Origin of the sequence: Romboutsia weinsteinii (assembly GCF_002250835.2) — a bacterium.
Lineage (GTDB): Bacteria > Bacillota > Clostridia > Peptostreptococcales > Peptostreptococcaceae > Romboutsia_A > Romboutsia_A weinsteinii.
Window position 1 is genome coordinate 173015 of record NZ_NOJY02000001.1, and the last position, 51249, is coordinate 224263.

Genomic DNA, 51249 nt, shown 5'->3' on the forward strand with positions numbered 1-51249 from the left:
ATCTTAATGGGGTGATTATGTAATGGAAAATAAATATGTTTATGATTTTAGTGAAGGAAGTAAAGAAATGAAATCTTTACTTGGAGGTAAAGGAGCTAATTTAGCAGAAATGACTAAAATAGGTTTACCAGTACCTCCAGGATTCACTATTACAACAAAGGCTTGTAATGATTACTATGATAATGGTGAGAGTATAAGAGAAGAGATAATAAAAGAAATAGAATTACAATTAGAAAATCTAGAAAATAATCTAGGAAAAAAACTTGGATGTAATGAAAATCCACTATTAATATCAGTACGTTCTGGTGCAGTATTTTCTATGCCTGGTATGATGGATACAATACTTAATTTAGGTCTTAATGATATTAGTGTAGTAGCTCTTGCAAATGCTACTCAGAATGAAAGGTTTGCATACGATAGCTATAGAAGATTTATACAAATGTTTTCTGATGTAGCTATGGATGTACCGAAATATAAATTTGAAAATATTTTAGATAGAGTAAAAGAGAGTAAAGGGTACAAATTTGATACTGATTTGACAGTAGATGATTTAAAAGAAATAGTAGAAAAGTACCAATCGGTGTATATGAAGGAAGTAAGAAAAAAATTCCCTCAGGAACCGAGAGAGCAACTAATGCTTGCTATAAAAGCTGTATTTAAATCATGGAATAATCCACGTGCAACAGTATATCGTAGATTAAATGATATATCTCATGACCTAGGAACGGCAGTAAATATACAATCAATGGTATTTGGAAATATGGGAGAAACTAGCGGTACAGGAGTGGCATTTACTAGAAATCCATCAACAGGTGAAAATAAATTGTTTGGTGAGTTTTTAATGGATGCTCAAGGTGAAGATGTTGTTGCTGGTATAAGAACACCACAAGATATATCTACACTTAAAGAAGTTATGCCAAGCGCATACGATGAATTTGTGAAAATTACTTCTATACTTGAAGATCATTATAAAGATATGCAAGATATAGAGTTTACTATAGAAAAAGAAAGATTATTTATTTTACAAACTAGAAATGGAAAGAGAACTGCTAAGGCTGCAATCAATATTGCTGTGGATTTAGTAGAAGAAAATATAATAGATGAAAAAGAAGCTATAATGAGAATTGAGCCTAATCAATTAGATCAATTACTACATCCTATATTTGAAAGTAGTGCACTTGAAAGTGCTAAAGTAGTAGCTCAAGGACTGCCAGCATCACCAGGAGCAGGTAGTGGTAAAGTTTATTTCAATGCAGAGGATGTTGTTGAAGCTTCTAGCAAAGGTGAAGATGTAGTATTAGTTAGGCTAGAAACATCACCAGAGGATATAGAAGGGATGATATGCGCTCAAGGTATACTTACTGCAAGAGGTGGTATGACTTCTCACGCAGCAGTTGTGGCTCGTGGTATGGGTAAATGTTGTGTAGCAGGATGTAGTGAGATAAAGGTGGATGAATACAACAAAGAAATTAGGATAGATGATATAGTTATAAAAGAAGGTGACTATATCTCTCTTGATGGCTCAACTGGTTGTGTTTATTTAGGTGAAGTTAAAAAGACTGAAGTTGCTTTAACAGGTAATTTTGAGAAATTAATGAACTGGGTAGATAAATATAAAACTATGATGGTAAGAACTAATGCAGATAACCCGAGAGATGCTAAAGCTGCTATAAAATTTGGTGCAGAAGGTATAGGGTTATGTAGAACAGAGCATATGTTCTTTGATGAAGATAGAATACCAGCTGTTAGAGAGATGATATTAGCTAAAACTTTAGAACAAAGGTTAGTAGCATTAGATAAATTACTTCCTATGCAAAGAGAAGATTTTATAGAAATGTTCAAAGTGATGGATGGAAAAGCAGTAAATATAAGATTATTGGACCCACCACTTCATGAATTCTTACCTCATGATGATGAATCAATAAAAGCACTTGCAAAGACTATGAACATTGAAGTTAATGAGATTAAAAAGAGAATAGTTGATTTATCTGAATTTAACCCGATGTTAGGCCATAGAGGTTGTAGACTTGCAGTAACATATCCTGAAATATGTGAGATGCAAGCTAAAGCAATAATTCAAGGTGCAATAGAAGCTACTAAACAAGGTGCAAAGGTACATCCTGAAATAATGATACCTTTAGTGGGTGAAGTTAAAGAGTTTAAATTAATAAGAGATATGATAAAAGCTACAGTAGATAGAATAATTGAAGAGGAAGATATAGATATTGAATATACAATAGGTACTATGATAGAAATACCTAGAGCATGCTTAACGGCAGATGAGATAGCTTTAGAAGCCGATTTCTTTAGCTTTGGGACAAATGATTTAACTCAAATGGGATTCGGTTACTCAAGAGATGATTCAGGTAAGTTCTTAGGTGAGTATGTAAATAAAGAAATATTAGAAAAAGATCCATTCCAAGTACTAGATCAAAAAGGAATAGGTAAACTTGTAAAGATGGGTGTAGAGCTAGGTAAGTCTGTTAAACCAGAGATAAAGTTAGGAATATGTGGAGAACATGGCGGAGAGCCTTCATCAGTTGAGTTCTGTTATAATATAGGACTAGACTATGTATCTTGTTCACCATATAGAGTACCAATAGCTAGACTTGCAGCAGCGCAAGCTTCTATAAAAAATCCTAGAAACTAAATATTAAAATAAACCTCCTTTATAAAATCGAAGGTATATGAAACTTATTTGAGTTTATATGCATAGATTAATAGAGGAGGTTTTAATTTTATAAAGGGGGGAGTCTATTATGATAAAATGCCCAAGATGTGGAAAAGATGTATCTTCAAGACCTGGTACGATTTGCCCAAGATGTGGGCTAAAGGTATCTGAAGTTACTTCTAAAGCAAGATGTCCTGAGCCTAGTTGTAGAGCTATAGTATCTAAAAAGTTAGAGTATTGTCCAAAATGTGGATGTAAATTAAAAGGATATAACTTCACGGAAATAATTAAAATGGCAAGATGTAAAATAGATGAAACTTTTGATAATAAAGAATAAAGGTTGCTAGTATTAGCAACCTTATTTTAAGCTTATGAAGATTTGAGCAAGCTTAATAAATAATAGAATTGATTCGTACGTAGCACTATTCACTTAGACTAAAGTGATAGTATAACCAAAGTAAGTAAATCGAAATTCTCTATGAAAGGAGTAATATATGAAAAGAATATTTTATTCTAAAATCATAATATGCAACTGCTCTCAATTTTGTTACTTCTCAATTTCCATATCCCAACCAAAATATCCATTATCTTTTTTACTATATTTTAATATAGCATCAAACTTATTTCCTTGTTTTGATGTTAGGGATTTAACTTTAGTTTGACCATTTTTTAATATGCTCTTTACCATAGTTTTATTAGGTTTCTTCTTATAAAATTCTAGATATTTATCATTTTTCCATATTGCAAATTTACATTCTTTGTAATTTTCACATATGTATCCTTTTTCGAATTCAGTAACATCACCTTGGCATATTGGACACTTACCCAATGAATCATTTTTAACATCTGAGGCACTACTTTTTGATGGAGATGCTTTAGATACATTTTTAGAGGTAGATTTAGATGATTCCTTTGTAAACTTCTTAGTCTTAGGGTTATAAACATAGTTTTCAGTGCTAATATTTTTAGGTCTATCATACTGTATTACACCTACATTTTTGACTATAAAGCTCATTATATTAGTTAAATACTCTTTTCTAGTAAACTCTCCTTTTTGAATATCACTTAAACTTTTTTCAAGTTTACCTGTATAATCAACGTCAAATAAGTCTTTAACTGGAAAAATCTCAACTAAGTTTTTACCTAGGTCTGTTATAAAATAAGACTTACCTTTTTTTCCAACATAGCCAACCTGAGAAATCTTTTTAAGTACGTCAGCACGAGTAGCAGATGTACCTATAGAATAGCCTGACAAAACAGCAGTATCATCATCAGAAACATTTTTACCACAGTTTTTCATAGCTTTAAGTAAAGTATCCTCAGTATAAGATTTTGGAGGTGTAGTTTGCTTTGTTAGAGGTTTTATTTCTAACACATCTACAGTATCATTTTTATTTACCATTGGTAGTAAATCATCTTTTTCCTCTTTTTTATAAACCTCTAGATACCCCTTACTCTTAAGCACTTTTCCTTTGGTTAAGAAAATATGATTATCTACATCAGTCTTTATTTCAGTATTTTCATATTCTGCAGGTGGCATAAAGTTTGCGATAAATCTATCTTTTATTGCATTATAAACTATCTGTTCATCAGGAGTAAGAGAATTTGGAATTATATAAGTTGGCATAATAGCACTATGGCTATCTACTTTTGAAGAGTCAAATACTCTTTTAGTTTTTGCAAACTTAATTTTATCTGCATACTCTAATCCCATTTTTAGCTTGTCTAAAGTTTGAGAAGCCTTAGTAGCTAAACTTTCCTCAAGGTATATAGAATCAGTTCTAGGATAAGTAATGTATCCACCCTTACCTTTACCTTCATAAAGGGATTGACATACGTTTAAAACTTTATCTGACGTAAAATTAGAAAACTTAGATGTTATATATCCTTGAAGTGAAGTTAAACTGAAAAGTTTAGGAGCATATTCTTTAGACATAGACACCTTCTTATCAGAAATAGTTCCTGTATTAGAAGTAATGCTATTAATAATGCTGTTTGCTTCTTCAATAGTATCAAATTTATTTTCTTTTCCTTTTATATACTTTCCTTTATACTTACCATTCTCACATTCAAACTGACCTTCTATTTCGTAGTAAGTTTTTGGAACAAAGTTTAGTATCTCCATATCCCTATCGTAGACTAGCTTTACTGTTGGGAGTATTACACGACCAATATTTAATAGTTTTCCATTTCCATATTTTAATGTTGCAACAGATGTGAAGTTTATTCCTATTAGCCAATCTGTAATAAGTCTAGTATATCCTGCAGCTTGAAGGTTTCTCATCTCACTATCGTCTTTTAGGTTTTTTAGACCTCTAGTAATGTCTTCAGGAGTCCATTCATTAACTAAAATCCTTTTTACAGGTTTTCTATTTTTTGCTAATAAAAATACTAAAAATGAGATAAGTTCTCCCTCTCTATCATTATCTGTTGCGTTAATTACATATTCTATGTCATCTCTATTTAGCAGCTTTTTTACAATATCAAACTGCTTCTTTTTTGAAGGATCTACCTTAAATTTAAATTTATCACTCGGGATAAATGGAAAGTTATCCATTTTCCAAGACCCAGAATATTTATCTTTATCATAATCTTTCATATCATATAAAGCGACCAAATGACCAACCGCATAAGTTATAACGTATCCATTGCCCTCAAAATATCCATCTTGTCTAGTCTTTGCACCTAGAAATGATGCTATAGTTTTTGCAACGGATGGCTTTTCCGCTAATATAAGTTTCATATATAGCCTCCTTTCAAAATGCTATTATATATTATCACAAAAAAAGAAAAGACTGCAAGACAGTCTAAAAATTATAATTGAAATTATTATTTTTATTAGTTAAACCTCTTAGATAAAAATCTACTGATTTACCGATTTGAGACTCATCTAGTAATTGTACAAATGATATGTGGTTTACATGGTTAGGATTAGAATGTTTCATATGAAAATTTAATGTAGGGCCAGATATAGTACATGCTGAATCTGATGATATAAAAATTCTTTGAGTATCAGATAATGAAGTGAAAATTTCATAAGTCTTAGATTGGTGTACTAAATAAGACTCACTAATAATATTTTCTAATTTAGGAAAGTCTTTATATATGCTAGATAAATAATTTGATTTTGTTAAATTATCTAAGTCACTACTATATCCGCCTAATATTATATATACATTTTCTGGGGATAAATTTTTAAATGTAAGTATGAGATTTTTTGTGAGTTCACTTATATTAATAGGAAAGTATACATATAGGAGATGCTGATCATCAACGACAATATTAAAATAATCTAATAAATTTGAAATATAAAGAATATCTATATTTGAGTTGTATAAGTCTTTTTTTAGATCACTATAAATTAAATATAAATTACCGTGTAAATTAAAATCATAAAGAACCTCAAGTTTTTGTTTCATCCAAGGAATAGGCGATACCTTTATTGAATGATTTGAATTAATCATAATTATCCTCCTAAAATTATATTTATAAAAACTATATTTATTAAAATATATTGGGTATATAATAGATATATGAAAATAAAAAGGAGATATTAGAATGTATACACTAAAGATAAAAAAACTAAATAAAGAAGCTATATTACCAAACTTTGCTCATAAGGGTGATGCAGGTATGGATTTATACTCAGTGGAAGATGTAGTTATACCTTCTGGAGAATCAAGGCTTATTAAAACAGGTATATCTCTAGAACTACCTAAAATGACAGAAGCTCAAGTAAGACCAAGAAGTGGACTTGCTTTAAAAAATTCAATAACAGTTTTAAACACTCCTGGAACTATAGATGAAGGATATAGGGGTGAAGTTGGAGTGATATTAATCAACCACGGTAAAGAGGATTTTACAGTTACAAAACATATGAAAATTGCTCAGATGGTATTAAAACCAATTTATGAGGTAAATATAGTTGAAGCCAATGAACTTAGTGATAGTGAAAGAGGAATAGGTGGATTTGGATCTACAGGAGTATAAATATGATGGCAGTCTAAAAAGGTTTACTTTTAAGGCTGTCTATTTTTGTAATATCTATTAGATAGTTTTAAAGTAAATTACGGAAGATATTTAGTTAAAAACATGTATAAATTATATGTAGTTATGAAAATAATAATAAATAGGAAATAAAAAAATCAGATATGAACTATAAGGAGTGTTGATATGAGCGTAATAACTGATTTTTATCAATTCAAATATAGTAAAAGTTGTTACTATATAGACTTATTTATTAATAGAAATGCTCTTGTGAGTATAGAAGATGCTTTAGATGAAAGACTTAGCAATTTGCATCTTACCAAAGATTCAGAGTGTGCATATGTTAGGCTTTTAGAACTATTTCAAGATTCCAGAAAATTGAGTAATTCTACCTATGTTGAGCTTAAACTCAATAAATGCTATTTAAATTATATAAAAAATCTATACTATCACTTTATGGATAGGAAAGAATATATACCGCTTAAAGCTTTAAATGATTATGCACAGTTATACTTAATGTCTGACTTAGAAAATGTTTATCGATTTAATATCTTAAATGAGGACATAAAAATAAGAGTATTATCTAACGTATAAATTAAAAACATGGTCAAAATATATTTACAATGAATGGAAATTATTTCTAGAAGATTGCATATAATAAGTTAAATATGAAAGATAGAGATAAAAAAAATCATATTTAAAAAATTAAAGGAGATATAATTATGGAAAATACTTTGGAATTACTATATTTTGACTATGAAGAAGATGTTGATTACGATTATTCACCTGACTACGATATAGAATAAATGAAAGTGAGTATAGATATATAATCATGCAGTGAATATAAAATATTATTTATTGCAAAATAAAATAATAGGGAGATAAAATGTGTTAAGAAAAATAAAACTAAAATAGTAAAGCCCTTACAATATATATTGTAAGAGCTTTATTATTTTTGATTAGAATAGTTTTTGACTTTCTTCAAAATCATATACATCCATTAAAGCTTCTCCAAATCTTTGATAATGTACTATTTCTCTTTCTCCTAAGAATTTTAATACGTCAATAATATCTACATCATCCGTTAAATTAACTAGTTGATAATAAGTTGCTAAAGCTTTTTGTTCAGCAGCCATATCTTCATGTAAATCAGTAACGGGGTTACCCATAACAGCTATAGTAGATGCACTAAAAGGAACACCACTAGCATCACCCAACAATAAATAAAACCATTATTAGGTAAAAACTTAATAGTGGTTATTTTTATTTTACCACGAAAGGGTGTTAGAAGGAAGTGTGTTTGACCAAGATAGCGAATCGAATGGCTCGACAGAGTACAGGTAATGCCGACTAAACACTTGGGTAAGGTTCTAAGATAGGACAAGTCCCAACACCATATAAATATGTCTAGTACCATATTGAAGGGGTGAGAATGGCAACCACGAGCCATAAATAAAAAATAGGTGGGGTAGGAAGTCCAATTTGAGGACAATATCATTTAAAATGTGGCTATGGGGTTGGATATAGCAGATATTAAATTATTAACATAGATATTGTGTGCTTGTACTAGTCCGTAACGTTGTATGGTCGTAACATACCTATCCTAACTGGGATAAAAACAGGAAAGTTACTCACAGCTGTTTGTGGGTAACTATGTCCAAATGGCTAAGCCTTCAAGGATAATCAGTTTAGGTTACTAGAAGTCAATAGGTTTCAATAAAATGTGAAAGTTGGACATAGTTGAGATACTTAATAATAAAATATATAGATAATATACAGATTGGAGATATAGGATGAAAACTAAAAAGACAAGTATGAGTATGACAGGTACAAAAAATGTATTTGAAGAAAGAAAGAAGAAAGGTATTAAACCTATAAAGTGTGTATGTGAGAAATGTTTATACTACAATAGAAAAAGATGTAGATTTGGTAAAACAACGGTCAATAGAAATTACTGTATAAAGTTTACAAAAGTAGAAGGTTATAATGATAATCCAATTAAAATATATAAAAAAAATAAGAAGAAAAATAAATAAAAATAGAAAATACAATAAAGTTTGAAATAAGTAAATATTTATATTGAGAGGTGTACTAATGACAAAGCTTAAAATAGAAAATATGAAAGTTAATATTAGCTATGGGATAAATGAGGTTGATAAAGATAGGTTATGCGATATATTCATAGATATAATAAAAGATTTGCAAAAAGAAGATTTAAAGAAAAATGAAAATAAAATATACAAATAATAAGAATGATAATAGATTATACAGCATCTTTGTAGAGATATTTAAAATAGATTATAGAGAATATGAACCAGATGAAATAGATAAATTGATAATAAAAGATGTAGTAAAACTTATAGATAGAATAACAACAAGTGAGTGTAAAAAGATATTAGGAAAAGTAGGAATAAAGAATTATACTGATTTAAAAGAAAAAGAAGTTAAAACATTATTAAAAGAGCATTTACCAGAAGTAGAACCAGAAATTATATTGTGGATATATAAAGAACATCAAGTTAGATTAGATATGTTTAAATATGAAGTATGTGAAGTATTAAATATAACACAATGGAGATTTGGAAAGATTAAACATAATTTAAAAATCTCTGGAAAACAAGTTGTAAATATTGCAGGTCATCCAAAGACAGTTAATAAATATGATAGAGCATATATATATGAACTTTTGCTATATGAAACGATATAATACACAGGTGAAATTTATGAAAATATTAGTGATTAGTACTTATTGAAATGTCATTAACTTTAATGTATACTTAAAACTATAAAGGAGCTGTACATATGACACAAGAAAGAAAAGAAGTTAGTAGAACAAGATTTAGTACAAGTGTTGATATAAAGCTATTAGAAACTTTAGATGAATTGTCAAAAACAACTAGAATAGCAAAGTCTAAATTGATAGATATAGCTTTAGAAATGTTATTTGAAAAGTATGAGGATGAATTAACAAAATAATAATGGGTGTATTATTAGCAATATACAATTTGGAGGGAATATAATAATGGATTTCGTAGATAAAATTAAACAATTTTCAAAAAGAATAGAAATGATGAAAGATAGTTTAGCAACAGAAGAAGCAACTAAAACGGCTTTAATAATGCCATTCTTTAATTTATTAGATTATGATGTATTTAATCCAATAGAGTTTGTACCAGAATATACAGCAGATATAGGGACTAAAAAGGGTGAAAAAGTAGACTATGCAATAATGAAAGATGGAAAGCCTGTAATATTAATTGAGGCGAAAGGTGTTAATGATGATTTAACAAAACACGACGCACAATTATTTAGATACTTTACAGCAACAGATGCTAAGTTTGCTGTTTTAACAAATGGTATAGTTTATAAATTCTTTACAGATTTAGAAGAAACTAATAAAATGGATGAAAAGCCATTCTTAGAAGTTAATTTATTAGATTTAAATGATACTAAAGTTACTGAATTAAAGAAATTTACAAAGGATAATTTTGATATAGATACTATATTCAATACAGCATCTGAATTAAAATATACAAACCTTATAAAAGCTCAATTAACAGAACAATTAAATAATCCAAGTGATGAATTTGTGAGATTTATAATAGGTGATTTCTTTACAGGAGTAAAAACTTCAAATGTAGTAGAAAAGTTTAGACCGATAGTAAAAAAATCTATGCAACAATTTGTTAATGATTTTATGAATGATAAGATAAAAAGTATATTAAATAATAATTCAGAAGAAGAAACTGTAGAAGTAAATAATATACAAGAAGAAACGGTTGTAGAAGAAGTTGCTGTAGATGTAAATGCAAATGAAGATAATAAGGTAGTAACAACAGAAGAAGAATTAGAAGGATTTAACATAGTTAGAAGTATATTATCAGAAGTGGTTAGTGCAGAAGAAATAAGCTATAAAGATGTTGAAAGATATTTTGGTATATTATATCAAAATAATACTAGAAAATGGGTATGTAGATTATACTTCAATTCAGCAAAAAAGAGTATAACTATAGCTGATGAAAACAAAAAAGAAGTTAGATATTATATAGAAAATATAAGTGATATATATAAATATAAGAATGAATTATTAAGTGCTATAGATAAGTATATAGAAACAGTAAATGCTTAATTTACTTGAAACATATAGAATAATATAGTAAAAAATGTTATTATATCATTGCGAATAAATTTGAATATAAAATTTATTAAATTGTTGTTTTGTTGTTCTTGAATGTGAACGGAAAATATAATCAGAGAATAGAAGGTGAGTAATTGCCTTCTATTTTTTTATGCAAAAATATTTTTATTATTTATTTTACATAAGGTCTAATTTTAGTAAATCATTAAGTATAAGGTTAAATAAGATAATCTTAAATATTAGGTAGCTACAATAGGAGAAAGAGAATGATTAAAGATACATTAATAAGAGCTAGAGTTTCAAAAATAGAAAAAGAAAAGTATATGAAGTTAGCTAATAAAAAAGGTATATCACTATCTGATTTAATAAGAGAAATACTAAATAAAGCATTGCTAGAAAGTAAAGGTAAATAAAATGAATAATAGACAAATATTAAGATATGCACTAGATGGTATTTATAATCAAATAAAAAGACTTGAAAAAGAAGTTAGAATAGTAAATGGTACAATATATCAAATAGATAATGATTTAGTTGTAAAAGGTCGTTATAGAGGTTATACATATATTAGCTTAACTAAGACTAAGAAAGAGCTTACAGAAGGATTAAAAGAGCTTAAGAAAGAGTACAATGAATTAGTATATGATATTAAAGAAAAAAATATTTATATAGTTTATAGAGAATTAGAAGATATAGAGCAGGTGTAAAACTTGTTCTTTTTTTATTGTAAAAAGATGTAATAAAATTAAAAATAGAACTTGAAAATATCACGGTGGCGTGATATAATAAATATATAGAAAGGAGTTGAATAAATGAGTAATAGAAAGAAACACAAAAAAAGAAAGCCCTCTAATAGTAGATTAAAATTGGCACTTTTAATCACTATAGGAGCTATCTTACATAACTTAATCAATCTACTTATCAAGATATTAGAAGTCATAGAGAAGTTAGTTGAAAAGTTACTTTAAAACTAAATCCTAGAAGATATATTCTTCTAGGTGTGTTTCTTAATATTATATCATAAAACTATGAATTATAAACAGATGTTAAGTAAATCAATTAAAGTATTGATAATATTAATCATATTAAATCTAGTACTAGATATAGTGTTAAAGCTAATTTAAAGGTAGGTGATAGTATGAAAAATCCATTTGAGGGATTATATAGTTTTGCAGATGCTACCAAACTATGGAATTTAAAAGATAGTACTTTAAGAAAAGCTGTTGCTACAGGAAAGCTTGTAGAAGGTGTAGATTGTAAAAAATTTGGTGTAGCTTGGATAGTTACACAAGATGCAATGATTAGAGAATATGGAGAGATAAAAGAAAGTAATTAGACAATAAAAAAGAACCATACCCAATAGATTGGAATACAGTTCACTAGACAAGAAATAGTATACCATCTATTGGAATAAAAAACAATAGGAGGACATATAGAATGACATACATAAAGGCGAAGTTAAAAAGGTTTAATAGAGAATTTAACAAGGAGGAAAAACAGGTGATAATACTTGGAAGTTTGGTAACTATATTAGCTACAGTTATGGGATTAGGTATTTTATTAATGATAGCAAAAAAGATATTTGATTTGTATATAGACCTAACAGCACCACATTTTATAAAAGCAATGAATAATATAATTGGGTTCTTTTTTGAAGGCTGGACATTATAATAAATGGAGGAAAAGATGGAAAATACAATAAGAAAAATAAGAGAAGATATAGTGAATAGTTGGGAAGTTAATATAAATGATATTTGTGAAGATTATGATGATGTCATAGATTTAATTGGTGAATATCATATGGAAATAAGTGAATTATATAAAAATTATGATAGATATGTATGTTGTGTAGTAAATCAAGAATATGAAGTGATGGATGAAGAACTTTTAATGAATATTCATAAAGAATATTCATCAAAAGTTAATAAAAAATATAATGTAGATGTTGATATTGACTCAATAGCAATTGAAACATATTTTATAGCAATATTTGATGATGCTATGTATCAATTTATAAACAAAGACAATCAAATTAGTATAGAGCAAATAATGAATGAAATTGATTTTTGGACAAAAGAATTAGATGATTATATGATTGAATATTAATATTCAAAATAGAGCAGGTGTAAAAACCTGCTTTTTATAATTTATAGAATAAATAGATTAAATTATTTAAAAATCAAAGCATTTAAATCAATTTAGAGCCTTTAAAAATACATTCATAATACTAAATATCCTATTTAAATCTTTATAAAAAATAAAATATTAAATTATTTTTACATTCCATAATTTTTTTGCAAATAGTTACTTATAAGGTTAAAAGAACCTTAAAAAATTTAACTATAACGTGGCTACAAAGCTACTAAATAACAAGGAGATTATATGAATATAAGATTAGAATTAAATGTACCATACACAGGAAAAGAATTTTTTGAAGGTGTAATAAATGAACAGCCAGCTAAAAGTCCAAATTCAAAGCAAAGACAAAAAAATCTAGCAAGTGAAATATGTAGTTATTATACAATAGGAAGAGGAAGAGGAATGAAATATATAATAACAGAAATATATTCACAGCGAAAAATTGAATTAAATGGAAAATATGCTGAAAATATGAAAACTGTATTAATATATCTATTACAAAATAATAATAGAAATATTGTCGCACCAAAAAGCATTTTAATGACTAACTGTGGATTTGTAAATAATAAATATTTAGATGCTAAAAGATATAATAAAAAAACAGCAGAAGATAATCAAGTAATGTTATCGAGTACTGTATTGTTTTTAGAGAATGTAGATAATTTAATAGGGCAGGCTGTAAAAAGAAATATAATGTATTTAGTAGATGCAAGTTACATAATATCAAGAATTAAAAAAAGATGTAGATTTACTATAAAAGAAACAAACTTAGATAAGAATGGAAATGTAATATATATAAATGGAAAACCAGATATTCAAACAAGAAATATGTATATGTTAATGAATGAAGAACAAGAAGAATTTACAAGTGGAGCTATAAGGTATGCATTGAATGAATGTGGATTTAATACTCAAAAAGATGTATATAAAGCAGGTAAAAAAGAAAAAGAAATATTTTATAATAAAGTATATGAAAATATACAAAATAGGCTTGTAAATGACTTTACAAAATCGGTAATTGAAAGCAATGATAATTGGATACACAATAATGATAAAATACCAGAAATAAAATTTGATTATTTTTATGAGGTATATGATATAAAGGCAAATGAATATATATATGATTTTAAAATAACTAAAGAAGAATTTACAAATGCTTTAAATAGTATAAATGAAATATCAAAACAATCAATTTTAGATAGTATAAATAATGAAAAAACATTACCTAAAAAAGAAAATGATATATTAAAATTAAATGAACGCTATAAAGAGGATAATACATTGACCAGATTTAATGAAGATGTAGAAATACTTGTTCATAGATTAATAGATATAAATTTAATTTAAAGAATAAATAAGTAATATAATTAACATCCACTTTCTGATATATAGTAATAATAATATATATTTCAGTAAATGGATGTTAATTATTATATAAACATCCTCCGAAAACAGCTTGCTGTTTGAGGAAAGTCACAGCTTTAGCTGTGGCTATTTTTTTATAAAGAATAATAAATTATATAGTGACTCATTGGATTTGCTACGCAAATCCAATTCGTTCTGTTTTTGGATAGATATTCTAATTAATAATAGATTATCATACCTACTAAAATATGATGTTTTATCATATTTATATACAAAAGAATAGTAAGGTTTAAATCTTATTATTCTACTCAATTATATAGAGGACAACTATATGTTCTCTATACTCCTTGTGACCTTTAGGTATTAGTATTGGTGCAAATCCAATAGGTTGCATAATTTTAAAAGAAAGTTTATTTTATTGGGTATGCTCACCCAATTTTGAATTTTTCTCTTTTAAAAATTTCATTAGGTATAGTTATTACTATGCCTACTCCTATGTGGTTTCTAGGTGTTTATGTGATTGCGAATATCATAGACCACAAAACTTTAGTGAAGTTACCAAATTGATGGAAGTGCTGTATTCCATTGAGTTTTATATAGTTCTCAACAAAAACTATATATTTTTTGACACAAGAGGTGTTATAAATGAAATATGATGATTTCAAAAGTATATTAATAAAAGAATTAAATACTTATGATATAAAGATTGATACAAAGATAATAGCGATTATATATAAGGTTGTAGCAAACCTTAAATTTAAATAAAATAAAATGAGAAGGTCGACTCAAATAGGAGAGTCGGACTAATCTATTTTCCTAGAGTTTATGTTGCATAGGTATAGTTTAAGCTATGCCTACTTTCCTTGTGAATATAGTTTAATAGGCAAAACCATAGGCGAGTTAGTCTGGTGATGTGGGTTCGAGTCCTACTATTCGCACAAATAATAAAAGAGGTAGTATATTATGGCATTAATGACACTATGTAAAGATTGTGGTGCTAAGATACCATATAGGACTACAAGATGTAAAGAATGTACCAGCAAGAGAGAAGAACAATTAAAGGATAATACAAAGAGATATAATTCAGATAGATATATAAGAGATAAGGCTAATGAAGATAAGATTAGAATGTTTTATGTATCAAATGAATGGAAGAAGAAAAGACAAGAGATTGTAAGAAGAGATAGCAATCATTGTATCATATGTAAAGCATTATGTAGATATGAACCAAGCAATGATGTGCATCATATAGTTCCTTTGTTAAAAGACTTTAGTAAGAGATTAGATAATGATAATCTAATTAGCTTATGTTCTTATCATCATAAGCAAGTACATTTAAATAATATTGATAATAAAAATAAATTAAATAAATATATAAATCAATTAATTAATAGTGATAAGTTTGTAAAAAAATTATTAAAAATTGAAAATTAATTTTCAAAAATTGGGTGGGGATAGTTTGATTTTCATTTTTAGGAAGAGAAGATTTCCCTAGAGATGGAGATTACGTTAAAAAATATTTGCCCCAATCAAGTTTTAGTCGAAGGTGGTGAAAGTAATAAATGGCTAAACCTAGAGTTCCTATGGAACTACAAAGTAAAAAAGTTTCTAAAGAAGAACGTGAACGAAGAATACAAGCAGAAAATGAACTAGTTGGTGATAGAAGTTTATTATCTACACCACCAGAGCATTTAAGAGAACCAGAGAAAGAAATATATCTGGAACTAGTAAAACCATTATTACATATTAAAGCATTAGCAAATGCAGATAGAGAAATAATAGCTATTTGTGCAAATGCAAAATATAGAATGCTACAAGCTAATGAATTAATAGAGCAATATGGATTACTAGTAAATAAAGAAAATACTAAAACACATCAAGTGGAATTAGTAGAAAATCCAGCTATAAAAACATTTAAAACCTATGAAGGAATATTTAATAGAAATATGACAGCAATAGGAATGTCAGCAAGTGCAAGAAGTAAATTCGCAGCGAATGTTGATAATGAACAAAAAGAAAACAAACTTAATAACCTTCTAAGTGGATTAAGAGGTTAAAAGATGTTTGATAATAGAGTTTATGAAACAACAGCATATAAATATTGTAAAAGAGTTGCTACAGGTAAAGTACCAAGTAATAAGTGGATGATATTATTTGCTAATAAGTTCATAAAAGATATTGAAAGAAGTAAGGATGAAGATTTTCCTTACTTTTTTGACGTAGAAAAAGCCTTTTTTATAGAAGAATTTATATATCAACTTAAGTATACAGAAGGTCTTAAAGTTGGTGAAAATATAGTTCTTGCATCCTTTCAATCAAATATAGTGCAAAATGCATTTTGTTGGAGGTTGAAGGAAGATAAAAGTATTTATAGATATAGAGAAGTAATAGTATACCTACCAAGAAAGCAAGGTAAATCATATATCATATCTTTACTAGGTCTAATAGGAATGATGCTAGAACAAAATGCACAGGTTTACAATGGAGCATCTAAACTAGCACAGGCACAAATATTAGTTAATATGGCTATAAATCTAGTTAAATCTAATCCAGAACTAGCAGAACATTTTAAAATATATAAGAAGTATTTAGAATTTGATGGTTCTATATTCAATGCTGTATCATCTAATGCAATATCACAAGATGGTATAAATCCATCTACAATAATGTTAGATGAAAGTATGGTAGTTGATAGAGCTTTAAGAGATAGTTTAACAAGTGGGTTCTTAATGCGTAAAAATTACCAGACCTTTATGATAAGTACTGAATATGATGTTCAGCACGAAGATAATTGGTTTGTGGAAATGCTAGACTATGGAAAGAAAGTGCTAGAAGGTACATTTGAGGATGAAAGAATACTACCTATTATGTATTGTCTGGATAATCCAGAAGAAATCCATAATCAAGACTTATGGATAAAGGCGTGTCCGATATTAGAAGAAATACCAGCAAAACCTATAGAAAATGAATATAAAAAGGCTTTAGAAAATCCTAAGATTATGAAAAATCTACTAATAAAGCAATTCAATGTACCACAGATAACTAGTGAGGATAATTCATATTTAATTATGGATAAGTGGAAAGCATTAGGCGTAGATAAGATTGATTTTGAAGGAAAAGAAGTACACATAGGTGTCGATTTATCTCTTACAACAGATATTTCAGCTGTATCTATGATGTATAAAGAGGATGGAAAATACTTTATAAAATCAGTAGGCTTTATACCAGAAGAAAGTTTGATAGGTAGGCGTGAAAAGTTCGATTATAAACTTTCAGCATCTAAAGGTGAATTATTCATAAGAGAAGGTATGATAGTTGATTATGATTTTATAGAAGATTATATAAGAAATATAGAAAAAGAATACAAATGCAAAATAAAAAGCATAAATTTTGACCCATATAATGCTGTAAATATGATGTTAAGTTTATCCAATGACTATGATGTAGTTGAGATAAGACAAAGTATGACTAATCTAAGTTCACCAACAAAAGAGCTTAGAAATGAAGTTTATTTAGGAAATATTGTTTATGAAAAGTCTATGTTATTTGATTGGTGTGTATCTAATGCAATAACAAGAATAGATAAATCAGAAAATGAAATGCTGGATAAATCTAAATCTAAAAACAGGATAGATTTATTGGTAGCAACAGTATTTGCTTTTAAATCAGCATATGAAGTTGAAGAAAAACCGAAGTTTAGTATTGATGATATATTTATGATTTAATACTGAAAATTCAAGCCTTTAAATTGGATTTTAAAGGTGTTTAAAAAATACTCATAAGGTATTTATACCTTTAAAAATTTGATAGAAAGGAGAAAATATGGGATTATTTAATAAATTTAAAAATACACCAGAACCAGCATCTAATCAAGATACAGGAAATGTTTTAGATATTCAATTTAATGGATTTTCTAAAACTAATAAAGATGTAGCTATGAAATTAAGTGCGTTATATTGTGGTGTAAATCTTATATCTGAAACAATAGCATCATTGCCAATATATAAATATAAAATAGCAGAAGATGGTTCTAAAGTAAGATGCAAAGAAAAGATAAACTATTTACTGAATAGAAGTGCTAATGGATTTATATCTTCATTTGATATGAAAGATGCAATTATAAAATCAGCAATACTAGAAGGTAATGGTTTTATATTGATAATAAGAAATTCAAAGTTTGAAATTGAAAAATTAGTTCCTTTGAAGAAATCGGAAGTTCAATTAAGAAAAGTAAATGGAACTGATGAATACATCTATTATATATCTAAAGAAGGATATGCAGGAACTTATCAATACTATGAAGTTTTAAATTTAGTTACTAATAGTGAAGATGGAATAAATGGTAAAGGCATACTTGAATTTGGGAGGGAAACTTTAGGATTAGCTGGTGCTCAAAATTCATTTATGGGTGCTACGGTAACTAATGGCTCATTCACTAAAGGTTTGATACACACACCTTCTAATTTATCACCAGAACAAAGAGAAGGATTATCACAAAAAATACAATCATTCTTTGGAGGGGGAAATTCTGGAAGAGTTTTAGTATTACCAGAGGATTTAAAATATAGCAATATATCATTAAGTCCAGCTGATGTAGAATTATTAAACCATCAAGAGTTTAATATATCAGAAATAGCAAGGCTATTAAAGATAAGTCCACATATGATTGGTTCAAATGAAAAATCTGGGAACTATGGAAACCTAGAGCAATCAAACTTACAGTTTCTACAATATACATTATTACCATACTTAAGAAGGATTGAAGAGTTATTTAATATTCAATTACTTACAGAAGAAGAAAAAGAAGATGGTGATACATTCTTTGAATTTAATATAGATAATCTATTGAGAACTAATAAGAAAGATGAAATAGAATATTACGCTAAAGCAATAGATTGTGGAGTTATGACTTTAAATGAAGTTAGAACTAAATTAAATATGAATAAAGAAGAAGGATTAGATATATTTACATTATCTAAATTTAATTCAATAGTTAAAGAAGGACAAGTAGTTAATACCATCATCAATCAAACTGTTGGAGAGAATTAATTAAATTAAATAAGAATTATAAAAAGTCAGTAGCAGAAAGCTAGTGGCTATTTTTGTTGTGAAAAAAACTTATGAAAGGAACAAAAGTCAATGAAAGCACTTATAGAAAAAAGAGCCAGATTGATGGCAGAGCTTGATGGATGTCTTGATGAAACAAGAAGTTTATCAAAAGAAGAACTAGATGCAATGAATGTAAAGGTTCAAGAAGTTAAAGAATTAGATGCTCAAATAGAGCAAGCAAAAGAAATAAGAAATTTAAAAAATACAAAAGAAACGAAAGTAGAGGAAACAAGTATGGAATTAAGAGAAATGTTATTAGAAGGTAAAGAAGTAGAAGTAAGAGATATGACTAAATCAAATGTAAAAGGTGAAAAAGTACAAAATGGAGCTTTAGTAACTGATAGAGCAAAAGAATTAGGATTAAAAGATTTTGCGAGAATAGAAAAGTTTAATGGTAATTCAATAGTACCTGTGCAAAAATCTAAAATGGGTAAATTAGTTAAGGCTAGTGAATTAGCAGAAATAGCTAAGAAGGATGTTCTAGTTGAACAAGTGGATTTACGTCCAGAAAAGCACGCTTTATTAACTGTAGTATCAGAAGAGTTAATGAATGATGCATCATATGATGTAGAAGGATTAATAAAAGAAGAAGGAAACCAAGCTATAGATGAAACTATAGAAGGTATGATAGCAGATACATTAAACAAAGCTACAGAAGTAGTTACAGTTACACCTAAAGCAGAAGGTGTAATAGCTTTAGAAGATGTTACAAATTTATACTTTGGATTAAATGCTAAGTATAGAAAGAATGCAATATTCGTTGTAAATGACACACATTTAAAAGCCTTAGCTGGATTAGTTGGAACAGATGGACATCCTATACTAGTTAGAGATTTAGTAAATGGAATGCAATTTAAATTAATGGGTAGACCTGTAGTGTTATGTGAAGATATAACAGATATGATGTTTACAGACTTAGAAAAGGCTGTAGTAGCTGGTGTTGGTACTAACGCACAAGTTAAGAGAAGTGATGATGCATTCTTCACAACAGCTGGAATAGCTTTCAGAACTACAATAGCTTTAGATGTAAAGGCTTGTATAACACAAGCAATAGCTAAAATAGCTTAGTATTTCCTAGTTGAAAGAACCGTATCAAATAGGTACGGTTCTAATTATATTTATTTGAGGTGATAAAATGAAATATGAAGTAATAACATCACCTTTTTACTGTACAGCATTACAAATAGCATTCATCAAAGGTCAGATAGTAGAAATAAAGAATACTAAAAGAGCTGGTGAACTAGTAGATGCTGGATTGTTAGCTGTAGTAGATAAAAAGAAATCTACTAGAAAGAAAAAGGTGAATAAAGATGTATAGTATTAAAGATATAGATTTAGACTTTATGAAAAATTATCTTAGAATTGAATTAGAATTTACAGATGATGATATAGAAATAGAAATGTTTATGATGGTGGCAAAAGAATATTTAATGCAAGTATGTGGACTTACAGAACAAGAATATTTACAAGCAAAAACGCTAGTACCAGCATTATTAATTTTAGTATCTGAAATGTATGAGTATAGAAGTGCTATGGTTCAAACAAATACCAAAGCGAACCCATTGATACAAAGATATATTAATAGTTCGAGAAAGTTCCTTTAGGTGAGTTATGTTTAATATAGGTGAACTAAAGGAAGTATTAGAAGTTTATAGTGAGATAAAAACCACAGATAAAATCACAGGAATGACAGTTAGAGAACTTAAAAAACTATATCGCTTAAGATGTAAAAAGGAAATTCAAAGTTCTAAGGAATATATTAGTGCTAATAAAGATACTGAAAGCCAAACAATAAAATTTTTATTATTTAGTAGAAGAAATATAGTTTTAGAAAATATAGTTGTATATAAAGATGAACAATATAATATAAAACACGTTTATCCATATGGTAATGGATGGCAAGAAATAATGTGTGAGATTAGAAGATAGTTATGAGTTTACAATTTGATATATCGCAACTAACTAAGAAACTATCAGAACTAGAGAATAAAGTTAAAAAAGATGTAGCTAAGAAAGCATTATTAGAAGGTGTTGAACCAATGGAAAATGCTTTAAAGGATGCATCACCTGTAGATACAGGAGAACTAAGAGCTAATATAAAAAGTGCTAATAAAATAAAGATGAAAAAAGGCAAAACTACTATTGATGTAGGAGTAACAGGAGATAATCGAAAGATTGTAGAGCGTGCTTATTATAATCATTATGGTAGTAGGTCAAGAGCTGGTACATATTTTATAGATGATGGATTTAAAATAGGTATTAAACCAGCACAAGAAAAAATAAAAGAAGTATTAATAAAGGAGTTAAAATAATTATGATTAACTCAAAGATAATAGAAACATTACAACCATTAAACATTCCTATACATTGGATGGAGTATAGTGGTGATAATGAGGAATATTTAATATTCCAAACTAATAATCAAGATGATATAAATTATTCTGATGATATAGCATCAAATGAAAATATAGAAATTGGTTTAATATATTGGTTTAAATCACCAGCTGGAGCATCTAAAATAGATGAAATAAAAAGGTTGATGAAAGAAGAAAAGTTTATAAAGCTAAATGAAAGAGATATGAAATCAGATGATTTTTATGGAAGGTCATTTAGATATAGATTAGTAAAAGACTTATAAATGTAGGTCTTATTTTTATGCGAAAAATTATAGAAAAAAAGAGGTAAAAGAATATGGCTAAGGTCGGACAAATAGGTTTATCAGATTTAAGATTAGGAAAAAGAGAAACGGATGGAACAATAGTTTCAGATAGTACTGTAAAAGTAGATGGATTAGTTACAGCAGAAGTTGAAATAGATATGTTTTCAGAGTCATTTTATGCAGATGACATAATTTGTGATGTGGTTCAAGGTTTTTCTAGTGGAACGGTAACTGTTGAATTATTAGGTTTATCATTAGATGAATATGCACTAGTGACAGGACACGAAGTAGTAAAAGGTGTTGTAGTAGATAACGTAAATACAGTAGCACCAATATTAGGTATGACATTTAAGAGTCAAAAATCTAATGGTAGATACAGATTAGTATCTATACCAAGAGTAAAAGGTACTGTAAAAGGTGAGAGTTTCCAAACTAAAGAAGATGGTGTAGAAATAGCAAATGTTGAAATAGAGTTCGCTATAATACCATTAGAAAATGGAACTTGGAGAGTTAGAGCAGATGAAGATGCAACAGGTGTAGATGCTACATTTATGAACTCATTCTTAACTACATTCCCTACAGATGCACCAAGTGCAAGTGCTTTAAAAGCATCTAAGTAATTAAGAAAAAAGTGACTAATTTAAATCGTTTTTAAGGTGGTTTAAATTAGTTGCTTGACTATTTATATCTATAAAAATAAGGAATATTTTATGTATTCCTTAGAATTTAAAAATTAAACTTTAAGGAGTATGTAAAATGCAGAAGATTAAAATAAATGGAAAAGAATATAATATAAGTTTTAATTTTGGTGTAATAAAACGAGTTACTAAAGAGTGTAATTGTACTACGCCAGAAATGATAGCAAAATTAAGTGAAGGTGATTTAGATATTATATCTAGTGTTTTATATCACGGTATAAAACCAAATCATCCAGACTTTGAACAAAAAGAAGTAGATGCATTAAGTTTAGTAGAATTATTTGCTAGTTTTAATACCATAGGTCAATTAATGAATAATAGTATGCCTAAAGCAGATACATCAAAAAAAACACCGAAGAAAAAGAAATAAATCTTAAAGAAGATTGGGACTATGATTTTTTAACTTACATATACTGTACGCTATTAAATCATCCATTAGAAAATTTTGATGGAACAACACCAAGATTTTTATTTTCTCAATATGCTATTTATAAAAGAGTAAATGGTTTAGAGGATGTTAAAGAAAACAATGAAAAGAAATTAGACAAAATAGAAGATTTCTTTTAGTAAATGGGAGATAAGAAGGAGATAATTATATTTCCTAACTTATCTCCTATTTTTTTTACAAATAAATAAGAGCATATAAAGAGGTAGCCTAATAGCTATCTTTTTTTGTATGTGAAAAATAAGAAATGAGGTAAAAACTATGTCACAAGAAGTAATTAATAACTTAGTTGTAGAATTAGGTTTAGATAGTAAGGAATTTGAAAGTGGACTAAAGAATGTAAATAAAAGTACAAAACTATTAGAACAAAATTTCAATGGTGCTAAAAAGGCTTTAAATGTAGTTGAAAAAGACTTTGATAGTCTATCTAAAGTAATATCTAGTGGAGAAGGAGCAATACAGGCTTATTCTAAAAAGATAGATGCTTTAGGTGATGCGTACAAGGAGCAAGAAGGCAAGTTAAAAACATTTGTTAATAGACAAAAAGAATTGCCAGATATAATATCAAAAGCTGAAATGAAATTGAAAGAACTAGAAAGTACATTAGGAAAATCTAGTGATGAATATAAGAAACAAGAAAATAATTTAAAGACTTTAAAACAAGAATACGCAGGTATGGATAATACATTATCAAAAACTGTAAATTCAATGAGAAGTCTACAGAACCAAATACAACAGACCGAAACCAAAATGGCTACAGCTGAAAATGAGGTTAAACAGTTTAGAAACGAATTGGAACAACTAGATAATGTTGACAATTCTAACCTATCATCTATGTTTGATGGTATTGATATAGGTGATTTTGCAGGCGAAATAGATGGTTTAAGTGGTGGTTTAGATTTATTATCCCTTGGAGCTAAAGGAGCAGGACTAGCATTAGCTGGTATATTTGTTGGTGCTGTCATAGATGGAGCAAAGGACTATGATAGATTACTAACAGACCTTAAAATAACAATGGGACTTACAGAAGAAAAAGCAGGTGATTTACAGAAAAAGATAATGTCATTTGCTGATGGTGGATATAACATAGAAAGTATAGCAGATGCTGTACAATTATTGAGTCAAAGATTTAATATGACAGATGGTGAAATGGAGAAAGTATCACAAGGTATGTCTGTATTAAATAAATATGGATATGAAACTAATGATATGGTTCGTTTCATTACTATGGCTTATGATAATTGGGGAATGAGTGCAACAGATGCTATAGGTATGATAATCCGAGGACAGCAACAAGGTATGGATATAGCTGGTGATATGATGGATACATTCATAGAGTATACACCAATATTCGGACAAATGGGAGTAGATGGTCAAGATGCATTTAATCTAATAAATTCAGCAATGTTAGCTACAGGAATGGACTCTGATAAAGTAGCTGATATGATGAAGGAACTTACATTAACTATTACTGATGGTTCTAAAGCAAGTGCTGAAGCATTAGATAGTGTAGGAATAGACGTAGATGATTTAACATCAAGGATAGATAGTGGTAAAATCACTATGTCAGATGCATTCAAAGAAGTATCAACAGCTATATTAGGTGTAGAAGATGAAACAGCTAGAGCAACAGCACTACAAGATATTTTTAAGGGAACTGTGGAATATGGTAACCAAAGTGTACTAGAAAGTTGGGTAGATGTAAAAGATGGTGCATTAGATACTAAAGGTGCTATAGATGAAGTTACAACAGCATACGAAGGTTCTTATGAGGCATCACAACAAGATTTTAGTAATAGCTGGAATGAACTTAAGCAAACTATAGGTAGTGGAGTATTGCCTATTTTAACAACTGTTATGGACACTTTTAATCTATTATTTACAAGTGTAGGGCTAGGTGTAAGTAGCGTTGTTTTAAATGTTCAAACAATGGCTAATCAATTAAAAGCATTTTTCCAAGAAATACAAATTGGTATTTTAGAAACATTTGTTGATAATCCAATTGCTGAAAAGTTATTCCCAGGTATGGAAGAAAGACTAGCAACAGCAAAAACACAGCACGAAGAAACTATAAATTACATTCAAGAGAATGAAAGAAAGTTAGCTGAAAATGCTAAAGCAAGTGATGAACTTTATAAATCTAGTAAAGAACAAACTTTTAATGATACAAAGAATATAGCAGACCAAAAGACAAAAGAAACAGCTAATGTAATTGATACTAATACAAAAGATGGTGCTAATAAAGCTAAATCTAATATGGATACTATGAAAAATGATGTAGAAAGTTCATTGTCTGGATTGGGAAATATAGCATTAACAGAAACAGGTGAAATACCAAAGGCTACACAACAGAACTTAAATACATCATCACAGATTATAAAACAATTTGGTAGTGATGCTTACAATGGTGTAAAAACTAGTTTTAGTAAGTTAGAGCAATCAGCAAAACAATCTATGACTAATTTATATAATGGTGTATCTACTAGTATGTCCAAGACTAAGACTAATGTTATGCAAGATGCTACTACAATGTATAATCAATCAAAGAAGAGTTTCACAGCTTTAGAACAATCAGCAAAAAGTTCTTTTAGTAGCTTATATAATGGATGTTCAAATTCTATGGAACAGCTGAAAAATAGCGTTTTAGCTGATTGGAATACTATGAAGAATACTATTAGTAAAGGTATAACAGGAAAAGTAACTGTAACTAGAACTAACATTACTCAAAATAAGACAGAGAAAGCATCTTTAGGACTTATGGAAAATGTAAATAGTAGTATGGCTACACTTGCAAGAGATACACAGGCAATAGATTTCTATGGTTCAACTTATAAAGCTACACCGACAGCATCAAAAGCAACTAAGAATGTAGAAAAGATGAATGATAGTTTATTAAAGGAAACACAACAACAAAATAAACTATTAACAGAATTATTAGGTGCAATAATGGCTGAAAGAACTACAGTTATTGAAAATAATATAACTTTAGATGGAAAGCAAATAGCTAGAGGGACAGCAAGGTATATGGAAACTGAAATAAACACTATGAATAATAGAAAAGCAAGACTAGGTGGAGCTTTTTAAAAATAAGGTAATATCAATATATATTGGTATTGCCTATTTTTTTTATATCAAATAATAAAAAATAATGATATAATGAATATCTAAAGAAATCATAATCTAAGAGTGGTGGTTTCATATAGTCCTAGTTCCTACAGTAAGTAGGAAGGAGGTGAAACTATATGGAGCTAATGACAAAGTTTATCATAGGTACATTAGGTACTATTGTAATTGGTTTAGTTACCAACTACATATTTGATAAAATAAAAAACCACTCTTCTAGTGCAAATAGAAAGAGTGGTACGACTATTGAACTTGATATAAAATTTAAGTTCAATAAAAAATAACTATATGAAACTATAGAAACCACACTCTATTCCACTAGATTATGATTTCTTTTTTTATTAATATTATTATAACACATATACATAAAAAATAAACAACGGAATTATGAATATAAAATTAAAATAACATATATATTTTATAAAAAAGGTGATATTAGCACAATGTTGATATTGCCTTTTTAGTATAAATTACTCTTATATATATATAGAATTAAGTATAATTCAGATTGTACGTACATATTGAAAATACTAGACTTTAGGTGGTTTTATGATATAATGTAATTAGAAATGCTGGGGGTCAATATTATGCAATATATATTATAGGAGGAGTATATGGACAATTACAGAAAGAGGTTTAACAAACTTATATCAGAGCTATCAGAGTATACATTTTTTGAGTTAAAAGGTTGGTTAGCACATCATTGTGCTGATATTACAGATGGATTTGATGAAAATATGGATGATGAATATTTAGGGAAATTAAGGGAACATATTGATTATCTTGAAAAAGCATATGATATACAAAAAAATATTTTAAATGCTGGTGTAAATGAATTATCATCAATATTTGATTTTAATGAAGATGAAACTAATCATATCATATTTGAAAGTGTAGATGCTACACTAGAACATTTAAATGGACTATTTATAAAACAAGATATAATGACTATGGAAGTTACATATAAAGAAGTAGATGAAATAAGTAAAAGAGATATGGAAATGCTGTCAGATTTTATAGATAATGTTAGTATTACAAATTAAATAAAATTATCTTTTTATTTTAGAAAATATATTTTGATTTATTATAGTTTATAGTGCATTTGCTGAAATATAAAACAAATATATTATAGGTCACAAAATACACTATAATTAACATCCATTTACTGAAATATAAATTAAAATTAACTATAGGTCAGAATATGGATGTTAATTATAATATAAAAAATGTCTGTAAGACATAATAAATACTTTAATAAAATTATATTATATTTATGATATGTTACCGACATTTTTATATCCATATTATAAACTAACATATGAAATAATTAACGGTCTGTGCTTGACACAGACCAAGTCACAGCTTTAGCTGTGGCTATTTTTTTTGTTTAATATATATAGGTAATTAAGGTAACCTATTATTTTAAAAGTTTCGTTCGTTACCACTACGCTTCGCTACGTACTCCACTTCACATTGTTTATGGTAAGAATAAAAATAAATGAAGAGGTGAAGTATTGAATAATTTAGAAGTTGGTATGTGGCTGATGGTGTCTAATGCAAATAATGAAATTGATATTATAAATCATATATATACTTATGAATACTCTAAGAATGAATTAACAAATCTTTTAAAAATCAGATATAAACATAGTCCTTATATGATGCTTATAGACAAGAACTATGTAAATGATTTTAAGTTGATTAGTTCTACAGAAAGATTTAAGAATATAGATTATAAAACACTAGATTGTGGTGTGAACTATATGAAACTAGACGGAGATATAATATACAAAGGAGATAAATAATATGAAATTAATAAGAAAAGGAATATTGCCTAAAGAGCATATAATCAATGTGGGAGAAATAGAAGAGTTATTAAATATAGAAATCAACAATATATATAAATGCCTTATAGACTTAGAGAATGGTAGAGTAGGTATTATAAATATGTTTTATAATATAAACCTTGATTGTATTCATATACAAGTACAAGAATTAGGTATTTTAACTAATAATATTTTCATAGAGCAAGATTATTTATCCAATGAAGGTGAATTTGGATTACAGATAAGTGCTAGTAATGATAATTATGAATACTATGAAAAATATAAATTATTTATAAATGAAATGATATTTGAAATTTATAAAAATAATGAAAAGGTAGAAGAACCAGCATAATTAGCTGGTTCTTTTTATATGGAGAAATAATGAATTTAGATGAAATATACAAGGAAGAAACATCCCATAGAAGAAAGCAAGAAAGAAAAGAAAAATATAAAACTATAGATTATCTTGATACTTATGATGAAAGTGCTGATAAAAGAAATATCAATAGATTTAATGCTAAATATTATGATACTTATGAAAATAAATTTATAGATTAGGAGATTAAAGAGAATGAAAAGAAAATTAAAAAAGGTTACACCATATTGTTATAAGAGAGTTTTTGACTTAACTATGTTTAATAAGGAACTATTAAAATGTTATTCATTAGAACAAGCTAAATATTACTATATTGGTTCAAGTAATATAGGGACTAGAGATAGAAATAATAGATGGAAAAGCCATATTGTAGCTAGATATTCTATAGATAGAAATATATTAGATTTTATAACTAAATATAGAATGTTTCTTGAAGAGCAAAGTGATATGAATGCTAAAGAAATAGATAAATTACTATTTAATACATTAGAGATAGTATCACAGCATCAATCAATAGAAAATAGTAAAATATTTGAAAGTGACTTAATAGGTTATTATCAAATCTTACAAGCTACTAATGAAACTAGAAGTATAAAAGATAAAATTTTTATATTAAATAGTAGAGGTTCAAGTGTGAAAATCAAAGATGAAAAAGTAAAATTTAAGAGAAAATTATTCTTAGATTAATTGTGGAAAAGTCTGTGGATAAAATGTTAATAATTTAAATGGATGAAGTACCTTAGTTTTCATAAATCCGAAAACTGGGGTAATTCATATACCATTATTTTGGGTAAATGATTATCCGAAAGCTGGGGTAACTACAAGTACTAATATAATTACTAATACAAGTACTATATTAAATAAAAAAAGAGTGACTTTTGAAATCACTCTTAAAGTTCAATCTTATATTTAGATTTTAAATATTCAACTATAGCATTTACTATGAAATTAGAAACCTTTCTATTTTCTAGTTGAGCATACTCTTTTATAAGTTGATGTAGTTCTTTAGTAACAGTTATACCTAATCTATCATTTTTAGTTCTATCGACAGCCATATTAATATTCCTCCATAAAAATAATTATAATTTATTATACCACATAAGTGTTGTGATTTAAACACTTTCAGTAGTTAAAATTAATAAAGTGTTGTTACTTAACAAAAAAGTATTGCAAAGTGTTGTTACTTATAATATAATCTATTTATAGATTGAAACAGCAAAGGTGGTGAACAACAATGAGTTATACAGTAATAGATAATGAAATATTTGAAGATAAAAATTTAAAGCATACTGAATTTAGAGTTTTAGCATATCTAATAAGAAATTACAACGCATCAATGGGATATTCATTTCCAACTAGAGAACAGATAATCACATCTTGCAAAATGAATAAAGATACAGTAGGTAGTGTACTTAAGAGTTTAGAAGAAAAAGGTTATATAACTAGAAAAAATAATCCTTCTAAGTCTGGAAGAAATACGATTTATTTAATACATAAGTATTTAGTTGTTGAGGAAAGTTCACCAGCAAAACCTGTAAAGACAACAGAAGAACCTACAGTAGAAAAAGTACATAAAGATGAACAAGAAACAGAAGAGTTGATAAAAAAATTCTATGCAGGTGAAATAGAGATACAAGAACAAACGGAGCAAGAGGAATTAAAAGAAAAAATAGACGTATTCCAAGCTCATTTAAGTAGAGAAGTAAGTCATAATCTAATAGTTATAATAAAAGATTTAGATTGGGATGAAATAGTAAATGCAGATATGCAAATAAATACAAATAAAAAAGAAGATTATTGCACAGAGAAGTACATAATAAATGCAATTTATGATAATAAAAAAACACCAAAATTAAAACTAGTAAAATAAAAGGAGATTGAGTAATTATGTGTAAAACAGTAGATTTAGGAAATGGAAACTATAAATTATTAGCAGGGGATAAAAGAATAATGGATTGTAGCTATGTACAAGAAGTACAAGATACAGCATTTGGAGCGTGGCAAGTAAATGGAAAACACTATTTATTTGGTCAAAATGCAAAATCAAAAGTAGATACAAATAAGATAACAGAAAATAAAAAAGCATTATTAGGTAGAATTTTATATCCAATAACAGAAGATAAAGAAGTAACAGATATAAATGTATTAATGCCATTGAGTTTATATTTTGATAAACAAAATAGAGAAGATTTCCAAAAGTTATTAGCTGGAAATTATAAAGTATCTAATGATAATGGAGCAACTAAGAGTTTTAAAATCAAATCAGTAGATGTATATCCAGAGAGTTTCAGTAGTTTAATGACAAAGCCAGAACTATTAAAAGAACCAATATATCTAATAGATATGGGAAATTATGATGTATCTATGGTTTATGTTAATAAAACACCAGACCAAAATAAACTATATACAGATGTAAAAGGAATGGCTATAGTGTACAAGGAGCTTTCAAGAGTTCTAACAAGTAAAATGAGAAGGACAATAGATGAAGGTAATACAAAATTATTACTAGATAAATATGACACGTTACCAGAAGATATAAAAGTAGTTATAGATACTTTTATGAATGATTATATACAAACTAATATATACGATAGATTAGATGAAATACAATATGATGATTTAATCCATAGAGTAATAATGACAGGTGGAGGTAGTGTAGCACTAAAAAGATGGCTTAGAGAAGATGTGTTTATATTAGATGATGCTTTATTTAGTAATGTTGAAGGTGCAAAAATAGTAGCAACACGTAAGAAGGGAGCTAAATAATATGTCTAAACCAGATAAGGTACAAGTTAAGTTAATATTTGAAGGAGATATGCTAAAAGTATTACAAGATATATGTGAAGAAGAGTGTCGCTCAATCACACAACAAGTTCAATATATAGTTAAAAAATATCTCAAAGATGATTTAAATAAACTAAAAGTTAGTGATAGCAGAGAATGTAATTCAATGGTTCAAGATACTATCAAAGAAGAACCACAACAAACTATAGATGATAGTAAGGAACTTATAGAAGATAATAAAGAACAATCAATAGATGATGATATAATGGATTTTTTTAATTAATGGCTGGTGGAATACTAGCCTTTTTATATTGGAGGAAAACACAATGATATATGCTAAAAATATGAACATATATGATAATCATATAGATAACTTTAGATATAAACATCAATTAGAACAAGATAAAAAATACAAGTTACCATATATGGAGCAACACGGTTTTAGAAGAGAAAAATTTATAATAGATGATGTTATAGAAGATGTTTATTTATCGACTTGGAACTTTAGAATTAGAAACATAGATGATAAAAAAATTAAAGTTTCAATAATGGAATATCCGAATAGTTATGTATTAATGATAAGCTGGTGGATATATGGAAATCCAATTACAAAATTCTATGAGGGATTAGACCATATACCAACTTGGGATGAAATAGAAAAAATAGTAAAAAGTGATTTTTAAAAGCAGGTGAATATTTACCTGCTTTTTATTATGCAAAAAATTCAATAATTAATTTATGAAAATATGGAGGAAACAATGGGTAAAGAAACTAGAGAAAGAATAATAAACAATAATAGATGTTTAGATATATTAACTAAAGATAAAGAAAATATAACAGAAGATGAAAGAGCATTTTTAAAGAAGGAATATACAGGTTGGGGAAGTGTTTTAGGTAATACAGTAGGATTAGCACAATTCTTTACACCAGACCACGTATGTAAATTTATAGCTGAATATTTAAATCCAAGATTACCAGAAAATCCAAAGGTATTAGAACCAAGTGCTGGTGTAGGAGCTTTATTAAACTATATAAGAGAAGATGCAGAAATAACCTGTGTAGAGGTAGAACCTTCTCAATGTAAAATATTAGAATATACAGAACCATCTTATGAGGTTTTAAACATAAGTGCTGGTGAATTTGATAGACCTAATTATTATGATTTAGTAATAGGAAATCCACCTTTTAATTTAACTATAGAAACTCAAAAAGAATGGTCACTAAGAAAGAAAAATGGAAAAATAAATAGTGATGAATTATTCTTAGAGTTAGCTATACAATCAGCAAAAGAAGGTGGTTATATAGCTTTTATTTTGCCACAAAGTATTAACTATAAAGATAGTTTAAAAGGTATAAGAAAATTAATATACGATACTTGCTGGTGCATAGCTAACATTAGTTTACCATCTGAAACATTTGCTAGGAGTGGTACAAATATACCTGTAACACTTCTAATATTAAGAAAAGCACCAAAGGCACTACCAAAAGTTAAAACAACAAATCCTAAAGAATTAGGTGATGCAGAATTTATATTAGGACAGCCACCTGTTATTTCTATAGATATAACCAATATAGGATATGATAAAAAAGGAAAATTAACGCCTATAGACAAAGATGATGAAGAGTTTACACAATTAGATTATGTATCAGATTGTTTAAATGATGATTTAGTATTTGAAAATATATGCCCAGAGCAACCAGAGTGGTCAGAAAGAGATAAACCAATTCATAATTTTATATGTACAGGTCAAGCTGGATTAGCTTATAACTATGCAAGGAATGGAACTCACGAATTAATGCCTGTTATGTATAACCAATTAACATTAGGTAGAGGTTGTGAAATAGAATTTGAAGGTATCGAGTATTCAACTATGGATTGGAATGTAATGAATGAATTAATAGAAAAATATAAGGAGAAGAATTAAAATGTTTAGAATTGATAATGTAAATCCATTTTTAGGTGAATGTATACCTAAAAGATTAAAGTTAGATATAGGAATATCTATAGATAGCAATGAAAATAGAAATCCTAAAGTTAGAGAAGAATTTGAAATAATAAAAGATATATTACCGAAGATAGATAAAATTATGTATGAGAATACTTTAAATGGTGGTGTATTAGAATATATAAAACTTAATACAACAAGATATAATTCAGAATGGGGAACTTGTGCAATAACAATAGAACCTGTAATTAATTTAGATAAATTATTAAATAATGATTTTTCTAAATTATATATTATGGAATTAATTTATAAAGATAAAAATGATTTTATAGAAGATGATTTATATCTAAGTTCTATATATAGTGAAAATACGAATAAAGATATGCAAGAATTAAGAATTAAGGTTGATAAGATTAAGAAAGAGATAATAGAAAGTATTGGCTTAAGAGAAGAAATAATTCAAGATGAATTTGGAGAAGAACATAATTTATATTTTTATAATGAAGAAAGTATTTAAAAAGTACTTTCTTTTTTTACTTTTAAGAAATTTTTTGTAAATTATTAATTATGAGAGTTAAATTAAAGCTACTATGTAGCCACAAATAAAATTAAATTAAGGAGATTGAGTAGTATGGAAATATTAAGATTAAATGAAGAAGTAATAAAGGAAAATAAACAAAAAATAGTAGGTAAGGATGAATTTAAAGACACTTATAAAGGTGTAGATAAAATAGAATTAGATAACAGTTTATTTACGGTAGCATTAGCAAAATATAAAGGAGTAAATCAAGAAGAAATATTATTTAGTGATGCTATAGTTAAAGTAGAATTTCAAAGTGATGAAGATATAATAGATAGAATAATAATTATTAATAATAGCAAATATGCATTTTATATGTCTACAGCAAGTGATTTAAAGAAATCAAGCTGTATATTTATAAAAGAAGAGTATGCACAATTCGGTCAATGGTTAAAAGAGCAAGCCACAGGTGGAGTAGAATATAAATTGATAGAGAAGTCAGCTATTACTATAATGAAAGAAACAGCATACCAAGGATTTATTTTTAGTGGTTCTCAAAAGACAAATATAATTCCTAAAGTGGTAATAATAGAAGAACCTAAGTATTTCTATAAAGGACTTCATACTGTTTTAGATAGTGTTGAAACAGCTGAAACTATAGATGATATAAAGTTAGTAGAAAAAGAAATAGAAACTACACTATCGGCATTTGATGGACAAGGAATAATGACTAAAGAATTAGCTGATAGAATAGCTAAAGATTTAAAAATAGAACATCAATTAAATTGGATTACATTTAGATTATATGCAGGGATAGGTGGAAAAGGTGTTGCTACAGCTGTAGATATTCATAATGAACTTTTAAAAGTTAATAAAGTATATGGAGATACAGAACATCTTAAAATGGTTGATAATGAACTAATGATACGTGACATATTGAATATATATCACAAAGTAAGTGAAATAGATATGATACTAAATGAAAGCCAATGTAAATTAGTAAAGCACTTTGATGGTGAATATTTATATAATGTATCTAATCAAGTGGATAGTATATTTAAGTGTCTATATGTATGTATGCATAATAAGAAGAAACAAAGAAGTAATAGAACTAAATTAAACTATCAATTCCTACAATCATTAAATTTATCATATGATGAATTAATGGAACTTACAAAGAATGATAGGGAACATTTAGATGCATCTTTAAAAGATATAGATAGTCTACTAATAACTTGTGATTTAGCAGATATACAATATATAGACGATACAGAAGATAAGGAACAAAATGATAGTTTTAGCTTAATGCTAGAACTTGTAAAGTATGAAAGTAGTTTACTAAAAGAATGGAGCGTTCAACGCCATATGCAAAAACTATTAAAGAGTAGAATAAATAAAGTTGCTTATGGAAAAACATTTTTAGATGATGCAAGTTATAGATTAATAATACAAGATGTGCAAGTTTATATGAACTTTATATCTACTAGAGATATGGACATAGCTAGAAATGAAGATTGTTTACAAGCTGGTGAATATTACTCAATAGGTAGACAAGATAAACAAAAAACAGTAATGGGTAGAAATCCACTAAGTTCAGCACAGGAGCTTGTTAAGTTTGAGAATAAAAAGAATAACTATATAGATAGTTTAGGTTATGAATGTGAGAGCATATTAGTTATGAATACTTATGATGCTACAGCCAGCAGAATGAGTGGAGCTGATTATGATGGAGATATAGTTTGTTGTATTGTTGATGATATTATATATAATTCTGTAATTGAATTAGATGTACCTTTATTCTTTAATACATTTGATGGAGCTAAAATGGATATGAAGTATACACCAGACAATATAAGATTAATGACTAAATTATGTGCTGGAAATAAGATAGGAGCTTTAGCATTAGCTAATGCTGGTGTAATGAATATGACTAATGAATATCCATATATGTTACAAGATGGAACATTAATATCTAATAGCGAATTTTACAATAAGATTAAAGATGATTTTAAACTAGAAACAAGTGAAGAAATTAGTTTTAAAATGAACGAACTTATACAATCTGGACAAGTAATTGATACAATGTTTTCTGATATATATACTTATGAACAAAAGAAAGATTATATAAAAAGTAGACATAAAGAATTACGTAAGATGCAATATCTAATCCTATATGCACAGCAGGTAGCAATAGATACATCAAAGACAGGTGTAGAGATACCAGAGAATGTACACAATATATTGAAAGAATTTGAAGAAAAGCCACATTTCTTTAGATATGCTAGAGGTGAAAGGTATACTACTATTAGGAATAGTGTAATGGATAGATATTCATATGAATGTGCAAAATATTACTATACTCAAAAATTTGAGCTTATGCAGGATGTATGTTTTAGTATAGAAGAAGAAATAGACAAAAGAAATAAAAATGTATTTATAGATATGTTTAAAAAAGCTAGTATTGGATTTAATCAATCGAATGTTGATGTAATAGTAAAAGATATGAATGATATATACTCTAAATATAAGGCTGTAAAAAGTAGTTTAAGGAATTGTGATAAATCATCTAAGTTTTATAAAAATACTCATAAAGATAATAACTTTAGAGCTTATGAGTACTGTAAAGGTATTTATAATAAATGTAAATCTGAAATAGAGGGATATACATTAGTAGATTTATTGCAAGCAATATGTATAGTCAAACTTAGGAGTGACTTTATTTTAGAATATTTTGCACCAGCTATAGTAGATGTAGTTAAGATAAATAATTATAAAGTTAGAACATTCTACAAAGGTGAAATTTCAGAAAAAGAAGATGCTAAAATAATAAAAATAGGGAATAAAACATACACTAGAACATTTGAAATATTAGATGAAAACAAACTAGGTCAAAGTATAAATGCAGGTAGATATAAACTTATACTAAAAGAACAAGAGAAATATGGGAATGCATTACAAATAAGATTTAAATCTGAAAGAGCATATTTAAGGGATGGAGATTTATGTATAGCAATTAGGAATGATGATAAGTATAGTTATAAATTAATTGTTAATAATCAAGTAGTTGTTCATAATGCATATTTATATAAGAATAAAAAACAAATAATTGATAAAGAACAGTTTTGTATATGTGATGTAAGATTTAATAGGAATCTTTCAAAAAACATAGAGTATAACGGAAATTCACTTTATTAAAAAATCATTATACAATTTTACAAAAAATGACAAGATGGATAATATATAATAGTCTTGTCATTTTTTATAATAAAGACGATATTAATAACTATATAAACGTTAGGATGTGTTTTTTTGAATATTACTTTAAATAACTTAACTACAAATATGATATTACAAGAAATACAGGTTAATATGTATAGAGAGCAATTACTTAGATATATTGATGATTATCAAATTAATTTAAATGATAAATTTGATGAAATTTCAACAAAAGCTAATACAAAAGCTAAAATAGTAATTGCAAGAGCATATGACCCTGCAAATTTAGAATTACAAAAGGATTATAAACGTATTGAATCAAAAATTGGGAATAAAACTAGATATATTATTTCAGAATATATGAGAAGAATTATGTTTATGCTAGGTAATATATGTGAATGTATTATAATAGATAATTGTAAAAGAGATTTAAATCTAAATATGAAATGCATAAATTATGCACGTTTTAAAAGTGATATAAATGAAGAGTACAATGATATTGAATATAACAAATATACTCCATTTTCACCATCACATAAAAGAATAGTATTATATAGTGATGCAGGTATTATACATTATCAAGATAATAATTATGTTTATGAACCTAATCATATTAATAAAGATATTATTTGGTGTAATAAAGAATCAAAGGAAGATATTTTAAAAGCTAGTATACCATATACCAAATATGAGTTAATGGCAAAACTTCAAGTAAAATCATCAACAAATTTTTCTAATATTGATTGGAATGAAGAAAAGTATAGATTTTCGCCAATTATATATTTTGATTTAAATAGGGATATTAATGATTTACATAAATATTTAAGTAATAAAAACTCAAATTTATATGTAAGGTCAGTATTAGATTTTAATTTTAGATTAATGGAAGAGAGTATGTGGTACTTTAGGATATTGGCTGGACATTTTTCAGGCTTAATAGACTTGAGGAAAGAAATTAATTTTAATATGCTAGAAACTATGAATAGTGGAATTATAAAATATATTTTTAATTCAGATATAAAATCACTATTAAGTGATGATAGCGTAATAAAATCAAATGAATTATTAATAGGTATACAAGATACTATTTTAGGTGGTAATCAAGTAAATCATATAGATATTAGTTTGAATTAGATATAATAAAATAATACTTTTATTTAAATAAATAATTTTGAATAACTTGGAAATATGTTAATCTAGTATTTAGAAAATAAATTATTGGAGGTAGTAAAATGGGGAAAAAATTAAGTTTTGAAGAACAATTAGAAAGTTTACACGCTATAAAGAGTTTATATTTTAGCTGGGATAGAGATACTAGTACAAGTCTACGTTATGTAGAAGTTGTTGATGAAGAAACTGATGCAGTAATTTTAAGCATACAAGTACCAATAAATATATCACCAGGAACAGAAACTTACAAAATAAATATAGTTTGGGAAAACGCTGGAGTTAAAAACTTTAGTTCATTAAAATTATTTGGGATTTATTGGAGTTCATACAATAAGATGAACTATGATGATATAAATGAATGTTTAGAAATTTATTCTAGTGACTCCGATAAAATAGTAAAAGTATATTCTTAGGAAATATACATAAATATAAATTTATTTTTACAATAGATGGTGTAGCCTATAAGGTATATCATCTATTTTTTATTTCCATATAATTCTATCTATTTTTTTATAAAAAATTTTACTTTTTGTGGCTACGTATGTAAATAGTTACTTATAGATTAAATAAAAGACAATTTTAGAATGTAAAATATAGCTTAATAATGCAGGACATACACCTACAATATAAAGCTTTCATATTTTACATTAAGACCACAAATAGGAGATTGATTATATATGAAGAAAGTTAAAATAGAGGATATGAAGGTTACTATTAGTTATAGTGAAAATAAAGTTGATAAAGACCATTTTTATGGTATATTAACTAATATAATAAAAAGATTAGAACTAGAGAATAAGGAAGTGAGAAAAGATGAAAAAAAATGTAGTACTTTTAAGAGTTAGTACAGATATGCAAGACTTTAATAGTCAAAAAAATGGTATTGATAAATATGTGAAAGAAAATAATATAACGGTTCATAAGATTATAGAAGAGCAAGGTGTAAGTGGATATAAGACTAAACTAGAAGATAGATTAGGTTTACAAGAACTTATACAAATGGCTGTTAATGATGAATTGAACAGCATAATAGTATTTAATCAAGATAGATTAGGAAGAAGACTAGAGATACTTTCATTTATGACTATTATGAATGAACAAAATGTAAAAGTTTATTCGGTTACAGAAGGTCTTTTAAACGAAGATAATGATACATCAGAGTTAATTCAAGCTATTAAATTTTGGACAGCTAACTATGAAAGTAAAAAAACAAGTCTTAGAGTTAAAAATGGAAAAAGAGCTACTATAGAAAGAAATGCTTATAGTGGTGGAGTGGCTAACTTTGGATATAAAGTAGTTGATAGAAAACTTGTAATAAATGAAGAAGAAAGTGAAATAGTTAAATTTATATATGAAAGCTACATTGATTATGGACATAAAAGAACACTTGAATTATTAGAAGAGAAAAATATATTAAAACGTGGTGACAAATGGACTAAAACTAAGATGTTTAGTATATTAAAAAATAATATATATAGAGGTAAAAAACAATACCAAGGTGAACTATTAGATTTTCCAGAACTTCAAATTATAAGTGATGAAATGTTCAACAAAGCACAAGAACGTGCAAAGAGTAGAAATACAAGAGGTACAAGACGATATACTAATAGAACAGATATATTATTTGAAGGTTTATTATTCCATAAGTGTGAAGATGGTATAGACAGAAAATTAAATATAGATTATGTAAATACTACAGCTGGTAGAGTTCATACTTATAGATGCAAATATTGCAAAGAAACAAAGGCACAAATAACAAAGAATTTTATTAGTACAAAATTAGAGCCGATATTAATTGAGAATATAAAATCAATAATGAATAACATATCAATTAAAGAGTTGGAACATAAATATAATGAAGAAATAACAATTAGCACAGATAAAATAACAAAAAGTATTGATATACTTAATAAAACTATTGAAAAAAAGAAGAAAGCAATAGATAGTGCAATGAATGAAATAGAAAAGATATTTATGGGAGAAAGTAACTTGGATATAAACATACCAAGTAATATGATAAAGAAAATGGAAACTGAAATTGAAGAGTTAGAAAATCAAATGGAAGTTCATCAAAATGAATTAGAATACTTAGGAGATACAACTTCAAATGCTATGTATTTATTAGATAAATATAAAGACTTTGAATATATATATGATAATTCAATGAATGAGGAACGAAAGGTTATATTACAAGATTTAGTTAATAAAATAGTAATTAATCAAGATGAAATAAATATACAGCTAAATATATATTAATTATATTGACATTGATGCATTTAATATGATAACATAAATTTATCTTAATGATGGTTTTATGTTATCATTCGCATCTGATGGGAATATTCCGAAACCATTTTGAGCATAGTTTGATCCTAGTCCAGCAGCTTTTAATTGTGCTGGAGTTGCATTTTCAGTTAATTGATAAACCATAGTAGAGATTATTTCAACATGAGCAAGTTCTTCAGTACCTATATCAGTTAATAGGGCACGAGATTTACCAGTAGGCATAGTATATCTTTGACTTAAATATCTAAGTGCTGCACCCAACTCACCATTTGGCCCCCCAAACTGAGTTATAAGAAATTTAGCCATTTTTAAGTCACCACATTTTATATTAACAGGGTACTCCAACGTTTTTTGATATATCCACATAAAATTTTCAATCCTCCCAATTTATATAATGTCTAATAATTAAATTCTCTGTCCCAAGGCCAAGGTTGACAAATCCATTGCCATGGATATTTACTTGGTACGTACCCAAAATTTGTTAAAGGTCCATATACATTTTCATATGCGCATCTAGCTTGGGCAAATTGACTGCATAATGAATTATAAACATTTATCGCATTTTTATCTTCTGGATGATTATCTAGATATAAATTCATATCTACGCATGCGAATCCTGTTTCTTGGACTTTTCTTAATAATTCACCTCTAGATGTTTGTTTCATTATCTTTTCCCTCCAGATCTCTTTTTAGGTGTTGAATATAGCTCCTTGTTGTACATAGCAGATTCCCACAGATGTAATTCTGGAAAAATAGTACCATAATTAAGTGCAGTTGAAAGATTGTACATCTTTGTAAGCACTTGATTATTTACGTATGGTCTAGCTAACTCACATCCACAATATTTTATTACTCCTCTGTCATTATTTTCCACAGTTGAACCCTCCTTGTATAAATCGATAGAAAGTGACTATCTACTAGTATCATATTCTATGCATATAAAAATGTTACTTAGTACGAATATTTTTACTTATTAGATAAAATATAATGAAGATTAAACGGCAAATATAATAAGAGATAGGTATAAATTGTATTATCATAAATATATGTATCACTTGAATTTACAATAAGATATGTGATAAAATAGTTTGGATATTCGCATAATGATGAGGTGATTTAATGAGTGAATTAGCAGGAAAGGGTTGTGCGGTCATAGTGCCGTTTGATGAAAGACAACCATTAAAAGATATAGAAAAAAGTATAATAAAAAAATATAGAAAGCACTTATGGTCAAAGTTTATAAAAGCTATTAGAGATTATAAGCTAGTTGAAGAAGGTGACAAAATAGCTGTTGCAATATCTGGAGGGAAAGATAGTATAATAATGGCTAAGATGTTTCAGGAGTTAAAGAGACATGGTCAAGTTAATTTTGAGGTAGAATTCATAGCTATGGACCCTGGTTATCACAAGGATATAAGACAATTATTAATAGATAATTGTGAATATCTAGATATACCTATACATCTATTTGATTCTAGAATATTTGAAATAGCAGATGAAATAGCAAAAGATTATCCATGTTATATGTGTGCAAGAATGAGAAGAGGAGCTTTATACGCTAAAGCCGAAGAATTAGGGTGCAATAAATTAGCATTAGGTCATCACTATGATGACGTTATAGAGACGACGATGATGAATTTATTATGTGCTGGAAACTTTAAGACGATGTTACCTAAATTAAACTCTACAAACTTTGACGGAATACAAATAATAAGACCGCTATATTATATAAGAGAAGAACAAATAATAAAATTTATACAAAATAGTGGAATATGGCCTTTAAACTGTGCATGTATGGTAGCGGCTAAAAAGACAGGTAATAAGAGATATGAGATAAAAGAGCTTATCAAAAGCTTAGAGCCAAACTTTAAAGATGTTGAGAAATCAATATTTAAAGCAGCTCAAAATGTTAATATTGACTCAGTATTAGGATGGCAACAAGATGGGGTTAAACATTCTTTCTTAGAAAAATATGATGAAATATAATGAAAAATCACTGATAGTTTAAAACTATCAGTGATTTTTTTATAGAAAAAATAGATATAAATGGTAAAATATAATTATAAGTACTTAGAAAGGGTGATTTATATTGAAAAGGATATATATAGACTTTGAAATGAATATGCCAAACAATAAGACTAAAAGAGATACATCAAAGGCTGACTTGATAGCCATTGGTGCCATAAAATATGATACGAAAACTGGGAAAATAGATAAATTTAAGTCTTTAATAAAACCAGTAAGCGATATAGAGATATATCCTCATATACAAGAATTAACAAAAATAGATCCAACTGATTTAAACCAAGCTCCTTCATATGAAGAAGTTATGAGAAAATTTAAGCTTTGGCTGGGAATCTTCTCTGAAATAGAAGGAATATATACATTTGGAAACTTAGATGTGACATGCTTTAATAATACTGATAAAAAAAGTTCTTTAAAGTATAACCATCCTAGGTTCATTAATAATATAAGAGATTTATTTGTAGATATAAAGGACAAGTATTTAGGTTATGGTTTAAAGTGTATGAACTATATATCATTAAAGAATTTGCTTCACTGTGCTAATGTAGAATTTAGTGGGGAAGCACACGACCCTTTGTATGATGCCTATAATTTATTTGTATTAGATAGTATATTGGAAAAAGATGAGGGAGTGCGAGATATACTGATTATACAAGATATAATGAGACCTCCGTTTACTATTATAAATAATAATCTAGAAGAACAATTTGAAAGATATAAAAAATATTTTTATGATAATAAAGGAAGTTATAATATAAATCTTCTATCAGATGAAATAATAAAAACAATAAATCAATATATAATATCGCTTAAAGACATGGATATACATAATCTAGATACATTAAGAGATATAGGTAAAAAACTAGATACTATAGATAAAATAAAAGATATAAAAGAAGGGTATTTTTATATACTAGAAAACCTCTACTTTGATATGAAGGATTTACTAGCAGATTTAATGCTGTATAAATTAGATAAAGAAGAGTATAAAGATGAGATAGATAATATAGTTGAATTATTTGAAAATGATTTAATTAAAGATAATATAAAGATACAAGATACTATAGTGCAAAGCTATTAGACTCGCGCATTATAAATAAAAATACTGTTTTAAGATAGAATTATTTTAAATAAGTAGAGATGAAGACAAATACTGTTTTAAAATATATATTTTAAAACAGTATTTTTATATTACTGAAATTAAAAGGTGAATGTAATAAATATTATTGATACTAAATATATATAATATAAGAATTTTATAGAAAGGAGCATCCACTTTGGAAAATATCACTGAATATATACTTACTATATTAGCGGTGTTTATATGTTTGTCTTCAGTACTTATTATACTTAAAATAATAAAAGTAGTAGTGGAAATAAAAAGCTATCGATTTAGCAAAAAAAGTAGTAAGAGTTATAATAGAGGCTTTAATTTTAGAGGGGGAAGCATTAAACCAAATGTAGAACATCATGTAGACAATCAAGTCAACTATAGACTAGAAGGAGAAAAAATTTACACATATGATAATGGTGATAGGTATAAAGGCGAGTTTGTAAATGATAAGAAAAATGGATTTGGAGTATGTATTTTCTCCAATGGAGAGCGGTATGAAGGATTATGGAGAGACGATAAAATGCATAGCATAGGCAAGTACATTTATAAAGATGGATCTTCATATAGTGGAGACTTTAAAGATGGTAGAGTGGATGGCCTTGGGATGTTGACTTATACTAATAAAGATATTTATAAAGGTTACTTCAAAAATAATTTAAGAAATGGAAAAGGCGTTTTATATTATAAAGATGGTAGCAAGTATACAGGTATGTGGAAAGATGACATAAAATCTGGAGAAGGTAAGTTAAACAACATAAGTGGAGAAGATTATGAGGGCAATTTTGAAAATGACAAATTTAATGGAAGAGGAGTCTATAAGTTTTCTGATGGAAGTAGCTACACAGGTGAATTTAAAGATAATGTATACCATGGGCATGGTTGTTATGTTTACTCAAATGGAGATATATACGAGGGTGAATATAAATATGGATGTAAAAGAGGTAAAGGTACATTAAAGTATAGAAATGGATGCATGTATGAAGGTGAGTTTAAAGATGATCTATTTGATGGCAGAGGGAGATATGTTTATAAAGATAACAGTATATACGATGGAGATTTTAAACTTGGAAAAAAAGACGGTATAGGGACATATAACTGTAGATTATATAAATACGTAGGCGAATGGAATTATGAAAGTAAAGGTAGAATAGGCACTTATTATTTAAGCTCAGGGGCTGTATTAGATGTGACTATAGACGATAACATAATAATCGAAGGTAAATACAAATATAATGAAGAAGAAAGATATTTATATAACGTAAGTATTAGCGATAACAATGAAGAGGATATAATCAATAATATAGGTAGATATCTAACAAAGAAAGTAAATAGTGCTATCACCATAACTACACCAAATATATATAATTAATTATAATAAAAAATTTGGAGTGATTATGATGAAAAAAAAATATGATGATCCAGAAATACAATTACTTCCATATATATTAAATAGAGAGATAAGATCCAAAAAGACTCAAGCACCTTATGGAATAGGTATGATACAAGCAAAAAGTATTTGGTCTAAATCTGAAAAAGGTGCAGGGATAAATATTGCAGTAATAGATTCAGGGTGTGACATAAATCATGAAAGCCTAAAGAATAATATTGTGGGAGTGAAAAATTTTACTGATGAAGATGGCAAAAATCAAAATATAGTTACTGATAGAGTTGGGCATGGGACACATGTTGTAGGAACTATAGTAGCTAACGGAAGTAATAATAGCGTAGTAGGGGTAGCTCCAGAAGCTAGTATTTATGTATTAAAAGCAATAGACAGAACCGGTTCGGGAAAATTAAGCTGGGTAGTAAATGCAATTTACTATGCAATAGAGAAAAAGGTTGATATAATATCTATGTCTCTGGGAATGTCTAGTAGTAATGAAAAATTAGAAAAAGCAATAAAGGAAGCTGTAAATAATAATATTTTAATAGTATGTGCTGCAGGTAATGACGGTGATGGTAGCGCTGTTGATTTTAAATATTCATATCCAGCATCATACGTAGATGTAATATCGGTAGGAGCTGTAGATAAAAGAAAAAAATTAGCTACTTTTAGTAACGCAAATTTAGTTATAGATGTAGTTGCACCAGGGGTAGACATTATATCCACATTTCCGAATAATCAATTTGCTAGTCTGAGTGGAACTAGTATGGCAGCACCTCATGTAAGTGGAAGTTTAGCTCTTTTAAAAAACTGGGGTCAAAAGGAATTTCAGAGAAATTTAACGCAAGAAGAAATATACGCTCAATTAATTAAGCATACAACCATGTTGGATTATCCAAGAACTTTACAAGGTAACGGATTAGTATATTTAAAGATATAAAAAAGATAAATTCCATCAAATAAGTTGTTAAAATTTCTTATTTTGATGGATTTTTTTTATTTGGGTTACAAAATGGTTACAAAAAATGCTATAATCATATAGTACGTAAAAGATTTGACGTAAAATGTAAGATGAAAGATCAATAAATTAATTGGAGTGATAAAGGTGATTAAATTTACAAATGTAGAAAAAACATATGCAGATGGAAGCAAGTCACTATGTAATATAAACTTAGGAATTAAACAAGGTGAATTTGTGTTTTTAGTTGGGCATTCTGGTGCAGGTAAGTCTACCTTACTTAAGCTATTAACAAGAGAAGAGAAATTGTCAGACGGAAGGCTTTCTGTATTAGGTGAAGAAATAACTAAAATTAAGACTAATAAGATACATAAATATAGAAGAAATCTAGGTATAGTATTTCAAGATTTCAAATTATTAAACGAAAAAACAGTTTTTGAAAATGTAGAAATAGCTATGAGGGTTGTTGGAGAAAATTCCAAAAAAATTAGACCTAGAGTAATGGAAGTATTACATAGAGTAGGAATAGCTGATAAGTGCAATAAGTACCCAACAGAATTATCAGGTGGAGAATGTCAGAGAGTTGGCATAGCAAGAGCAATAGTTAATAAGCCATCTATAGTAATAGCTGACGAATGTACTGGAAACTTAGATTTAAATAACTCGGTTGAAATTTTAAAGTTATTAAATGAAATCAATGCAGAAGGAGTAACTGTTATTATGGCTACTCATGATACTGAGATTTTAAAATTACAACCTAAGAGGGTTATAGAAATTGAGCAAGGAAAAATAATAAAGGACACAAAGAGGGATTTTTATGATGAAGCCGTTATCTAAAATTTTATATAGCTTAAAACAAGGAATAAAAGGTATTTTTAGTAACAAAACAATGAGTTTTGTATCAATAGTATCTGTAACTTCATCTTTAATAATATTAGGTATAGTTCTTACAATTGTTTTAAATGTAAATGAATTTATACAAACAACAAAAGATGAAATAAATGAGATTAGAGTATCTATTGATACTGGATTAGAGGAAAGTGAAAAAGAAAAATTAAAGACAGAGATAAGTAAGATTTCAGGTGTTAAAGAGGTTGCATATAGATCAAAGGAAGAATCATTTGAATCTATGAAAAAAAGCTGGGGAGAAGATGCTACTCTTTTAGAAGGGGTAGACAATCCTTTGGATGATTATTTTGTAGTAACAATAGATAATTCAGAGAAAATAAAGTCAATAGCAGCGAAGTCTCTAACTTTTGAGGGAGCAACAGATGTTGAGTATTATCAAGATATAATGGAGAACTTCTTAAGTATATCAAATACAGTTAAGAAGTTTGGTGGGATATTAATTATTGCATTATTAATAATATGCTTAGTAATTATTTCAAATACAATAAAGACTAGAGTATATAGTAAAAAAGAAGAGATACAAGTTATAAAGTACGTTGGAGCTAGTAATGGTTTTGTAATAGCACCATTTATAGTTGAAGGATTTATAATAGGAATGACAGGGTCTTTATTATCTCTAGGAGCTTGTGTTGGAATGTATGGATATATATTAGAAAAAATAACATCTGTTATAAGTTCTGTAGTTGGAAATGTAGTTCTTCCGCTAAATAGTATATCTATATCTCTTGTGATGGTGCTAATGATCACAGGTATAACAGTGGGTGTACTTGGAAGTATAGTATCTGTTAAGAAACATTTAAAAGTATAAATTTAGGGGGAAGAGTGAGTGAAGAAAATAACGTCAATAATTACAGTATGTGTTTTATTAAGCAGTACTGGATATATATATGCTGAAAACAATCAACAAGATTTAAATAATAAATTAAGTGAAAATAGAGAAGAGCAAGGTACATTAGATAAACAAATAGGTTCGTTAGACTCTAAAATAGCTGAAATAGAAAAGAATATAGAGAGTAGTAATGACGAAATAAACAAGCTAGATGAAGAAGTAGAGGATACTAAAGCCGAAATACAAGAGCTTGAAGGAAAGATATCAGAAAATGAAGAAGCTTTAGGTAAAAGACTTAAGGCGATTAACAGTAACTACTCGATGGGATTTGTAAAAGTAATATTAAGTAGTTCATCATTATCAGATTTCTTTAATAACATTTACATAGTAAAACAAGTTGTAGATCAAGATAAGGTATTACTAAAAGAACTAGATGTAAATAAGTCTGAAATAGAGACTAAAGAAAAGCAACTAGAAGATAAAAAAGTTAAGCAAGAAGAATTAAAGATGGCTTTAGAAAAAGATAACCAAATGATAGAATCAGATAAAGCCGAATTAGAAGGATTAAAAGATAAGTTAACAAAAGAAGAAGATGATTTAGAGAGTGAAATATCGAAATTAGCAGCAGAGGCAGCAGCTAAGTTAGCAGCAGAGAAAGCAGCACAAGATGCACAAAATTCACAAAACTCTCAAAATAATAATGAAACTGGAGCAGTTATATCTAGTGGTTCTTGGCCAGTACCAGGGTACTCTAGAGTAAGTTCTCCATATGGATATAGAAATCATCCGATATTAAATAGACAAGAATTCCACACAGGTATAGATATACCTGCTCCGCAAGGTACACCTGTTACATCATTTGATGATGGGAAAGTAATATTCTCTGGAGTAAAAGGTGGATATGGAAATACAATTATGATACAACATGACGATGGAAAGGTAACATTATATGCACATAATAGTGCACTTACAGCATCTGTAGGTGATAGAGTTCAAAAAGGACAAGTTGTCGCAAAAATAGGATCAACTGGAATGTCTACAGGGCCTCATTTACATTTTGAGATAAGAATAAATGGAAGCCACACTAATCCAATGAATTATTTATAAGATTTTCTATTGTCACTAAGCATATTTAAATATTAAGGAGAATAGGCTATGAAAGAATATGTAGTTGTAGATTTAGAAACTACAGGACTTGACCCGTATAAAGGGTGTGAGATAATAGAGATAGGTATTACAGAGATAATAGATGATAAGATCGTGAGAAACTATTCAAAATTAATAAAACCTCAAAGGGAGATTCCTGAGTTTATAACATCAATAACAAATATCAGTAATGATATGGTTGAGGATAAGGAATGTTTAGAGGATGTACTACCTAGATTTAGAAAATATATAGGTGATAGGACAATAATTGCTCATAATGCTAAATTTGATTTGAAATTTTTAAATTACTACTTAAAAGAGCTTAATTTAGAATTAATAGACAATCATATTTGTACATTAGAGATGCTAAAGAAAAGTAGGAGCTACAAAGGTAAAAACAAAAAACTTGAAACTGCATGTGCATACTATAATATAGAAAACTTAAATGCACATAGAGCAGATAGTGATACACTAGCAACAGCTAAATTATTTTTAAAAATAAAAGATGAAACTTTATAAATATTAAATAAGCCTATATATGGATTAATCCATATATAGGCTTATTTTTGTAAATTTGTATTTTTTAGTGTTTAAATCAAAAAAATATTCATAGTATATATGAGACAAGGTATTCTTTCTTAGGGGATGATGGTATGTTTTTTATAGATATTAGTATACGCATTGATGTAATTACCTTTAATATATATACAATGATAGATAAGCAAAAGGAATATTTATTACAAGATAACATTGTAATACCAAAGTCCTTTTCTATGGGGAGAAAGTTAAGTTATATAAGAACTATTATAGATACGTTAATTAATCAATATAACATAGAAAAGGCATATATAGAAACTGAGGATATTGCCGGATCTGAAATTATTGATATTGTAAAAACAGAGGGAGTTATAGAAGAATTATTTTCAAATTGTGGGGTAGAAATATGCAAATAAGTCCGAAATTTAATCTTAGAATACTAAAAAAAATTAACTCAGAAGGGGTCAACTCGGCTCTATATTTAGCAGAAGATGCTCAGTTAGGGTCAAGATTTATACTTAAGCAGATGGATAAAAAAGCATTTAATGATTCAGATAAGTACTTTGAGGAATCGAAAAAAATATATGATGTAAAGCACCCAAACATTGTACCTATTAACTATGCATCATATGATGATGAGTACATTTACATTACTATGCCTTACTTTGAAAGAGGATCATTATATCATCTACTAGAAAATAAAAATCTTACAATAAGGGAAATTATAAGTTACTCTTTAGATTTTTTATCTGCTATTTATTATATTCATAGCAAGGGGATGCTTCATTGTGATATAAAACCTAATAACATTCTTATAAGCAAGGAAGGTAAAGGTATATTGGCTGACTTTGGATCTGCTTTATATATGGATGCGTCAGGAAATGCAAAGTTAAAAAATGTATATTATAAGCATATAGCACCGGAGCAGTGTGTAACATCTAAAATAAATAGAAAAGTTGATATTTATCAAATTGGTACTACTTTATATAGAATGTGTAATGGAAATGAAGAGTATAATAAGCAAGTTAAGAGGTACAAAGACTTGAATAGTCTAAAGCTAGCTTGTGCTAAGGGGAAATTTCCTATAAGAAAAAAATATTTACCTCATATACCGAAGTCTATGATATATGTTATTGAGAAATGTATTAAGGTAAATCCAGAAGAAAGGTATGATGATGTATTAGAAATAATAAATGACCTATCGGCTATAAATCAAAACTTAGATTGGGAGTATAAAAAAATTGATAAAGATAATTGTGTATGGAGCTTGAATAGAAACAACGAAAATCTAGAAGTTGCATTAAGTAAAGAACACAATCTTTGGGATGTAAAGCATAATTATGAGAATATATCAATGTTAGATAGTAAAGCTAAAGCTTATAGATTAGTAAGAGATATAATAAAAGAATACGAAAAAAAATAGCCTTACTTCAATCCGATCAAGTAAGGCTATCAAGGGGTAAAATATATTATAAAAAGGGGTTTATTAGGGAATATATTTTATTTGGGGAGTAAATCGGTTATTAGGGGAATAACCTTAAATTAATAATAACAAAATTCGACAAATAATGCAATAGAAAAAATGAAATTTGTCGAAAAAAAATAAAAAAATACTGAATGGGATTTTTTCCTATGCATAAACTAAGTAAAAATACATAGGAGGAGTTTATGAATAAAAAAATATACATAAGTATATTTGCATTTTTATTTTTAGTTTGTATGTACACTACATCCACTTGCTTAGAGAAAAATAAAGATCTAAAGAATAATTTAAATTACTGCAAAGATATTTATGTCAATAATATAAATGATGATGATATAAAGATACAAGTAATAGATATAGATATACGAGATGAAGAAATTGATATTGGAGAAAAATATAATGCATCTG

At 27.5% G+C, this 51249-nt stretch carries 63 protein-coding genes, 1 tRNA gene and 1 pseudogene; 58 read left to right on the plus strand and 7 right to left on the minus strand.

What is annotated here, in order from left to right:
* The first annotated feature begins 22 nt into the window (after positions 1–22).
* Together ppdK and CHL78_RS00780 are read left to right on the plus strand one after the other, a co-directional pair.
* Positions 23–2650, plus strand: coding sequence for a pyruvate, phosphate dikinase (gene ppdK, locus CHL78_RS00775; protein WP_094369295.1), 2628 nt, complete (start codon positions 23–25; stop codon positions 2648–2650).
* Between the two features lie 109 nt (positions 2651–2759).
* Positions 2760–3008 carry a zinc ribbon domain-containing protein gene (locus tag CHL78_RS00780; protein WP_094369296.1) on the plus strand — a complete coding sequence of 83 codons (249 nt, stop codon included), beginning with the start codon at positions 2760–2762 and terminating at the stop codon, positions 3006–3008.
* Between the two features lie 210 nt (positions 3009–3218).
* Here CHL78_RS00780 and CHL78_RS00785 read toward each other — a convergent pair whose 3' ends face one another.
* Both CHL78_RS00785 and CHL78_RS00790 read right to left on the minus strand, forming a co-directional pair.
* Complete coding sequence (locus CHL78_RS00785; protein WP_094369297.1) at positions 3219–5414, minus strand: type IA DNA topoisomerase; 2196 nt, start codon at positions 5412–5414, stop codon at positions 3219–3221.
* A gap of 64 nt (positions 5415–5478) precedes the next feature.
* Positions 5479–6135 carry a hypothetical protein gene (locus tag CHL78_RS00790; protein WP_094369298.1) on the minus strand — a complete coding sequence of 219 codons (657 nt, stop codon included), beginning with the start codon at positions 6133–6135 and terminating at the stop codon, positions 5479–5481.
* A 94-nt stretch (positions 6136–6229) separates the two neighbouring features.
* Here CHL78_RS00790 and dut point away from each other — a divergent pair, with 94 nt between their 5' ends.
* Both dut and CHL78_RS00800 read left to right on the plus strand, forming a co-directional pair.
* Positions 6230–6661 carry a dUTP diphosphatase gene (gene dut / locus CHL78_RS00795; protein WP_094369299.1) on the plus strand — a complete coding sequence of 144 codons (432 nt, stop codon included), beginning with the start codon at positions 6230–6232 and terminating at the stop codon, positions 6659–6661.
* A gap of 183 nt (positions 6662–6844) precedes the next feature.
* A complete protein-coding gene (locus CHL78_RS00800) occupies positions 6845–7252 on the plus strand; it encodes a hypothetical protein (protein ID WP_094369300.1) in 408 nt (135 codons plus the stop codon).
* 365 nt (positions 7253–7617) lie between these two features.
* Here the strand turns inward: CHL78_RS00800 and CHL78_RS00805 are convergent, their stop codons facing one another.
* On the minus strand, positions 7618–7875 hold the full coding sequence (locus CHL78_RS00805) for a manganese catalase family protein (protein ID WP_330408559.1): 258 nt from the start codon (positions 7873–7875) through the stop codon (positions 7618–7620).
* Positions 7876–8451: 576 nt separating this feature from the next.
* On the opposite strand from CHL78_RS00805, the gene CHL78_RS00810 reads away from it, so the two are divergent.
* From CHL78_RS00810 to CHL78_RS00935, 32 genes are all read left to right on the plus strand, one after another.
* Positions 8452–8694: a hypothetical protein gene (locus CHL78_RS00810; RefSeq protein ID WP_094368491.1), complete on the plus strand. Its 243-nt coding sequence runs from the start codon at positions 8452–8454 to the stop codon at positions 8692–8694.
* A 58-nt stretch (positions 8695–8752) separates the two neighbouring features.
* Entirely contained in the window at positions 8753–8905 is a 153-nt protein-coding gene (locus CHL78_RS20605; protein WP_158540602.1) for a hypothetical protein, read from the plus strand.
* The gene (locus CHL78_RS00815) at positions 8883–9365 is read left to right on the plus strand and encodes a hypothetical protein (protein ID WP_094368492.1); all 483 of its coding nucleotides are present in this window, start codon (positions 8883–8885) and stop codon (positions 9363–9365) included. The genes CHL78_RS20605 and CHL78_RS00815 overlap by 23 nt, the downstream gene beginning before the upstream one ends.
* A 95-nt stretch (positions 9366–9460) precedes the next feature.
* Positions 9461–9634, plus strand: a complete 174-nt coding sequence (locus CHL78_RS00820) for a ribbon-helix-helix domain-containing protein (protein WP_094368493.1) — start codon at positions 9461–9463, stop codon at positions 9632–9634.
* Between the two features lie 46 nt (positions 9635–9680).
* On the plus strand, positions 9681–10787 hold the full coding sequence (locus CHL78_RS00825) for a type I restriction endonuclease (protein WP_094368494.1): 1107 nt from the start codon (positions 9681–9683) through the stop codon (positions 10785–10787).
* Between the two features lie 275 nt (positions 10788–11062).
* On the plus strand, positions 11063–11209 hold the full coding sequence (locus CHL78_RS20610) for a hypothetical protein (protein ID WP_158540603.1): 147 nt from the start codon (positions 11063–11065) through the stop codon (positions 11207–11209).
* A 1-nt stretch (position 11210) separates the two neighbouring features.
* Entirely contained in the window at positions 11211–11501 is a 291-nt protein-coding gene (locus CHL78_RS00830; RefSeq protein ID WP_094368495.1) for a hypothetical protein, read from the plus strand.
* 105 nt (positions 11502–11606) lie between these two features.
* Entirely contained in the window at positions 11607–11762 is a 156-nt protein-coding gene (locus CHL78_RS20615; protein ID WP_158540604.1) for a hypothetical protein, read from the plus strand.
* A gap of 170 nt (positions 11763–11932) precedes the next feature.
* Positions 11933–12130, plus strand: a complete 198-nt coding sequence (locus CHL78_RS00835; protein ID WP_094368496.1) for a helix-turn-helix domain-containing protein — start codon at positions 11933–11935, stop codon at positions 12128–12130.
* 101 nt (positions 12131–12231) lie between these two features.
* Complete coding sequence (locus CHL78_RS00840) at positions 12232–12465, plus strand: hypothetical protein (protein WP_094368497.1); 234 nt, start codon at positions 12232–12234, stop codon at positions 12463–12465.
* A 15-nt stretch (positions 12466–12480) separates the two neighbouring features.
* The gene (locus CHL78_RS00845; RefSeq protein ID WP_094368498.1) at positions 12481–12900 is read left to right on the plus strand and encodes a hypothetical protein; all 420 of its coding nucleotides are present in this window, start codon (positions 12481–12483) and stop codon (positions 12898–12900) included.
* A 276-nt stretch (positions 12901–13176) separates the two neighbouring features.
* Positions 13177–14280 (plus strand): hypothetical protein, encoded by a 1104-nt coding sequence (locus CHL78_RS00850; protein ID WP_094368499.1) that lies wholly within the window; start codon positions 13177–13179, stop codon positions 14278–14280.
* Positions 14281–15163: 883 nt separating this feature from the next.
* Positions 15164–15236: transfer RNA gene (locus CHL78_RS20620), tRNA-OTHER, on the plus strand.
* Between the two features lie 25 nt (positions 15237–15261).
* The gene (locus CHL78_RS00855) at positions 15262–15732 is read left to right on the plus strand and encodes an HNH endonuclease (RefSeq protein ID WP_094368464.1); all 471 of its coding nucleotides are present in this window, start codon (positions 15262–15264) and stop codon (positions 15730–15732) included.
* A 128-nt stretch (positions 15733–15860) separates the two neighbouring features.
* Positions 15861–16355: a phage terminase small subunit P27 family gene (locus CHL78_RS00860; RefSeq protein WP_094368465.1), complete on the plus strand. Its 495-nt coding sequence runs from the start codon at positions 15861–15863 to the stop codon at positions 16353–16355.
* 3 nt (positions 16356–16358) lie between these two features.
* On the plus strand, positions 16359–18023 hold the full coding sequence (locus tag CHL78_RS00865) for a terminase large subunit (RefSeq protein WP_094368466.1): 1665 nt from the start codon (positions 16359–16361) through the stop codon (positions 18021–18023).
* Between the two features lie 97 nt (positions 18024–18120).
* On the plus strand, positions 18121–19347 hold the full coding sequence (locus CHL78_RS00870; protein WP_094368467.1) for a phage portal protein: 1227 nt from the start codon (positions 18121–18123) through the stop codon (positions 19345–19347).
* Between the two features lie 90 nt (positions 19348–19437).
* Entirely contained in the window at positions 19438–20475 is a 1038-nt protein-coding gene (locus CHL78_RS00875; protein ID WP_094368468.1) for a phage major capsid protein, read from the plus strand.
* Between the two features lie 67 nt (positions 20476–20542).
* Positions 20543–20725, plus strand: coding sequence for a hypothetical protein (locus CHL78_RS00880; protein WP_094368469.1), 183 nt, complete (start codon positions 20543–20545; stop codon positions 20723–20725).
* Positions 20718–21011, plus strand: coding sequence for a head-tail connector protein (locus CHL78_RS00885; protein WP_094368470.1), 294 nt, complete (start codon positions 20718–20720; stop codon positions 21009–21011). The genes CHL78_RS00880 and CHL78_RS00885 overlap by 8 nt, the downstream gene beginning before the upstream one ends.
* A 7-nt stretch (positions 21012–21018) precedes the next feature.
* Positions 21019–21336, plus strand: a complete 318-nt coding sequence (locus CHL78_RS00890; RefSeq protein WP_094368471.1) for a phage head completion protein — start codon at positions 21019–21021, stop codon at positions 21334–21336.
* Positions 21337–21338: 2 nt separating this feature from the next.
* Complete coding sequence (locus CHL78_RS00895) at positions 21339–21719, plus strand: HK97-gp10 family putative phage morphogenesis protein (protein ID WP_094368472.1); 381 nt, start codon at positions 21339–21341, stop codon at positions 21717–21719.
* Positions 21720–21721: 2 nt separating this feature from the next.
* Positions 21722–22045 carry a hypothetical protein gene (locus CHL78_RS00900; RefSeq protein WP_094368473.1) on the plus strand — a complete coding sequence of 108 codons (324 nt, stop codon included), beginning with the start codon at positions 21722–21724 and terminating at the stop codon, positions 22043–22045.
* A 53-nt stretch (positions 22046–22098) separates the two neighbouring features.
* Positions 22099–22686, plus strand: a complete 588-nt coding sequence (locus CHL78_RS00905; protein WP_094368474.1) for a major tail protein — start codon at positions 22099–22101, stop codon at positions 22684–22686.
* Between the two features lie 136 nt (positions 22687–22822).
* Positions 22823–23134: a tail assembly chaperone gene (locus CHL78_RS00910; RefSeq protein ID WP_094368475.1), complete on the plus strand. Its 312-nt coding sequence runs from the start codon at positions 22823–22825 to the stop codon at positions 23132–23134.
* Between the two features lie 336 nt (positions 23135–23470).
* A complete protein-coding gene (locus CHL78_RS00915; RefSeq protein ID WP_094368476.1) occupies positions 23471–26293 on the plus strand; it encodes a phage tail tape measure protein in 2823 nt (940 codons plus the stop codon).
* 158 nt (positions 26294–26451) lie between these two features.
* Entirely contained in the window at positions 26452–26616 is a 165-nt protein-coding gene (locus CHL78_RS20625; RefSeq protein WP_158540605.1) for a hypothetical protein, read from the plus strand.
* A gap of 330 nt (positions 26617–26946) precedes the next feature.
* Positions 26947–27375: a hypothetical protein gene (locus CHL78_RS00920; RefSeq protein ID WP_094368477.1), complete on the plus strand. Its 429-nt coding sequence runs from the start codon at positions 26947–26949 to the stop codon at positions 27373–27375.
* Positions 27376–27846: 471 nt separating this feature from the next.
* Positions 27847–28137, plus strand: coding sequence for a hypothetical protein (locus CHL78_RS00925; RefSeq protein WP_094368478.1), 291 nt, complete (start codon positions 27847–27849; stop codon positions 28135–28137).
* Position 28138: 1 nt separating this feature from the next.
* Positions 28139–28510 carry a hypothetical protein gene (locus CHL78_RS00930; RefSeq protein ID WP_094368479.1) on the plus strand — a complete coding sequence of 124 codons (372 nt, stop codon included), beginning with the start codon at positions 28139–28141 and terminating at the stop codon, positions 28508–28510.
* A 29-nt stretch (positions 28511–28539) separates the two neighbouring features.
* Positions 28540–28716, plus strand: a complete 177-nt coding sequence (locus CHL78_RS20630) for a hypothetical protein (protein ID WP_158540606.1) — start codon at positions 28540–28542, stop codon at positions 28714–28716.
* A gap of 13 nt (positions 28717–28729) precedes the next feature.
* On the plus strand, positions 28730–29221 hold the full coding sequence (locus tag CHL78_RS00935; protein WP_094368480.1) for a hypothetical protein: 492 nt from the start codon (positions 28730–28732) through the stop codon (positions 29219–29221).
* A 203-nt stretch (positions 29222–29424) separates the two neighbouring features.
* On the opposite strand, the gene CHL78_RS00940 is transcribed toward CHL78_RS00935, so the two are convergent.
* Positions 29425–29589 (minus strand): type II toxin -antitoxin system TacA 1-like antitoxin, encoded by a 165-nt coding sequence (locus CHL78_RS00940; protein ID WP_116041153.1) that lies wholly within the window; start codon positions 29587–29589, stop codon positions 29425–29427.
* Between the two features lie 179 nt (positions 29590–29768).
* Between CHL78_RS00940 and CHL78_RS00945 the strand changes: the two genes are divergently transcribed.
* The 11 genes from CHL78_RS00945 (at position 29769) to CHL78_RS00990 (ending at position 40426) form a co-directional block, all read left to right on the plus strand.
* Positions 29769–30404 carry a helix-turn-helix domain-containing protein gene (locus tag CHL78_RS00945; protein WP_094368481.1) on the plus strand — a complete coding sequence of 212 codons (636 nt, stop codon included), beginning with the start codon at positions 29769–29771 and terminating at the stop codon, positions 30402–30404.
* Positions 30405–30421: 17 nt separating this feature from the next.
* Positions 30422–31300, plus strand: coding sequence for a ParM/StbA family protein (locus CHL78_RS00950; RefSeq protein ID WP_094368482.1), 879 nt, complete (start codon positions 30422–30424; stop codon positions 31298–31300).
* Position 31301: 1 nt separating this feature from the next.
* Positions 31302–31601 carry a hypothetical protein gene (locus CHL78_RS00955; protein ID WP_094368483.1) on the plus strand — a complete coding sequence of 100 codons (300 nt, stop codon included), beginning with the start codon at positions 31302–31304 and terminating at the stop codon, positions 31599–31601.
* A gap of 43 nt (positions 31602–31644) precedes the next feature.
* On the plus strand, positions 31645–32001 hold the full coding sequence (locus CHL78_RS00960; protein WP_094368484.1) for a hypothetical protein: 357 nt from the start codon (positions 31645–31647) through the stop codon (positions 31999–32001).
* Between the two features lie 75 nt (positions 32002–32076).
* The gene (locus CHL78_RS00965) at positions 32077–33243 is read left to right on the plus strand and encodes an HsdM family class I SAM-dependent methyltransferase (RefSeq protein WP_158540607.1); all 1167 of its coding nucleotides are present in this window, start codon (positions 32077–32079) and stop codon (positions 33241–33243) included.
* Position 33244: 1 nt separating this feature from the next.
* Complete coding sequence (locus CHL78_RS00970) at positions 33245–33781, plus strand: hypothetical protein (protein ID WP_094368486.1); 537 nt, start codon at positions 33245–33247, stop codon at positions 33779–33781.
* A gap of 114 nt (positions 33782–33895) precedes the next feature.
* Complete coding sequence (locus tag CHL78_RS00975; RefSeq protein WP_094368487.1) at positions 33896–36979, plus strand: RNA dependent RNA polymerase; 3084 nt, start codon at positions 33896–33898, stop codon at positions 36977–36979.
* Positions 36980–37093: 114 nt separating this feature from the next.
* Entirely contained in the window at positions 37094–38134 is a 1041-nt protein-coding gene (locus CHL78_RS00980; RefSeq protein ID WP_094368488.1) for a hypothetical protein, read from the plus strand.
* A gap of 98 nt (positions 38135–38232) precedes the next feature.
* On the plus strand, positions 38233–38583 hold the full coding sequence (locus tag CHL78_RS00985; protein WP_094368489.1) for a hypothetical protein: 351 nt from the start codon (positions 38233–38235) through the stop codon (positions 38581–38583).
* 264 nt (positions 38584–38847) lie between these two features.
* Complete coding sequence (locus tag CHL78_RS20635; RefSeq protein ID WP_158540608.1) at positions 38848–39015, plus strand: hypothetical protein; 168 nt, start codon at positions 38848–38850, stop codon at positions 39013–39015.
* Positions 38984–40426: a recombinase family protein gene (locus CHL78_RS00990; protein WP_094368490.1), complete on the plus strand. Its 1443-nt coding sequence runs from the start codon at positions 38984–38986 to the stop codon at positions 40424–40426. The genes CHL78_RS20635 and CHL78_RS00990 overlap by 32 nt, the downstream gene beginning before the upstream one ends.
* A 66-nt stretch (positions 40427–40492) precedes the next feature.
* Here CHL78_RS00990 and CHL78_RS00995 read toward each other — a convergent pair.
* The 3 genes and pseudogenes from CHL78_RS00995 to CHL78_RS01005 form a co-directional block, all read right to left on the minus strand.
* Positions 40493–40822: pseudogene (locus tag CHL78_RS00995) on the minus strand (manganese catalase family protein); the annotation flags it as partial.
* A gap of 32 nt (positions 40823–40854) precedes the next feature.
* On the minus strand, positions 40855–41121 hold the full coding sequence (locus CHL78_RS01000) for a spore coat protein CotJB (RefSeq protein ID WP_094369302.1): 267 nt from the start codon (positions 41119–41121) through the stop codon (positions 40855–40857).
* Positions 41121–41330 carry a spore coat associated protein CotJA gene (locus CHL78_RS01005; RefSeq protein ID WP_094369303.1) on the minus strand — a complete coding sequence of 70 codons (210 nt, stop codon included), beginning with the start codon at positions 41328–41330 and terminating at the stop codon, positions 41121–41123. Before CHL78_RS01005 ends, CHL78_RS01000 begins: the two co-directional genes overlap by 1 nt.
* A gap of 245 nt (positions 41331–41575) precedes the next feature.
* Here CHL78_RS01005 and CHL78_RS01010 point away from each other — a divergent pair, with 245 nt between their 5' ends.
* The 11 genes from CHL78_RS01010 to CHL78_RS01060 form a co-directional block, all read left to right on the plus strand.
* A complete protein-coding gene (locus CHL78_RS01010) occupies positions 41576–42442 on the plus strand; it encodes a tRNA 2-thiocytidine biosynthesis TtcA family protein (RefSeq protein WP_094369304.1) in 867 nt (288 codons plus the stop codon).
* 103 nt (positions 42443–42545) lie between these two features.
* Positions 42546–43562, plus strand: a complete 1017-nt coding sequence (locus tag CHL78_RS01015; RefSeq protein WP_094369305.1) for a 3'-5' exonuclease — start codon at positions 42546–42548, stop codon at positions 43560–43562.
* Between the two features lie 196 nt (positions 43563–43758).
* A complete protein-coding gene (locus CHL78_RS01020) occupies positions 43759–44964 on the plus strand; it encodes an MORN repeat-containing protein (protein WP_094369306.1) in 1206 nt (401 codons plus the stop codon).
* A 28-nt stretch (positions 44965–44992) separates the two neighbouring features.
* A complete protein-coding gene (locus CHL78_RS01025; RefSeq protein ID WP_094369307.1) occupies positions 44993–45919 on the plus strand; it encodes a S8 family peptidase in 927 nt (308 codons plus the stop codon).
* A gap of 165 nt (positions 45920–46084) precedes the next feature.
* Entirely contained in the window at positions 46085–46774 is a 690-nt protein-coding gene (gene ftsE, locus CHL78_RS01030; protein ID WP_094369308.1) for a cell division ATP-binding protein FtsE, read from the plus strand.
* A complete protein-coding gene (gene ftsX / locus CHL78_RS01035) occupies positions 46755–47654 on the plus strand; it encodes a permease-like cell division protein FtsX (RefSeq protein ID WP_094369309.1) in 900 nt (299 codons plus the stop codon). The genes ftsE and ftsX overlap by 20 nt, the downstream gene beginning before the upstream one ends.
* Before the next feature lie 18 nt (positions 47655–47672).
* Positions 47673–48782 carry a murein hydrolase activator EnvC family protein gene (locus tag CHL78_RS01040; protein WP_199533962.1) on the plus strand — a complete coding sequence of 370 codons (1110 nt, stop codon included), beginning with the start codon at positions 47673–47675 and terminating at the stop codon, positions 48780–48782.
* A 48-nt stretch (positions 48783–48830) separates the two neighbouring features.
* Positions 48831–49340 (plus strand): 3'-5' exonuclease, encoded by a 510-nt coding sequence (locus CHL78_RS01045; protein WP_094369310.1) that lies wholly within the window; start codon positions 48831–48833, stop codon positions 49338–49340.
* Between the two features lie 134 nt (positions 49341–49474).
* Entirely contained in the window at positions 49475–49774 is a 300-nt protein-coding gene (locus tag CHL78_RS01050; protein ID WP_094369311.1) for a hypothetical protein, read from the plus strand.
* The gene (locus CHL78_RS01055; protein ID WP_094369312.1) at positions 49765–50781 is read left to right on the plus strand and encodes a serine/threonine-protein kinase; all 1017 of its coding nucleotides are present in this window, start codon (positions 49765–49767) and stop codon (positions 50779–50781) included. Before CHL78_RS01050 ends, CHL78_RS01055 begins: the two co-directional genes overlap by 10 nt.
* Positions 50782–51026: 245 nt before the next feature.
* Positions 51027–51249 (plus strand): hypothetical protein (locus CHL78_RS01060; protein ID WP_147295787.1); only part of this gene is annotated, 223 nt, incomplete at its 3' end.

Coding starts and splice junctions, on each gene's coding strand:
- CHL78_RS00985 (WP_094368489.1), top strand. CDS start 38,233: ATGGGGAAAAAATTAAGTTTTGAAGAACAATTAGAAAGTTTACACGCT.
- CHL78_RS01055 (WP_094369312.1), top strand. CDS start 49,765: ATGCAAATAAGTCCGAAATTTAATCTTAGAATACTAAAAAAAATTAAC.
- CHL78_RS00810 (WP_094368491.1), top strand. CDS start 8,452: ATGAAAACTAAAAAGACAAGTATGAGTATGACAGGTACAAAAAATGTA.
- CHL78_RS00895 (WP_094368472.1), top strand. CDS start 21,339: ATGAGTTTACAATTTGATATATCGCAACTAACTAAGAAACTATCAGAA.
- CHL78_RS00830 (WP_094368495.1), top strand. CDS start 11,211: ATGAATAATAGACAAATATTAAGATATGCACTAGATGGTATTTATAAT.
- CHL78_RS00780 (WP_094369296.1), top strand. CDS start 2,760: ATGATAAAATGCCCAAGATGTGGAAAAGATGTATCTTCAAGACCTGGT.
- CHL78_RS00910 (WP_094368475.1), top strand. CDS start 22,823: ATGCAGAAGATTAAAATAAATGGAAAAGAATATAATATAAGTTTTAAT.
- CHL78_RS20635 (WP_158540608.1), top strand. CDS start 38,848: ATGAAGAAAGTTAAAATAGAGGATATGAAGGTTACTATTAGTTATAGT.
- CHL78_RS00860 (WP_094368465.1), top strand. CDS start 15,861: ATGGCTAAACCTAGAGTTCCTATGGAACTACAAAGTAAAAAAGTTTCT.
- dut (WP_094369299.1), top strand. CDS start 6,230: ATGTATACACTAAAGATAAAAAAACTAAATAAAGAAGCTATATTACCA.
- CHL78_RS01050 (WP_094369311.1), top strand. CDS start 49,475: ATGTTTTTTATAGATATTAGTATACGCATTGATGTAATTACCTTTAAT.
- CHL78_RS00865 (WP_094368466.1), top strand. CDS start 16,359: ATGTTTGATAATAGAGTTTATGAAACAACAGCATATAAATATTGTAAA.
- CHL78_RS00820 (WP_094368493.1), top strand. CDS start 9,461: ATGACACAAGAAAGAAAAGAAGTTAGTAGAACAAGATTTAGTACAAGT.
- CHL78_RS01045 (WP_094369310.1), top strand. CDS start 48,831: ATGAAAGAATATGTAGTTGTAGATTTAGAAACTACAGGACTTGACCCG.
- CHL78_RS00840 (WP_094368497.1), top strand. CDS start 12,232: ATGACATACATAAAGGCGAAGTTAAAAAGGTTTAATAGAGAATTTAAC.
- CHL78_RS00920 (WP_094368477.1), top strand. CDS start 26,947: ATGGACAATTACAGAAAGAGGTTTAACAAACTTATATCAGAGCTATCA.
- CHL78_RS00945 (WP_094368481.1), top strand. CDS start 29,769: ATGAGTTATACAGTAATAGATAATGAAATATTTGAAGATAAAAATTTA.
- CHL78_RS00790 (WP_094369298.1), bottom strand. CDS start 6,135: ATGATTAATTCAAATCATTCAATAAAGGTATCGCCTATTCCTTGGATG.
- CHL78_RS20605 (WP_158540602.1), top strand. CDS start 8,753: ATGACAAAGCTTAAAATAGAAAATATGAAAGTTAATATTAGCTATGGG.
- CHL78_RS00855 (WP_094368464.1), top strand. CDS start 15,262: ATGGCATTAATGACACTATGTAAAGATTGTGGTGCTAAGATACCATAT.
- CHL78_RS00880 (WP_094368469.1), top strand. CDS start 20,543: ATGAAATATGAAGTAATAACATCACCTTTTTACTGTACAGCATTACAA.
- CHL78_RS00960 (WP_094368484.1), top strand. CDS start 31,645: ATGATATATGCTAAAAATATGAACATATATGATAATCATATAGATAAC.
- CHL78_RS00935 (WP_094368480.1), top strand. CDS start 28,730: ATGAAAAGAAAATTAAAAAAGGTTACACCATATTGTTATAAGAGAGTT.
- CHL78_RS00940 (WP_116041153.1), bottom strand. CDS start 29,589: ATGGCTGTCGATAGAACTAAAAATGATAGATTAGGTATAACTGTTACT.
- CHL78_RS00990 (WP_094368490.1), top strand. CDS start 38,984: ATGAAAAAAAATGTAGTACTTTTAAGAGTTAGTACAGATATGCAAGAC.
- ppdK (WP_094369295.1), top strand. CDS start 23: ATGGAAAATAAATATGTTTATGATTTTAGTGAAGGAAGTAAAGAAATG.
- CHL78_RS00975 (WP_094368487.1), top strand. CDS start 33,896: ATGGAAATATTAAGATTAAATGAAGAAGTAATAAAGGAAAATAAACAA.
- CHL78_RS01025 (WP_094369307.1), top strand. CDS start 44,993: ATGAAAAAAAAATATGATGATCCAGAAATACAATTACTTCCATATATA.
- CHL78_RS00850 (WP_094368499.1), top strand. CDS start 13,177: ATGAATATAAGATTAGAATTAAATGTACCATACACAGGAAAAGAATTT.
- CHL78_RS00955 (WP_094368483.1), top strand. CDS start 31,302: ATGTCTAAACCAGATAAGGTACAAGTTAAGTTAATATTTGAAGGAGAT.
- CHL78_RS20630 (WP_158540606.1), top strand. CDS start 28,540: ATGAATTTAGATGAAATATACAAGGAAGAAACATCCCATAGAAGAAAG.
- CHL78_RS00915 (WP_094368476.1), top strand. CDS start 23,471: ATGTCACAAGAAGTAATTAATAACTTAGTTGTAGAATTAGGTTTAGAT.
- CHL78_RS20615 (WP_158540604.1), top strand. CDS start 11,607: ATGAGTAATAGAAAGAAACACAAAAAAAGAAAGCCCTCTAATAGTAGA.
- CHL78_RS00800 (WP_094369300.1), top strand. CDS start 6,845: ATGAGCGTAATAACTGATTTTTATCAATTCAAATATAGTAAAAGTTGT.
- CHL78_RS00930 (WP_094368479.1), top strand. CDS start 28,139: ATGAAATTAATAAGAAAAGGAATATTGCCTAAAGAGCATATAATCAAT.
- CHL78_RS00815 (WP_094368492.1), top strand. CDS start 8,883: ATGAAAATAAAATATACAAATAATAAGAATGATAATAGATTATACAGC.
- CHL78_RS00885 (WP_094368470.1), top strand. CDS start 20,718: ATGTATAGTATTAAAGATATAGATTTAGACTTTATGAAAAATTATCTT.
- CHL78_RS00875 (WP_094368468.1), top strand. CDS start 19,438: ATGAAAGCACTTATAGAAAAAAGAGCCAGATTGATGGCAGAGCTTGAT.
- CHL78_RS00900 (WP_094368473.1), top strand. CDS start 21,722: ATGATTAACTCAAAGATAATAGAAACATTACAACCATTAAACATTCCT.
- CHL78_RS00845 (WP_094368498.1), top strand. CDS start 12,481: ATGGAAAATACAATAAGAAAAATAAGAGAAGATATAGTGAATAGTTGG.
- CHL78_RS00870 (WP_094368467.1), top strand. CDS start 18,121: ATGGGATTATTTAATAAATTTAAAAATACACCAGAACCAGCATCTAAT.
- CHL78_RS20610 (WP_158540603.1), top strand. CDS start 11,063: ATGATTAAAGATACATTAATAAGAGCTAGAGTTTCAAAAATAGAAAAA.
- CHL78_RS00825 (WP_094368494.1), top strand. CDS start 9,681: ATGGATTTCGTAGATAAAATTAAACAATTTTCAAAAAGAATAGAAATG.
- CHL78_RS20625 (WP_158540605.1), top strand. CDS start 26,452: ATGGAGCTAATGACAAAGTTTATCATAGGTACATTAGGTACTATTGTA.
- CHL78_RS00905 (WP_094368474.1), top strand. CDS start 22,099: ATGGCTAAGGTCGGACAAATAGGTTTATCAGATTTAAGATTAGGAAAA.
- CHL78_RS00890 (WP_094368471.1), top strand. CDS start 21,019: ATGTTTAATATAGGTGAACTAAAGGAAGTATTAGAAGTTTATAGTGAG.
- CHL78_RS00965 (WP_158540607.1), top strand. CDS start 32,077: ATGGGTAAAGAAACTAGAGAAAGAATAATAAACAATAATAGATGTTTA.
- CHL78_RS01000 (WP_094369302.1), bottom strand. CDS start 41,121: ATGAAACAAACATCTAGAGGTGAATTATTAAGAAAAGTCCAAGAAACA.
- CHL78_RS00785 (WP_094369297.1), bottom strand. CDS start 5,414: ATGAAACTTATATTAGCGGAAAAGCCATCCGTTGCAAAAACTATAGCA.
- CHL78_RS01010 (WP_094369304.1), top strand. CDS start 41,576: ATGAGTGAATTAGCAGGAAAGGGTTGTGCGGTCATAGTGCCGTTTGAT.
- ftsX (WP_094369309.1), top strand. CDS start 46,755: ATGATGAAGCCGTTATCTAAAATTTTATATAGCTTAAAACAAGGAATA.
- CHL78_RS00970 (WP_094368486.1), top strand. CDS start 33,245: ATGTTTAGAATTGATAATGTAAATCCATTTTTAGGTGAATGTATACCT.
- CHL78_RS00950 (WP_094368482.1), top strand. CDS start 30,422: ATGTGTAAAACAGTAGATTTAGGAAATGGAAACTATAAATTATTAGCA.
- CHL78_RS00835 (WP_094368496.1), top strand. CDS start 11,933: ATGAAAAATCCATTTGAGGGATTATATAGTTTTGCAGATGCTACCAAA.